A 45,858-nucleotide genomic window follows, 5' to 3' on the forward strand; every position below is an offset into this window, starting at 1 on the left:
ACCACCGCCGCCGCCAACCACAAGCGCGTCCAGGCCCTCGGCGGCGCCAAGAACCACATGCTGGTCCTCCCGGACGCCGACCTGGACGCGGCCGCGGACGCCGCCGTCTCGGCCGCCTACGGCTCCGCCGGCGAGCGCTGCATGGCCATCTCGGCCGTCGTCGCCGTCGGCTCGATCGGCGACGAACTGGTCGAGAAGATCCGCGAGCGCGCCGAGAAGATCAAGATCGGCCCCGGCAACGACCCGACCTCCGAGATGGGCCCGCTCATCACCGCCGTCCACCGCGACAAGGTGGCGTCGTACGTGCACGGCGCGGCGGCGCAGGGCTCCGAGGTCGTCCTCGACGGCACCGGCTACACGGTTGACGGATACGAGGACGGCCACTGGATCGGCCTCTCGCTGCTCGACAAGGTGCCGACGTCCGCGGACGCGTACAAGGACGAGATCTTCGGCCCGGTGCTGTGCGTGCTGCGCGTCGACACCTACGAGGAGGGCGTGGCCCTCATCAACGCCTCGCCGTTCGGCAACGGCACCGCGATCTTCACCCGGGACGGCGGCGCCGCCCGCCGCTTCCAGCTGGAGATCGAGGCGGGCATGGTCGGCGTGAACGTGCCGATCCCGGTGCCCGTCGGCTACCACTCCTTCGGTGGCTGGAAGGACTCCCTCTTCGGGGACCACCACATCTACGGCAACGACGGCACGCACTTCTACACCCGCGGCAAGGTCGTCACCACCCGCTGGCCCGACCCGTCCGACGCCCCGGCGGGCGTCGACCTGGGCTTCCCCCGCAACCACTGATGAAGGCCGGACGCCGGAAAGCGGCCGACGGTACGACTGTGCTCGACATCGTCATCGATCGCATGAGCCCGGTACCGCTGTACCACCAGTTCGCCCAGCAGTTGGAGCAGGCCATCGATCACGGCCTGCTCCTCCCGGGCGCCCTGCTCGGCAACGAGATCGACCTCGCCGGACGACTCGGCCTGTCACGGCCGACCGTCCGGCAGGGCATCAAGGCCCTGGTCGAGAAGGGGCTGTTGGTACGGCGTCGGGGCGTCGGCACCCAGGTCGTGCACAGCACGGTCAGGCGCCCTCTGGAACTCACCAGCCTCTACGACGACCTGGAGGAGGCCGGGCAGGCACCGAGCACACGGGTGGTACGCAACGACGTCGTGCCCGCGTCCGCCGAGGTCGCCGCAGCGCTGGGTATCAGGAAGGGCGACAGCGTGGTCCGGTTGGAGCGGATCCGGTACGCGAACGGACTCGCCATGGCCGTCCTGCGCAACCACCTGCCGACCGACCTGCTGCTCGATCTCGACACGGAGCTGCTGGAGGCCACGGGGCTGTACCGGCTCCTGCGCGCGGCCCGCATCAGTCTGCACAGCGCGCATCAGGCGATCGGCGCTGGAGCGGCCACCGCCGAGGAGGGCGAACACCTCGGGCAACCCGAGGGCGCACCCCTGCTCACCGTGCGGCGCACGGCGTACAACGCCGCTGGGGAGGCCGTGGAGTACGGCACGCATCTCTACAACGCGGCGCGCTACGTGTTCGAGTTCCAGCTGCTCATGCGGAGGTAGGGCCTAGGCACGGCCAGGCAGCCGATCCGCACCGGCAGAAAGAAGCAGGGGTGGCGGGGACGACCGTGGTTTCGTCCCCACCACCCCTGCGGCATTTACTTCACCAGCGTCGCGGCACTCCGGTACGCCGCTGCGGCGGCCTCCCGCACCGGCAGCGCACGGTGCGTGTCGGAGAGGATCTCCACACCCCAGGGGCCGTTCCAGCCGGCCGCACGGAGCGCGGTGATGATCCCCGGGAGGTCGAAGGAGCCCTCTCCGCACAGGCGACGGCGATGGACGGTGTCCTCGAAGAGCGTGCCGACGACATGACTGTCGGCGTCGTTGAGCTCCACGCCCACGATCCGCGACCCCGGTACGTCCGCCAGGTCGGCGGGTGGGGTGTGGGCGCGCTCGGTGTGCCAGACGTCGATGATGAGGCCGCCCGCCGGGTGACCGGCGGTCTCGACGAGCCGGAGTCCGTCGTGCACGGTCTTGAGGTTGGACCAGGGCAGGAACTCGACCCCGAGCCGGGCGCCCACACCGTCGGCCTGCGCCGCCAGCGTGGCGAACTCCTTGGCCCAGACGTCCAGGTCCCAGGGTTCGTCCGCCACGTCGGGGCCGATCTTGAAGGTGCGTGCGCCGAGCGCCTCGATGGCCCACAGCATTCCGACGCGGACGGCGTCCGACGCGGCCCGCCGGGGTCCTTCGGCCCACCAGTCAGTCAGCAGCTCCAACTCGATGTGGCTGATCCCGTTGTCCTCGAAGAGCGTCCGGACACCGGCGAGCCCGTACTCGCGCTCGGCTTCCACCAGGTCCGCGTACAGCAGCCCGAAGCCCTTGAATCCGGCGTCGGCCGCCGCTTCCACCCGTTCCCGCAGGCTCAGCGGACTGCGCTGGTCTTCCTGGTCGGGAGCGGCGTCGCCCGCAGTGGTCCAACAAGTGGCCAGAAATTCGTCAGCGGTCATTTCTGTTTCCTGGATTCCTCATGTTCGGAAAAGACGCCAGCACGCAACGAATGGCAATACAAGAACAGGCGCGCGTCGCCTCGGCATTCTTGGATGCCCCGCACAGCCAGTCAATCCCTCAGAAGACATCAAAAACACATCAGGCCTGTATACGGCTACGCGACACCGCGCAGCACCGCGCGCAGATGCTCGGCGCTGGCCCACACATCCTCGACCGGCCCCTTTTCCTTGGGCTCCTCGGTCAGGATGGTGTCCTGTTCCAGGACGTACCAGCCGTCGTAGCCGCGTGCGCTGAGGTGGGTGACGATGGCCTGGACGTCCACGTCTCCCGCTCCCAGCGGGCGGTACATGCCCTTGCTCACGGCCTCGGTGTAACTGAGGTGTCCGGACTGGACCTTGGCGGCGAGGGAGGCGTCCACATCCTTCATGTGGGTGTGGGCGATGCGCTCGGGCGCCTGGCGGGTGAGTTCGGCGGGGTCGGTGCCGCCGATGAGCAGGTGCCCGGTGTCGAGGCAGAGCGAGATCGCCGAGTGCTCCAGGACGCGTCGGACCTCGTCGCCGTTCTCGATCATCGTGCCGACGTGCGGGTGCAGGACGGCGCGTACGCCGCGTTCGGCGGCCAGCGAGGCGAGCCGGTCGAGGTTGGACAGCAGCAGCTTCCAGCCGTCGGCGTCGAGTTCGGGGCGGGAGTCGTAGCCGTCCTGGCCGGTGACGGCCGACAGGACGAGAACCTCCGCCTTCGAAGCGGCGTAGCTCTCCAGGAGCTGTTCGGCCTCGGGCAGCGGGTCGTGTCCGGGCACGTGCAGCAGCAGCGGGGTGAAGCCGCCGACCGCGTGGAGGTCGTGGTGGGCGAGGACCTGGGCCAAGGCGTCCGGCTCGCCGGGCAGGAAGCCCTCGGGGCCGATCTCGGTGGCGGCCAGGCCGACTTCGCGCATCTCGTTCAGCACTCGTTCGGGCGTCAACTGGTAGCCCCAGCCGGGGACTTCGCACACGCCCCAGGAGATGGGCGCGCCGGCGATCCTGTTCAGGGGTGAGGTGATCATGCCGTGGCCTTTCGGTGGTTCCAGTCGGGGTTGGCGACCGCGGCCGGCGGGCGGCCCGCGAGGACGTCCGCGACACCGCGGGCGGCGTCGACGAAGGTCAGGGTCATCGCCCGGCGCGTCATGCCCATCAGGTGCGGGGTGAGGACGACGTCGGGATGGTCGAACAGCGGATGGTAGAGGGCCGGCTCGGGGTCGAACACGTCCAGTCCGACGCCCGACAGCCGGCCCGACTCCAAGGCGGCCAGGGTGGCGTCCGGGTCGACCAGGCCACCACGGCCGCAGTTGATCAGGATCGCTCCCGGCTTGACGCGGGACAGCAGCCGCTCGTTCACGAGGTGCCGGGTGCCCTCGACGAGCGGCGCGTGCAGGGTGAGCACGTCGCTCGACTCGGCCAGTTCACCGAGATCGGCGCAGGCGAACTCGGGCGGTGGAGGGCTGAACGGGTCGTGGGCGAGCGTCCGCATCCCGAAGGCGGCGGCGAGTTCCCCCACCCGGCGGCCGATGCGGCCGTAGCCGACGATCCCCAGGGTGGCGCCGTCCAGGTCACCGACCGGTACGGCGTTCCGCTCGGCCCAGCGGCCGTCCCGTACCAGGTCGGTCAGCGGTCGCAGCCGCTTGGTCAGGTGCAGGGCCATGGCGAAGACGCCCTCGGCCACGGCCCGGCTGCCGCTGTTCGGGGTGATGACCACGGCGATCCCGCGGGCGGAGGCCGCCGCCACGTCGACCAGGTCGACGCCGACGCCGGTGCGGGCGATGACCCGCAGCCGTGGCGCCCGCCGAAGGAGGTCCTCGTCGACCCGCCGGTCGGCGCGGACGATGGCGCCCTCGGCGACCGCGAGGTCGTCGGGCGTGGGATCGGTGACGAAAGCGACCCGCTCCCCGAGGACGGGGCCCACCGTGTCGGTGTCGACGGGGCCGAGGGCCACTACGACGTGCTCGGTCATACGATCAACTCCGCACCGGATGACCGAAGTTCGCCCCAGGCACCTCGGGCACCGGCTGCCAGGAGCCGCTCGCCGCGGAGGCCGCCGCGGCCGCGATCACCTCGGCGACGGCGTGCGCGTCCTCGATCGTCGAGTTGTGGTGCTCGATGCCGGCGACGGCGGCGAGGAACTTCTTGGCCTCGATCACCTTCAGGTCGTCGTAGCCCATGCTGTTGCCCGGGCCGGGCTGGAAGCTGGCGTAGTCGCCCATGTGACCGTTGCCGAGCACGGTGGTGTAGCCCTGGTGGGGGCCGCTGCGGTCAAGGGCGACGCGGAGTTCGTTCATGCGCTCGAAGTTCCAGGTGACCGAGCCGTCGGTGCCGTAGATCTCGAAGCCGATGCCGCACTGCGGGCCGACGATGATGCGGGACGCCTCCAGGGTGCCGACGGCACCGCCGCTGAAGCGCACCAAGGCGGCGCTGTAGTCGTCGTTCTCCACGGCCGCCATCTCACCGTCCTCGATCACCGCGAAGTGTGTGCCCGAGCCCATGGGCAGGATCGGGCGCTCGGTGTAGACGGTGCTGGTGAGCGCGGAGACCTCGTCGATCGGGGCGACGACGTAGCTGACGAGGTCCACGACGTGGCTCAGCAGGTCGCCGAGCGCGCCGTGCCCGGCCAGGTCTCGCTTGAAGCGCCAGGACAGGGCACCCTTGGGCTCGGAGGCGTAGCCGGAGAAGAAGGTGGCGCGCACGTTGGTGATACGGCCGAGTCGCCCCTCGGCGATCAGCGCGCGGGCCCGTTCCACGGCGGGGGCGTGCCGGTAGTTGTAGCCGATGGAGGTGACGACCCCGGCCGCGCGGGCCGCGGCGGCGACCTCGGCGGTCTCCTCGGCACCGCGCCCGACGGGCTTCTCGATCCAGAACGGCTTGCCGGCCTTGGCGGCGGCGATGCCGATCTCGTGGTGGAGGAGGTTGGGCGCGCAGATCGAGACGACCTCGACGTCCGGGTCGTCGAGGACGGCGCGGTAGTCGGTTGTGGCCTTCGCGTAGCCGAGGACGTCACGGGCGTAGGCGGCGCGGTCCTCGGCCGTGTCGGCGGCGTGGACAAGGCGGGGCTTGATGCCCAGCTCGGGGTAGACGGAGGGCAGGGCCTGGTAGGCGCGGCTGTGGAGCTTGCCCATCCAGCCGACGCTGATCAGTCCGACGCCGATCTCGTGTGCGGCGCCCGGGGTGGTGGGGGTCATGATCGTGTCTCCTGAGAGTCCTGAGAGTCCTGGGGCTGGGGCCGGGCCTGATCGAGCGCGGCGGACAGGGCTGCCGCGAGCAGGGTCGCGTCGGAGCCGATGCCGATGAACGTCCAGCCCTCGGCCCGTTTGGCGGCCGCGGCCGCACCGTCGGGGACGAGCAGTCCGCAGGCCTTGCCGTGCGCGGCAGAGGCCTTGCGGACGCGCTCCAGAGCTTCTCGGTAGACCGGCGCGGTGAAGTCGCCGGGCACACCCAGGTCGTGGCTGAGGTCGCGGGGGCCGACGAACAGGACGTCGACGCCGTCCAGCGCCGCGATCGCCTCGACCTCCACCAGGGCGGCCGCCGACTCGATCTGGACCACACCGAGAAGCTCGCCCTCCCGGTCCAGAGCCCCGGCATCGAGTCCGAAGCGGCACGCCCGGTTGTAGGTGGCCACGCCCCGGTCCCCCGCAGGCGGGTACCTCAAGTGCCGTAGCGCTTCCACGACTTCGGCCGCCGTGTCGAGGCGGGGCAGCATGATCCCGGCGGCGCCCAGGTCGAGGACGCGGCCGATGCGGATGCGGGCCGCGGACTCCACCCGTACGAGGGTCGGGACGCCGTAGGCCGCCGCGATCGGGATGGTCGTACGGGCCTGCTCCTCTCCCCCGGCGCCGTGTTCGAGGTCGAGCAGCAGCCAGTCGGCGCCGGCGGCGGCGCACACCTCGGCCGTGACCGGGGAGGCGGTGCCCACGAAGGTGCCCAGGGTGACCTCGCCGGCGGCGAGTCGGGCGCGCAGGCGCCCGTGATCCAAGGGAGAGCGATTCATCCGTACCACCTCTGCGACGCCAGACCCTCTTCGTACTCGCCGCGCAACTGCGCGACCGCTTCCTGCTCGGAGACCTCGGCCGGGGCCACGTCCCACCAGACGCCTGCGCCGGGCAGGTCGGCGTGCGGGATCACGGGGACGACCAGGACGACCGGGCCGTCGTGGTCGCGGGTCTCGGCCAGCGCGATACGTACCTCGTCGGCGGTCGTGGCGCGGAGGGCACGAGCGCCGAGGCCCTCCGCGGTCTTGACGAGGTCGACCTGGAGGTAGTCGCCCTCCAGGCGCGCGGGCTTGCCTGAGCCGATCTCCAGGCTGCCGTCGCGGTAGCGGAACTCGTTGCCGAACTCCCGTCCGTTGCGCAGCATCTGGAGGCGGTGGATGACCTGGTAGCCGTGGTTCTCCGGGATCACGATCGTGAGCGGGAGCCTCTCCTGGGCGGCCGTGACCAGTTCGGTCGGCGCCATGAGGAAGGTTCCGTCGCCCAGCAGGGACAGCACCCGCTTCGACGGGTCCGGCTCGGCGAAGCGGACGCCGATCGCGGCGGGCAGTTCGTAGCCCATGCAGGAGAAGCCGAACTCCAGGTGGGCGAAACGGCCTTCGGTGGCGTCCCACACCTTCTGCAGGTCGCCGGGCGGACCGCCGGCGGCGGCGATGATCGTGTCACCGGACCGCGCGTGCTCCTGGAGCAGGCCGATCAACTGGCCCTGCGTGAGGACCGCGTCGGTGTCGCCTACGACGTCGGAGTCGCCGGGCAGCGACGCGTCGTCGAAGGGGATATCCGGGTCGAGCGCGGCGGCACGCTGCTCCCGCCACCGCTCATCCAGGGTGCGCACCTTCTCCTGCCAGTCCGCCGCTGTGGTGGTGCCGTTCGCGCGTACGGCGTCCGTCAGCGCGGCCAGGGCCCGCTTGGCGTCGGCCACGATGCCGGTCGCGCCCAGGCGGCCCGCGTCGTGCACGTTGACGTTGATGCTCGCGAAACGCACGTCCGGGTTCTGGAAGATGGAGTGCGAGGCGGTGGCGAAGTCCGTCAGCCGCGAGCCCACGGTGAGCACGAAGTCGGCTTCCCGGGCCAGGGTGTTGACCGCCGGAGTGCCCTCCAGACCGATGCCGCCGAGCTGCCACCAGGCGCGGCGCTGGACCGCGCCCTTGCCGGCGAACGTCTCCGCGACGGGGACGCCCGCCACGTCGGCGAGGGCCTCCAACTCGTCGGTGGCGCCGGAGTACACGACCCCGCCACCGGCGATGATCAGCGGCTTCTCCGCCTCGGCGAGCATCCGCGCGACCACCGCGATCTCGTCGGCGTCCGGCGCCGGTCGGCGGATCGGCCAGTCGTGCTCGACGAAGAACTCCGCCGGGTAGTCGTAGGCGTGGGACTGGATGTCCTGCGGGAGGGAGACGACGACCGCACCGGTGTCCACGTCGGTGAGCGCCCGCATCGCCGCGGGCAGCGCGGTCAGCAGCTGCTCGGGCCGGGTGATGCGGTCGAAGAAGCGGGACACGGGCCGGAAGGCGTCGTTCACCGAGGCGTCGGCCTCCACGGGGTGCTGCAACTGCTGCAGTACGGGCCCCTGGTGACGGGTCGCGTACGTGTCGCCCGGCAGCAGCAGGACAGGCAGCCGGTTGACGGTGGCGAGGCCCGCCCCGGTCACCATGTTGAGAGCGCCCGGGCCGATGGAGGCGGTCACGGCGAGGGTGGCGTGCCGCTTGGTCGCCTTGCCGTAGGCCGTCGCGATGTGGACCAGCGCCTGCTCGTTACGGCCCTGGACGAAGGGGAGTTGGTCGCTGAGCTGGTCGAGGGCCTGGCCGAGGCCGGCCACGTTGCCGTGGCCGAAGATGCCCAGCGCGGCCGGTATGAGGCGGCGGCGGTGGCCGTCGGCCACGGAGTACTGCCGGGAGAGGTAGGTGACGACGGCCTGGGCGACGGTGAGGCGCACCGTGCCCTGTTGCGTCCGGTCGGTCATGAGTCGGCTCCTGATCGGGGATGTGTACGGGGACGCGGCCGCGTCACCAGGGGCGGCCGTGCAGAACGATGGTCTTGACCTCGGTCATCTCGCTGACCGCGGCGCGGGGGCCTTCCTTGCCGTAGCCGCTGCCCTTCAGCCCGCCGTACGGCATCAGGTCGGCACGCCACAGCGGCGTCCAGTTGATGTGGACGGAACCGGCGTCGATCTCCCGGATGGCCCGGACCGCGCCGGCCACGTCGGAGGTGAAGATCCCCGCACCGAGGCCGTAGGCGGTGCCGTTGGCCTGGGCGATGGCGGACTCCCAGTCGGCGGCCGAGCTGACGGCGACGGCGGGTCCGAACAACTCCTGCTGACTGAAAGGGGAGTTGGGGTCGACATCGGCCACGACGGCCGGGGTCACCACGGTCCCGTCGCGCTCGCCGCCGGTCAGGACGCGTGCGCCGTCCGCCCCGGCCTGCACGATGGCCCGCTCCACCCGTTCCGCCTCGGCGGTCGTGATCAGGGAGCCCATGGTCGTCTCGGGGGACGACGGGTCCCCGGTCCGGATGGCCCGGACCTTGGGGACGAGAGCGTCGAGGAAATCGGCGGTGATCTCGGGGTGTGTGATCACTCGCTGGACGGAGATGCACACCTGCCCGGCGTTGACATAGCCGCCCAACGCGACAGCGCTTGCGGCCAGTTCGAGATCGGCGTCGGGCAGGACGACGACCGGGCAGGAGGCGCCCAGCTCGAGGGAGAGCTTCTTCACCCCTGCTACCCGCGCGATGTGCTCGCCGGTCGCCGTGGAGCCTGTGAAGGAGATCTTCCGTACGCGGGGGTCGGTCACGAGGGCGTCCCCCAGCACCCCGCCGGAGCCGACGAGCACCGACAGCACGCCCTCGGGAAGCCCGGCGTCCACGAAGCAATCGGCGAGCGCCAGCGCGGTCAGCGGTGTCGAGGTGGCCGGCTTGAGGACGACCGCGTTGCCCGCCGCGAGCGCGGGCGCCAGTTTGTGCAGCACGAGCAGCGAGGGGTAGTTGAACGGGGTGATGGCCACCACGACACCGCACGGCTGGCGCAGCGTGAAGCCCACCTTGTCCAGCCCGGTGCCACGGTTGGCGTCCAACGGCAGGGTCTCACCGTAGAGTTGGGTGCCCTCGAAGGCCGCGAGGCGGATCAGGTCCCCGGAGCGCGCCGCCTCGCCGGTGGCCTCGGTGATGGTCTTGCCCGACTCCGAGCTGATGGTCCGCGCGATCTTGGCAGCTCGCTGGTCGGCGAGCTCCGCCGCACGCAGCAGGATCGTCATCCGCTCGTGAGCGGGTGTACGCCGCCATACCGCGGCACCCCGCTCCGCCGCCGCCAGGGCCACCTCGACGTCCTCGGGGCCGGCCACCCCCACGGTACCGACGGTCGAGCCGTCGAAGGGCGACGTCACGTCCCGGGTCCGTCCCGACCCTGCCGACGCTTGCCATCGGCTTCCGATGAGTAGTTCCGCAGGCGCCATTGCCTTCTCCCTCCAGAAACCGTCAAGGCTGGTCCGCGGCCCCCGAAGGAGCTCCCGAGAGACCTCTCACAAGGCCGAAGGAGTACCGAGCAGCCGACGGCCAGGCCGTTTATCTGGGCGCAACGGTAGGTGGGCCGCAGGGCATTACTGAAGGGGCGGAATCCATCATTATTACGTCATTGGATACATCTTTTTTCCATCATCTGCGGTTCCGGTGTGCTCGCACTGGGTGGATCATGCACGCCGTCGTAAGGTCGGGCGCCGATCCAACGCGGGCCGCTGCGAAAGGCGTCGGCGTCAGCCTGAGGGCAACCTTCGGCCCCTTCCCGCCACACCTCCGCACCTGGGCCGGGGTGGCGGAGGCGGTCACCTGCAGGTGGGCCTTGGTCATGGTCAGGCTCACTGCCGGGCGTGCTCGTCGCCCTCGCGGTAGAGCACCAGGTGCTCGTGGAAGAGAACGCCGTCGCGGACGTCGCCGGTGGCGGTGAAGCCGGTGTCGTCGACGTAGTCGATGTGGTTGCCGGTGACGGTGTAGCTGCCGGTGTAGGCGCTCTGGCGGTTGCCACGGGCTTCGTCGTAGCGGCCGTCGGGCAGCAGTTCCTGGCGGATGAAGCCGTCCGCGGTCACCCACATCCCGACGTACGGGTGTGGGACGCGGGGCGTGTCGTTGCTGGTCATGGCTCTACTGTCGGCCCGGCGGCCGGTGGCAACCAGGCCGCCGTCTCCCCAGGTGAGGGCTTCCTGGGTGCCGCGCACCCAGCATCGCGAGCGACGGGGCCCTTCGTGCGGTACGGCAGCGGCGCGGGCCGTCCGAGACCGCCCCATGCCCCCTCCGTCGCAGCGGCGGGACGGATCCTGGGTGCCCGGCACCTGGGGACACCGCGGCCTGGTTCCGATTCCACCGCGCGACGAACCTGGTGGTCAGGCAGCCGCCGTAGCTGCCGAACCCTCGCCTCGGACCTGCACCGGCGCTCATTTCGCGCAGCGGGGACACCGACGAGGCGACTCCACTGAGGAGCATGCAATGAGCATCACCGACACCGGCACCGTGAGCTGGAACCCCGAGGCCCTCGACGAGATCCTCTCGAACGACGAGGGGCGTCCCGTCCTGTTCACCAACGCCCGCATCCTGACGATGGACCCGCTGATCGGGACCATGACCGGCGCCGACCTCCTGTTCGTCGGCTCCCTGATCGTGGGAGTCGGCCCGGGCATCGTCACCGCGGCGGCGGACGACAACGCCATCGTCGTCGACTGCACCGGCATGACCATCGCCCCCGCCGTCGTGGACACCGTCGCGCTGGCCGGTGGCCGCGGCCACCGCTCGGAATACGTCGCGACGCTGCCCCCGGGCAACACCACCGACTTCCTGGTGCTGCCCGACGAGCTCGCCGCCGATGTGCCGAGCGCGGTGGCGGCCCTCATGACCGTGCCGGAGCAGGTCCGCGCCCTTGTCGCGGGCGGCCGGCCGGTCCTGTGGGCCGGTACCGACGTCCCCGGCCGGGCCACCGCCCCCGAGGCGGGCATCCCGGCCGCTGAGGACCTGACCGGCAGCCCGCGCATCGGCGTCTGGATCGACAAGAACGACTTCCTGCACCAGGGCCTCACCGCCGACGGCCGCTACGACGAGACCCGGGGCGGCCGCCCACACGCCTACCAGGGCCGGTACTGGATCGACGGCGACCGCATCAACTACCTGGACGACCTCGGCTTCTGGGCCTACGGAGAGTTCCAGGGCGACGAACTGCACCACGCGGGCTACGTCATGAAGCTCGGCTGACCTACCCACCGGTCGGCGCACTCACGGTCCCGATCCTGGGTGCGCGACACCTGGGGAAACCGCGGCCTGGTTGCCGTCGCGGGCGCGACCGAGGCTGGTGTTCGAGCAGCCTCGGCCGCCCCCGGCGACCCACCCTCCCAGCCCTCTCCAGCGGACGGCCCATCCTCCCGGCCCTCTCCGCCGTACGGAAAGAAGACCTCTCATGAACGTCAACGACACCACCAGCGCCGCCGTGCTCGAGGAGCTCCGGCGCCGGCCCGCCGACCGGCGGCGCATCCTGTTCACCGGCGCATCCTGTTCACCGGCGCGACCATCGTCACCATGGACCCCGACCTCGGCGTCATCGACGGCGGCGACCTCCTCGTCGAGGGTGACACGATCACCGCCGTCGGCCGCGCCCTCGGCGCGGGCGACGCCGTGGTCGTCGACGCCACCGACACGATCCTCACCCCCGGCTTCGTCGACACCCACCGGCACGCCTGGGAGGCCCAGCTGCGCCGGATCATGCCGGACGTCGACGACCTCGGCGGCTACGTCATGGCCACCCTGGCCGGCTACGCCACGGTCTACCGGCCCGAGGACATGTACATCGGCACCAGGCTGGCCGCCCTGACCGCGATCGACAGCGGCATCACGACCATGCTCGACTTCTCCCACAACTCCCGCACCCGCGAACACTCCGACGCCGCGATCGAGGCTCTCGTCGACACCGGCATCCGCGGCGTGCACGCCTCCATGGGCCCGCACTTCGGCGAGTGGGACCGGCAGTGGCCCGGCGACCTGACCCGCATCAAGGACCAGTACTTCAGCAGCGACGACCAGTTGCTCACGCTGCGCCTGGCGACCCTGGCCACCGACGAGATCGCCGGACCGGCGCTCGCCTACGGCCCTGAACTCGCCCGTGTCGCCAAGGACTTGGGCAGCGGCGTGAGCGTGGACGCCGTCTTCGGCACGTCCTCCTCCGAGGCGGTCCTGCGCTGGGCCAAGGACGGCGTTCTCAGCCCCGACGTCACCCTCATCCACTCCACCGGGCTGACCTCCGAGGCTTGGAAGGCGATGGGAGAGACCGGCACCACCGTGGCCCTCGCCCCGACCTCCGACGCGCAGATCGGCCTGGAGACCGCGATCCCCGCCGTCGACGAGGCCCTGTCCGTCGGCATCCGCCCCGGACTGAGCATCGACGTCGAAGTCGCCCTGGCCAGCGACATGTTCACGCAGATGCGGGCCCTGCACGCCATTCAGCGGATGCGCGCGGTCAACGCCGCCTACGGCACCGACCAACAGCCCTCCCGCATCACCACCCACGACGTCCTCGACTTCGCCACCCTCCAGGGCGCCCACACCAACGGCCTGGCCGGTGTCACCGGCTCACTCACCCCGGGCAAGAAGGCCGACCTGCTGGTCATCCAGGCCGAGGACCTCAACAACATGCCGCTCAACGACCCGATCGGCACGATCGTGCTGGGCTCCGACGCCCGCAACATCAGCGCCGTCCTCATCAACGGCGAGCCCCGCAAGTGGGACGGACAGGTCCTCGACGTCAACCTGGCCGCCCTGCGCAGCGAGGTGCACGCCTCGCGCGAGTACGTGCTGAACACCCCCTCCGTCTGAGCATCCCCCTCCATCGTCCCCCGGCCGTTCCTCCCCCGGCCGGGGGACCCACCGAATCCCGGTGGTGCCATCGGCCGATCGTGCCGCGCGCAAACACGCGGGGCGGCGACCAGACGCCCCCCTTCTGGAGTTCCCATGTCCCACCCCACCACGTCCCCCCGGCACGCAGCCGGGACCAGCACACCGGACCACCCGCCGACCTGGGCCCCCGCCGCACCGACGATCGCACTGCTGACCGCACTCGGCGTCCTGATGGTCGGCCAGATGTACACCGTCCTGGCCCTGCTGCACCCCATGGCCACCGCGCTCGGCACCACACCGGAGCAGGTCACCTGGACCGCGACGGCGTTCGGCTTCGCCTACGCCGCCGGATTCCTCCTCGCCGGTCCCCTGTCGGACCGCTACGGTTCGCGTGCCGTGATCACCGCCGGGCTCGTTGCCGCCACGGCAGCCACCCTGGCCGTCAGCGCCGCCCCCAACCTCGTCACGGCCATCGCCCTGCGCAGCGTGCAGGGACTCACCGCCGCGACCTTCGCGCCCTCCGCGCTCTCCTACGCCGTCCACCACATCGCGCCACAGCGCCGCGGCACCGCCCTGACCTGCATCACCAGCGGCATGTTCGCCGCCGCCGTCATCATGCAGATCGGCGCCCAGGCCGTCGCGGCCGGGCTCGGCTGGCGCGCGGTCTTCTGGCTCAGCGCCGCCCTCATGGCCCTGAGCCTGATCCCGGTGCGCCGCGTGCTGCGGCCCACGCTCCACCACGACACCGGGGGCGGGCTGCGCCAGGCGTTCGCGGCGATGCCACGGCTGCTGCGCCGACCCCGTCGGGTCACCCTGTACCTGTCCACCGTGGCCCTGATGTCCGCCTTCGTCGCCGTCTACACGGCGGTGGCCATCGCCGGACCGCCCAGCATCGCCGGGAACTCCTCCGCGATCCTCGCCCTAAGGGCCAGCGCGCTGCCCGCCCTGGTCGCCGTCCCCGTGCTCGCCCCCGTGCTCCAGCGCCTGGCCGCACCCCTGCGCGCTGTCCTCGCCTTCGCGCTGGCCGCCCTCACCGTCGTAGCCGGCTCCTTCCTGGGCGGTCACACCGTGCCGCTGGCCATCGCCCTGCTGCTGTTCGTGACAGCCGTCGCGGCAGCGGCGCCCGCCGTCGTCGAGACCATCAACGCAGGCGCCCCGCACGCACGCGGCGCGGCCGTCGCCCTCTACGGATGCAGCATGTTCATCGGCGCCAGCCTGGGCCCGCAGCTCACCGGCGCTCTCACCGGCCTGGGCTTCGGCGGCATCCTCCGTGTCGTCGCCGCCGCGCTCGTCCTGGGCGTCCTCCTGGCCCTGCCCGCTCTCCGCCACCACCGCGCCGAATAGCCCTACTCGCACCCCGTCCCTTCCCAGCACAACGCCTTCGAAGGAGAAGGAGGTGCCCCTCCCGCATGAACACCGAGACCCGCACATCAACGCACAGGCCGCCTGACGGCAGGAAGAGGAAGCGGAGCCATGAGCACCCATGACAGAACGAAGGACCGGCAGGAGCGTTTCGACCACGGCATGGCCGTACTGTCGAGCATCGACGGCGAGAGCGGACAGAAGGTCATCGACTCGCTGGCCGACATCTCCCCCGAGCTGGGACACCAGGTGGTTGCCTGGGCATTCGGCGAGATGTACAACCGCCCGCAACTGGCCCCGCGGGACCGCCAACTGGTCACCCTGGGCATGCTGACGGCCCTGGGCGGCTGCGAGCCGCAGCTCGACGTCCACATCAACGCAGCCCTCAACGTCGGCCTGAAGCCTGATGAGATCGTCGAGGCGCTGCTGCACGCCGCCGTCTACTGCGGCATGCCCAAGTCCCTCAACGCCACCTTCGTCGCCAAGAAGGTCTTCACAGAGCGAGGCGTACCGACCCAACCGGACTCCCAGAAACGCTGCTCCTGAGCACGCCGTGGCCCGGTTCCCCGTACGTCGGGCCGCGAGGCCTGTGGTGACCGTGCGCCCGGCACCGCGCGCCGCACCGTTCAGGAAGTGCTCGATGCAGAGGAGGTCCGCCTGAGGAGGAAAGCGAATCACCCAGCGACAGCATCGTCCCGGGACAACGCCGTGCACTCCTAGGAGGACGACGTAAGCCCCATGCGGCTCGGGATCCTCGAGGTAGGCGACTCTCGCCGATGCGAGGCTGATGCTGAGCGAGCCTTCAACCCCTGTCGGGTCGACGCCTGGTGCGAGGCGGCAGGCTCGGCCACTCCCGGCGCCGTTGCCGCCTGACGCCGTCGCCGGCGTAGGCGAATACCGCCAGGTCGGGGTAGGAGTCGTGATCGTAGTCGGCCACGGGCAGCTACAGCGTGACCGCCACCGGACTGGGTAATCCGCCGGCACCCGCCGAACCCGGTACCGGTGCGCTGCGGGCGGGCTTCACCCGGTGCGCGGGCGAGGGCGGCACCTGCCCAAGTGCGCCTCCCAGAACGGCACTTGCCCGGCCGCAGCGGGACAGCCGGTGATGTACGGCGCCTTCGGAGCGTTCACCACGCTCAAGGCCACCGGCGACACCCCGTGCACCGACGCCACGTTCAGCGACCCGATCCCCGGCGAGTCGAAGGCCTGCTACACCGCCACCAGCGGCCCGGCCGGCTACGCCACGGCCTGCTCGGACGAAGACGGGACGTGCGCCCTCAGCGGACAGCGGACCATCGCCTACGGCGCACGGGGCAGCTTCGTGTACAAGTCGTTCACCGGCGGCACCGGCTGCACGACGGTGGCCTTCGGCACCGATCCGCCGGCCGGCGTGCGGAAGGGCTGCTACCTCACCTCCCGAGGAACGCGAGGACAGCCCCGTCGATGTGCCGGGGCTGTCCTGGGCTACTGGCCGTCCGCTTGTGCGGTCAGGGCAAAGGCCAGCAGTGCCGTCGTCGTGAAGTCCAGTGCGGGCTCCACGGTCTGCCAGGCGCCCACGTCGTCGACGTACCGCGCGCCCTTGCCGTCGAAGTCGGTCCAGGCACCTGTCGGCGGAGTGGCTGTGCACTTCTTCATGCTCGGGAAGCCGTTCAACTCCTCCAGCTTCGAGGCGGCGTTGGGGCCGTTGACCACGGCGCCCCGCAGGATGGCGCCCTTGCCGTCGTGGCTGCCCCTGAGGTTGGCCAGCTGGTGTTCCGGGCAATGCGGATAGAGCGCTTGAGATCCGCTTCGGCCAGAGTCCGCGCGAGGTCTACCGCGAACCCCGCACCACGCAGCTGAGCAGCGACGACGGGCCCCAGTTCGGGATCGTCCTCCAAGACCAATACGCGCATGGCCCGGAGCTTAGACGGTGTGGGCGCCGGGGCCCGGTGATCCGCCAGGCCCCGGCGCCGGGCCATGGGATCAGCTGCTGGGGACGGTGTCCTGGAACGTGGTGCCCGCGCTGCGGTACGCCGTCACCTTGGCGGCGACCTGGGCCGGAGTGAGGACCTGGTCCTTGACGTGCAGGACATAGTCGACCTGCTCGTCGTACGCCCGCGCGGTGGTGCTGGTCAGGCCGCCGAAGTCGATCAGCCACTGGTTGAAGTTGATCGACATCGGCCGCTCCGGCAGGTACGCGGCGTCATGGGTGCCGAAGAGCTGTCCGTCGATGTAGTACTTGATGCTGCTGTTGTCGATGGTCAGCACCAGGTCGTGCCAGCCGTTGTAGCTCTGGCGGCTCTCGGTGTGCTGGTTGACCGCCACCCACGGATCGGCCTGGTACGTCTCCCAGGACGTCGTGTACAGGATGTTCGACGTCTCGCCCCAGCCGCCGTTGGGCAGGTACTCGAAGTCGTACTCGGCGTAGTCGTCCGCCAGCGGTGCCGTGAGGTCGTTGATGGTGAAGAACGTCTGGACGAGGTGGTCGCCGTCCGGGCCGGACTTGGGCGCGTCGCTGAACTTGACCCGGGCCGCGTAGGTGCCGTTCTTGAACTTCCTCGAATTGGTGAGGATCTCGGTCTGCTTGGTGCTCTCCCCGGTGCCGGAGGTCGAGGTCTCCAGGTTCATGATGGAGTTGCCGCTTGTGGTGGCGAAGGTGATGTTCTGGGGCGCCCAGGTGGCGCCGGACACGCCGGGTCCGCCGGAGTTGGAGCGCACGCTCCAGCCGTTCGCCGAGATCTTCGGGTCGCTGTAGCCGCTGTAGTTGAAGTCGTCGAACAGCGTGGCGGCGTCGGCCGGAGGATCGGTGGGCGGGTCGGTGGGCGGGTCCGTCGGCTCGTTGCCCGCCGGGGCTGTGCCCCACACGGTGGTGCCGGCCAGCTGTGCCGTGACCTTGGACCAGTCGCCGTACGACGTCTGGGAGGCGCCGAAGGAGTAGTCGTCGCTCTGGTTCAGCGACGCCCACGTCGACTGGTAGAAGCGCAGCTGCATGTCGCCGGTGTCGGCGCCCGGGGCGAGCGAGCCGGCACCGGAGGTGAAGCCGATCTCCAGGTAACGGTCGGCCGTGGCCGTCGGGTTGGCGAGCGTACCGAAGGTGCCCGTGACGTTGGCGCAGCCCTTGACGGCCCAGGAACAGGCGAAGCGATACGTCGCGCTCGCCGAGTCGGCCTTGAAGTAGTAGCGGATCTTGACGTTCGCCAGTTGTACGGTCGTGGCGCCGGTGTTCTTCACCTTGAACCAGGGTTCGGCCTGGTCGGCGCTGGCTCCGGTGGCGCTCGTACGGTACTGGACGCTCAGCCCGTCGGTGGCCGCGCTCGCGGTGGCCGGGAGTGCGGTGAGCGCGGCGGCGCCCATGGCCACCGCGACGGCGGCGGATGCGGTGGTGCGCAGCCTGTTCTTCGCGAATCTCATCGTTGTTCCTCTCCAGAAAGGTGGGGGTGATTCCCGGAACGGGACAGGATCAGGGGTGGTGTCAGGGGTGGCGCTGGACGCCGAGCGCGTCAAGCCGGGCCGCGTGCTCGCCGAGGCGGGACCGGAAGTCTGCCCACTCGGTCGCGCCGCTCCAGCCGCGGTCGGCGAGGGCGCACAGCCGCGGGTAGGTGAGGTACTCGATGCGGGCGGGCGTCGTGACGAACTCGGTCCACAGCTGGGCCTGGGTGCCGAGCACCCGCCCGGCTACGTCGGCGTCCGCGTCCTCGGGTACGGGGTCGTGGGCATGTACGGCGCGCAGATCGATGACGGTTCCGGGCTGGGCCGGCGGCTCGTGCGGGTCGTCGGACTGGGCGTAGTCGAGGTACGTGGCCCGGTGGTACGCGCTGACGACGGGGTGGCCGCGACGGGCCGCCGTCAGGGTGTGGGCCGAGTCGCGCCAGGTCATCACGGTGAAGTCGAGGGGCAGTTCGGCGCCGGTCTCCGCCCAACCGACTGGGCGGCGTCCGTTGCGGACGAGGAAGTCGCCGATCCGTCCGAGGAACCAGCCGTGCAACGCCTCGGGGTTCGACAGGCCCTCCGCCACCGCTCGTTCGCGTGCGGCGACACTGTGCGTCCACTCGGTGGTGGGGCACTCCTCGCCACCGACGTGGATGTACGGGGAGGGGAAGACGTCCATGACCTCGTCAAGGACGGTGCGGCAGAAGTCGAGGACCTCGTCATGGACACCGAGGACGGTGTCGCACACGCCCCAGCGCGTCCAGACGTCGAGGGTGCGCTCCGGGTGGTTGCCCAGTGAGGGGTAGGCGGCGAGGGCGGCGCGTCCATGTCCGGGCATCTCTATCTCCGGCATGACGGTGACGCCGCGAGCGGCCGCGTACCGGACCAGATCCGCGAGTTCGGCCCGCGTGTACGACCCACCGTGCGGGATGCCGTCGTACGAGTCGCTACCGGCCGGGCCCTTCTGGGACTCGGCGCGGTGGCCGCCGATCTCGGTGAGCTTGGGAAAGGCGGCGACCGGCATGCGCCAGCCCTGGTCGTCGGTGAGATGCAGATGGAACACGCTGATCTTGTGCAGGGCCAGCAGGTCGACGTACCGGCGCAGGTAGGAGACGGGCTGGAAGTGGCGGGCCACGTCCAGCATCGCGCCGCGCCAGGGGTGACGCGGGACGTCGGTGATGTCGGCGCACGGCAGCAGCCACCGCGTACCGGGCTGCGGGATCGCCGACAGGGCCTGCGGGGGCAGGAGTTGACGGATCGTCTGGATGCCGCGCAGCAGGCCGGTGGGGTGCGCGGCGCGCAGCAGCACGGCGTGCGGGTCGATGGCGAGGACGTATCCCTCTTCGCCCAGGTTGCCGAGGCCGGGGTCGAGCGCCAGGGTGAACTGGCCGTCCGGGGACGGCCGTAGAGACAGTCCGGTGGCTGGGGCGAGCAGGGTGCGCAGCAGGTCTGCGGCGGGTTCGGCGCCTGCGCCGAACCGCAGAGTGATGCTGTGGTCGAGCGTGAAGTGGCCGGGCCGGAACGCGGCCTCGGTGGGGCGGGGTACGAGGGCGGGCATGATCGCCTCCGGAACGGGGTCGCGGGGTGGGTGTGGGTGGTCAGCCCTTGACTGCGCCGGCCGCGAAGCCGGAGGTGACGTGGCGTTGGAGCAGCAGGAACACCACGAGTGCCGGGGTGGCGAAGAGGGTCGAGGCGGCCATGGTGGCGCCCCAGTCGGTGCCGAAGACGTTCTGGAACGAGGACAGCCACACGGGCAGGGTGCGGTTGTCCTGCTGCTTGATGATCAGGAAGTTGGCGTACGTGAACTCGTTCCAGGCGGTGATGTAGCCGAACAGCGAGGTGGCCATCAGACCCGGTGCCAGCAGCGGGAACGCCACGTGCCGGAACGCGCCGAGCCGGGTGCAGCCGTCGACCTGTGCGGACTCCTCCAGCTCCGGGGGGATCGTGGCGATGAAGCCGCGCAGGACGATGACGGTGAAGGGGAGCGTCATCATGAAGTAGACGAGGGTCAGGGTCGGCAGCCGGTCGAGCATGTCGGTGTCCCGGGAGATGATGTAGACCGGGATGATCAGTGACTCCCAGGGCGCCATCTGGGCGACGAAGACCATGAGCATGAACTGGCGTCGCCCCTTCCACTGCATCCGGGCGACCGCGTAGCCGGCGCCGAGCGCGATGACGAGGGCGAGCAGGACGGCGCTCAGCGTGACGAGGATGCTGTTGCGCCAGAACAGGCCGAAGCCGTCGGCACCGACGGCGGTGCGGAAGTGGTCGAGTGTCCAGGTCTCCGGGACGAGCCGGGGGCTGTCGGACTGGATGTCACGGGTCGGGGTGAATGCGGTGGCGACCATCCAGTAGACCGGGAACAGACAGACCACGACCGTGACGACGGCGGCGGCGTTCAGGGGCAGGCGGCGGATGCGGGGCCGGGTCGTGCTCATGCGAGCTCGTCCTCCTGGCGGAACATCTGGCGGAAGTAGAAGACGAGCACGCCCGACATCAGCACGACGGTGACCATGGAGGCCGCTGAGCCGAGGTCATAGCGCTGGCTCGACAGGGCGGTCTGCACCGCGTACACGGGCAGGATCGTGGTCGCGTCGCCGGGCCCGCCGTTGGTCATCACCCAGATCTGGACGAACGCCTTGAACGTCCAGATCACCTCCAGCGAGAAGACGAGCATGAAGATCGGCCGGACCATCGGGAAGGTGATGGAGCGGAAGATCCGCGGCCCCGATGCCCCGTCGATCCGCGCAGACTCGTACAGCTCGGCGGGGACAGTGGTGAGGGCCGAGTAGAGGGTGATCGCCGCGAAGGGCACGGACTGCCACACGACGAGGGCGACCACGATGGCGAAGGCGGCCGGCCCGTGCGCGAACCAGGGGTAGCGGTCGAAGGATTGGAACCCCAGGTCCGTCAGGACCGAGTTGACGATGCCGAACTCCGAGTGGAACAGCCACTGGAAGACGGTGGTCGCCGAGATGACGGGCATCGCCCAGGTCAGCACGAGCGCGCTGAGGACCGCGATCCGGCCGAACCGGCCGAGCCGCTCGACCATGAGCGCGACCAGCGTGGACAGCGCCATGATCAGGACGACGTTGACCGCCATGAAGAGGAAGGTGCGGCGCACGACCTCCCAGAAGTGGCCGTCGCCCAGCAGCGTCTCGTAGTTCTTGAATCCGACGAAACGTGCGTCGCCCACGATGAGTTGGCGTAGCCCGAAGTCCTGGAGTGATATCACCACGGCGCGGACGAGGGGATACACCAGCAGGTAGAGCGTGCCGAGGACGGCGGGCGCGATCAGGGCGTACGGCCAGATCGCGCGCCCGGCGGTCTTCGACGGGCGGCGCGGTCCCGGGCCGGTGGAGCGTCGGGGTGGCCCGGTGCCGAGTGGGGGGCGGGGGGCGGTCTGCTCTCGGACTGCCGACACGGCGCTCCTCCTTCCGCTGCTGCGTGGACGACGCTTCAGGAGCCGGAGTTCATCGCCGTGGTGATGGCCTCGGACGCGGTGGTGGCTTCCTTCTGGGGATCGCCACCGGTGAGTACGGCCGTCATGTAGTCCTTGATCGGGTTCTTGGCCTCTACGGCGGCCCAGCCGGGGGTGTTGGGTGTGGCGTGGCCCTCGGCGGCGCCGACCGCCATGGCCGCGGCGCCCGGGTCGGCGGCGACCGCGCCGGCCAGGGTGGTCTTGTTCGGGACGTAGCTCATGGCGACGGCGAGCTTCTTCTGCCAGGTGTCGCCGGTGAGTTCCTTGATGAAGGTGTAGGCCGCGTCCTGCTTGGTGGACGCCGTGGGGATGACGAGGTCGGAGCCGCCGGTGAAGACCGCGCCGGGGGTGTCGGCGGTCTTCCCCGGGATCGGGAAGAAGGCGAGCTTGCCCTTCAGCGCGGGGTTGTTCTGGACGACGACGTTGGCGCCGCCGGGCGTCGAGATGACCTGGGCGACCTTCCCCTTGGCCATGACGTCCGCCTGCGGGGGGTTGGCCTCGTCGGAGTCCTTGGGGCCCCTGCCGAGGGCCTGGAGCTTCTCGTAGAACTCCATGCCACGGATCGCCTCGGGGGTGTCCAGGCTGCCCTTCCACTTGCCGCCGGACTCGGTGGCGAGGTCGCCGCCCTCGTCCCAGACGAAGCCCGAGAGTGTGTACCAGTTCTGGCCGGGCAGATAGATGCCCTGCGTGCCACCGGTGTTGAGTTTCTTGGTGGCGGCGATCCACTGGTCGCGGGTCTTGATGGCGGCCGCGTCGATGCCCGCCTCCTTGAAGAGGTCGGTGCGGTAGATGACGACGCGGTTGGCGGCGTAGTACGGAATGCCGTACTGCTTGCCCTCGTAGGCGCCCGGCTCGGCGAGGCCCTTGAGCCAGTCCTTCCCGCCGAGCTGGTCGACCTTGTCGCTGAGGTCGAGCAGTCCCCCGCTCTGCGCGAACTGGGCGACCTGGGTGTTGCCGGTCTCGATGACGTCCGGTGCGTCGTTGCTGGCGAGGGCCGCCGTGACCTTCTCGCCGATCCCGTCCCACTCCTGGATCTGCACCTTGACCTTGATGTCCGGGTGAGCGGTCTCGAAGCCCTTCACGAAGTCGTTCTCGAACGCGGCCGAGACACTGTCACGCATCAGCCAGACGTCGATGATGGTGCTCCCGCCGGAGCTGTCGTCGGAGGCATCGGAGGAGCTACTGCAGGCACTCAGCCCGGCCGTCATCACGAGCACGGACACACCGGCAAACAAGCGGAGCTTCACGGTTCACCTCTGGAGGACATGACCTAACCACCTGACCAGTGAGGTCCACTGGTCAGCTCACCTCTTGATGTGGGGATGAAGGTGGCATAGACCAATCGAAGGCGTCAACCCCCTGCGCCTGGAAGGATTTTGGCGCGCTGGCCAGTCAGGAACTGGACGATCACCAGTTGGCGGCAGTTACACTTCCCCGGTCACGAGGGCGGTTGCGGGCGACCACTGGTCAACTGGTTAACTGGGCAACTGGGGATTCCGCGCATGAGGGAGTGCAACATGGAGGCCGACGAACCAGGTGCGGTGCTCAAACGGGAGCGCGTTCGCGACTTCATCCTCGACCTCGTCGAGTCACACCGCCCGGGGGACGCGATCCCCTCCGAGCGCTCCCTGTGTGCTCAACTGGGGGTGTCCCGCCCGACCCTGCGCGCGGCGGTCGACGAACTCGTCGCCGCGGGCCTTCTGGTACGGGAACACGGTCGCGGCATGTTCGTGGCACCCGAGAAGATCACCCAGGAACTCGTCTCCGGTCAGCAGACCATGACAGTGCCTCAGGCCTCCGGGACCTGGTCGAGCCGCCTGCTGGAGTTCACCACCATCCCGGCAGGCGCGCGCGTGGGCCGCAAGCTGCGCATCTCACCCGCCGCCGAGATCGTGTACGTGGCACGGCTGCGCCTGGTCGACGGCGCCCCGATGGCCATCGAGCATCTGCACATCAAGGCCGATCTGGTCCCCACCCTGTCCGCCCAGGAACTCGAAGCCGGCGACCTGTACGAGCACCTGCGCGAACAGCACGGCGTGCATGTTCAGGAGGCAGTACAGGCTATCGAGCCGACCGTCGTCACGCGCGCCGAGGCCGAACTGCTCGACGTGCCCGAGCTGTCCCCGGCGCTGCTCTTCGAGCGGCTCACCTCGGACACCACCGGCCAGCCCGTCGAATACGTCCACTCCATCTACCGCGGCGACCGCTACCGCATCGTCTCCCGACTCACCCTCGGCCCCGCAGCCACAGCGCCGCCGGACCGGCTCGGCCACCACCCCGGCATCCCCCCGGGCGACTTCGCCCACCGCGACACCATCGCATCCTCCACACGCGGGGACATCCAGTCGGCACCGTGAGCCACTGCGGGTTCCCGGCGAGAGGTGTACGGAGAGCCTGGCCAGCGCCGGTCTGCCCTGAGCGCGGCACCGACTGACGGCGGGCCTCCGGTCCGATCGAAACCGGCGTCGCTGATGAGCCGCGCGGTGATGTCCTCCGCCTTCTGGCAGCCGCTTCCAGCCGGTCCGTCTCCGCCGACGCGTCAGGGCGGGGAGGAACAGCCGGAACGCTGTTCCTCCCCGCCCTGACGGGACGGACTTCAGATGGCTTGGGCGGTCGGCATGATGGTGATCTCGGTGAGGTTGACGTGACGCGGGACGGCGGCCATGAAGGCGACGGTTTCCGCGATGTCGGCGGACTGCAGGCAGTCGATGTCGTGGATGAGGTCGGCCATCAGCTGGGAGGCGTCGGGGTCGGTGACGTGGTCGGGGAGTTCGGTGTCGACCATGCCGGGTTCGATGGTGGCCACGCGGACCATCTTGGGACCGAGCTCGACGCGGAGCAGCCGGGTGAGGTGGCTGATGTACGCCTTGGTGCCGGAGTAGATGGAGAACTTCGCCAGGATGCGGGTGGCCGCGATGGACGAGGTGTTGATCAGGTCGGCGGGCCTGCCCTGGGCCGCGGAGTCCGTCAGGTGGGGAAGGAACGCGGCGATCACGTTCATCAGGCCGCTGATGTTGAGGTCGATCTGGCGCTGCCAGTCGTCGACCTTGAGCTCCTCGATGCCGGAGATGAGCTGGACGCCGGCGTTGTTGAACACGAGGTCGGCCTTGCCGAAGCGTGCGGCAACCTGGTCGGCGGCAGTCTGGACGGCGGCGCGGTCGGATAGCGGTGCGTCCGTCTACCGACACTCGATTCGACAGACAGCGCGCGCCGGCTCGGACGCCGACGCGCACATCGCACGGCGCCAGGAGCATGGCAGTACCTCCTGTAGGCGAGTGCGAACCGGCCCGAACTCCTCGATCTGCTCGGCGTCGGACCGATTACCGCCGCCCAGGTCCTGGTCAGCTGGTCACACCCGGGCCGGTGCCGGTCCGAAGCGGCGTTCGCCTCCTTCGCGGGCGTCTCACCGATCCCCGCGTCCTCAGGGCTGACCAACCGGCACCGGATCAACCGCAGCGGCGATCGGCAGCTCAACCGGGCCCTGCACACCATCACCCTGATCCGGATGCGGCTCGACCCGGCCACGAAGACCTACGTCGCCCGCAGAATCGCCGATGGCAAGACCTCCCGCGACGCACAACGCTGCCGCAAGCGAGCCATCTGCCGACAGCTCTTCAAGATCCTCGAACGCTCCGACCGCAGCGGAACGAAGCTCAAAGATCTTCCTCAAGCAGCTTGACGCGATATAGCAGCCTCGGGGGCAGGCGCTCGATGAAACCCGAGATCCCCGCCCCGACTTTGAAGACGATCTCTAACGCCGGTTGTCGTCCTGGCGCTCCGTGACCCCGGGCGCTTCCTCGGCGTCGGATCGCTCTTCGTGGGTCAGTCGGTATGCCACCGCGAGTCCCCAGGGGATACCGAGGAGGAGGACGAGGGCGAGGCCGAGAACGAGGGGAGCCGGGCGTGCGGCACCGACGCCCACGCACACGACGGCCACGACGACGCAGGTGCGGGCCAGCGGCCGGTAGAGCCCACGGTCCAGGCGCCAGACGCGCAGGAGGTCGCCAGCACCATCGTCGCGCAGAGCACGACGGCCGCGCCCCCGCAGAGCACCCAGGCCGTGGCGGCGGGGGTCCGGCTGTCGTGGGCGTGCTCGACGAGGCCGACCATCGCGGCGCCCATGGCGGCCACCGCGGCCGTGAGCGGCAAGTGAACCAGCATCCACTGCACGGTGCTCGCGCGTGTGGGCCTCGCCCGCCGGTGTCCGGCGAAGTCGAAGTATGTCCACCAGGCACCGAAGCCGATGACGACGGCGACGAGCCCGACGGCGAGGGTGAGCGCGTTGGTCGGCTCGTGGGCCAGTCCGTCGACCACTCCGGTCACGGTCTCGCCGAGCACGATGATGATGAACAGCCCGAACCGTTCGGTGAGCGCGTCGGTCACGCTGAACGCGACTGCCTGTACCGGGGTGGCCGTACCGATCATGACCGCGAACCCCGCCAGGTAGGCGACGGCCAAAAGGCCCCACGTCAGCACGCGGACGCCTGCGGGCAGGGCGGCGCTCGCGGCCAGGACGGCTGCGCAGACGGCCGTACCGGTCACGAACAGCGTGCTGGGACGGTGGAATTCGGGGCTGTCACCGCGTGCGGCAAGCAGCCACAGCACCGCCAGCACCGCGAACAGCACCCCCGCGTCCACGGCGAACGCAACTCCGCGTGTGCCGCCGGCCTCGGGGATGAAGGCACCCAGCGGGACGAGCACGAGGATCTGCAGCAGGAACATGCTCCGGCCGCGTGCATCCTCATACCCGTGCAGTTCGTGGTGGAGACTGCCGTTGAGCCAGGCGATCCACACCAGGGCGAACACCGTGGCGAACTCACCCAGCCCGCGCCAGGTGAGGTGCTCGGCGAAGTGGTGGGCGGCCTGGGCGACCAGCACGACCACGACCAGGTCGTAGAACAGTTCGAGCGGGCCGACCACCCGCTCGCGCGGCTGCTCGCCATGGGCGCGCGGGGGCTGCCACAGCTGACGGCGCAGCCGGGCCCACTGCTCGTGTCGCGAGGTCATGCCGGCAGCGTAGATCTCTAGCGGACGAGATCCTCGGACACGGCCCACAGCCGGGCCGCGTTCTCCCGATCCAGGGCGTAGGGCGCGACGCCGGCGACGGCACCGGCTCGCTCGGCGACCGGCTCGGCCTGCGCACAGTCCTCGAAATAACGGCCGGTGATGCCCTCCACCGTCGGCGACGCTGCCAACAGCACCGAGGTCGCGGCGCCCTGCTCCACCGTCTTCTGCGGTGGCAGTGCGAGTTCGCCCGAGGCGATGAAGTCGGCCACCTGCTGCATGTCCATGTGCCGGGCCAGGGACGTGTCCGCGATGTTGCCCGGCATCAGCGCGTTGGCGGTGATGCCGTCGTCGGCCCATCGCTCGGCGGCCCCGACGGCGAACAGGACGTTGGCGGTCTTCGACTGCCCGTAGGAGGTCCAGGGGTCGTACGGGCGGAAGCGGTAGTCCAGGTCGTCGAAGACGACCGGTGAGAAGAGGTGACCGATCGAGGCGACCGAGACGATCCGTGCGCCGTCCGCCGCCGCGAGTGCCGGGTGGAGGCCGACGGCGAGGGCGAAGTGGCCCAGGTGGTTGACGCCGAACTGCGTTTCCCGGCCGTCAGGTGTGCGGGTGAGTTCCGGCGGGGCCATGACCAGGATGTGCAACGGGCCGTGCCAGGCGTCCACGAACGCCGCGACCGTCGACCGGTCGGCCAGGTCGAGCCGTCCCACTGTCAACTGTCCCGATTCGGGCGGCAGTTCCTTCTCCAGGCGCGCCGCCACGCGGGCACCCGCGTCGGTGTCCCGCACGGCCAGGGTGACATCGGCGCCCGCTGCGGCGAGCGCCCGGGCCGTCTCCACCCCGATTCCGGAACTGGCTCCGGTCACCACGGCCCGGCGGCCGTGCAGGTCGACGCCGTCGATTACCTCGGCGGCGGTTGTGCTTGCCCCGAACGTGTGGGGCGTCTGAGGTACGGACATGAGGTGAGTCTCCTGATACGAGTGACTTGAGAAGAGCGAGGGCCGCAACGTGTGTGGCTCACTTGCCGATCGCGTTCGGCGCCTCGGCGATGGGGGTTGGGCGCAGGGCGCGGCGGGGCCGCATCCGGGACGGCAGGTCCGGTCGGGTTACCGGGAAGACGGCGCGCCGCCGACGGGAGCCCACGCGTGCGCGTCGCCCACCGACGTGACACGGCCGAACACGCCGTCCGTGAAGTGCCCGGCAGCGATCACGGTGTCCGGCCGCTGCAGCACGTGGTCGCGCACCGCTCGGGCCTGGTCCGGAACGACGTCGGAGGAGAACACCAGAGCGGGGTCGCCGACCTGAGCCGGGGAATGAAGGATGTCTCCCACGATGTAGGTCGATTCGGTACTGACCCCCGATGGGTCCCGAACGACGATCGCGAGGTGTCCGGGGGTATGCCCGGGTGTGGCCTCGACGGTCACTCCGGGCGCGATCGTGTCGCCGCTCCTGACGAACTCGACGACGCCGTCGAGTGGCTTGAGCACTGCCTCGGCGTCCGGTCCGCCCATGGTCGCCGTCCTCGTCGACCAGTACTGCCACTCGTCTTGCGACATGAGGTGGCGTGCTCGGGCGAAGGTGAGGCCGGTGGGCGAGTTCGTTGCCGGCGCGTTCGGGAGCGGTGCGACATCGCTCGTCCAACCGACGTGATCGAGGTGCAGATGGGTGTACACCACCGTGTCGATGTCGTCGGTGGACAGTCCTTCCGCGGCGAGGTTCTGAAGAAGCGCACCGCCCTTGAGGTGAGCGACGCCGGGCACGTCCACGTCGATCTTCCCTACGGCCAGATCCACGAGAATCTTCTGGTCCCCGGCGCGTATCAGGAAGGATCCGAACGAGAGGATGAGCTGCCCGTCTTCGAGGTGGCCGGGGCGCGCCGTCCAGTCCACGCCGGGGAACAGGACGTCTGGATTGTGTGCGCCGGAACCGTCGGGGAGATAGGTGATCGTCGTGCCGCCGACGGTGATCCGGGACCGTATGGCCGGCTGGGGCATGGGGGCCTTCGAGACGCGAGGGCTTGGGGCTGTGAGTGTGGAGGGGGTGCGGGGGTGTTCTGGTCCCGCGATGGGATCTTGTGAGGCGCCGGCCGGCTCTCAGCCGTTGAGCGTTCCCATCAGCTCGGGTGCGTAGCGGTCGCCGGTGACCACGCCGTGCGGGGCGACCGCCTCAATCGCGGCGATGTCGTCGGTGGTCAGGGTCACCTCGGTCGCGGCGACGTTCTCCTCGAGGTAGCGGCGGCGCTTGGTGCCGGGGATGGCGACGGCGCCTTGGTGCAGGACCCAGGCGAGCGCCAGCTGGGAGGGTGTGACGTTCTTGTCGGACGCGATGCGGCGGACCTCGCGGACGACGTCCAAGTTGCGGTCGAAGTTCTCGCCCTGGAAGCGGGGGTCGGTCCGGCGCCAGTCGTCCTCGGCGAAGTCGTCGGGGCTGGTGATCGCGCCGGACAGGAAGCCGCGCCCCAGCGGGGAGTAGGCGACCAGGCCGATCCCCAGCTCCTGCAGCGTGTCCCGCACCCCGTCCTGTTCGATGCCGCGCTCGAAGAGCGAATACTCGGTCTGGACGGCGGCGAGCGGGTGGACGGCGTGGGCACGCCGGATGGTCTGCGCGGAGGCCTCGCACAAGCCGATGTGGCGGATCTTGCCTTCGGCGACCAGCTCGGCCAGGGCGCCGACGGTTTCCTCGATGGGCATCTTGGGGTCGATGCGGTGCAGGTAGTACAGGTCGACGTGGTCGGTGCCCAGGTGCCGCAGCGAGCGTTCGAGGGCCCGGCGGACGTACTCGGGCCGGCCGTTGAGATCGAGCAACCGGCCGTCGTCGGTGATCTCGATACCGGTCTTGGTCGCGACCACGGCGGCCTCCCGGCGCCCTGCCAGCGCCTTGCCGAGGAGCTGCTCGTTGATGAAGGGGCCGTAGCTCTCGGCGGTGTCCAGCAGGGTGACGCCGAGCTCCAGCGCGCGGTCGATGGTGGCCAGGGACTCGGTCTCGTCGGTGGCGCCGTAGAACGCGCTCATGCCCATGCAGCCGAGGCCTTGGGCTCCGACGGTCAGGCCCTGGCCGCCCAGTGCGCGGTGTTCCATAAGAGTTCCTTCCATAACTAACTGGATAGATACATGACCGTAGACCCGCGAGTCCCCCATGTCAATAACTAGATAGTTACTTGCTAGGGTGGCAGCCATGCCACGGGATTCCAGCGCCACCAAGGCCCGGCTGCTCGACGCCGCCTTCACCGAATTCGCCGCCTACGGCATCGCCGGTGCCCGAGTAGACCGGATCGCGGAGGCCGCGGGGGCGAACAAGCGGCTGATCTACGCCTACTTCGGCAATAAGGAACAGTTGTTCGACGAGGTTTTGCAACGGGCACTGACGGCGGGTGCCGAGTCGGTACCGTTCGACGTCGAGGACCTGCCCGGATACGCAGGCGCGATCTTCGACCACCTCGTCGCCCGGCCGGACCTGATGCGCCTGCGCCTATGGAAACTTCTGGAGCGCCCCTCCGCCACCGGACCTGAACCGGACGCCTTCCGACGCAAAGCCGCCGAAGTGGCCGACGCGCAGCAGCGTGGCGAGGTCGCCCAGGAGATGGAACCTGCCGATCTCCTGACCATGGTTCTCGCCGCGGCCCAGGCGTGGTTCTGGGCCGCCGAGGGCGTCACCCCCGAGGAGGTCAGCCAGTCCTGGTCGCCGCAGCGGCTGGCCCTGCACCGCTCGGCAGTCGTCGAGGCCGCCCGCCGGATGAGCGAGCCGAAGACCGCCGGCGCGTAGCAGCTTCATAGGCGCGCACGCACGCACGGCGTACGGCGGGTCTGTCTCTCTCAAGACGGGAAGACGGGGTGGGCGCGCGGCCGGCCGGTTCCGAACGTGGCCGCTGTCGGGCCCGGCCCGCCGCCCCACCAGAGCCTTACGCGAGTCGCATCATCAGCAAGCTCCGCGCTGCGCAGCGCGAAAGGCATTTTCCCCCTACGCCACGAGAAGGGGCACACCCGCGCGCACGTCCAGCACGAAAGCAACTACCACCTCACGGCCGGCGCCGACCGCCTCGCCGCCTTCGACGCCTTCTGTTCCGTCGAACTCGTCGCCCCGCCCCCCTGTTGCGATCGTCGGGCGTGAGGCGGTGGCGTCCTGGATGGGTGTGGAGGCGTTCCAGGAGGCCCGCGGCCCGAAGGTGTCGCTCTGGACCGACGGTGCCGTGCACAACGACCTCTACGACGAGGGCGCCTGTGTCACGCCCGTGGTCAAGGGGCTGTCCGGCTTCTTCAGTGCCCGCCTGGCGCCCGACGCTGAGCGCTGAGCGACGCCCGCCCCCGGCGGCTCGTCTCACCCCACCGTAAAACTCCTCAAGTAACTTTACAAAGTTACTTGAGGAGTTTTACGGTGGGCGCATGAACACGAACCCCCGGCCGCAGCAGCCCGCCGTGTCTGCTGCGACCGCACAGCGTCTCCAGGACGCGATGAAACGGCTGCGCGCACGCCTGCGCGCGGAGTCGGGGCAGAACGCGACCGGTCTGACCGTCACGCAGCTCGGCGTACTGGTGAGCGTCATACGGGAGGGCCCCGTCACCATGGCCCGGCTCGCCGCGCTGGAGCACGTCACCGCGCAGGCCATCGCACAGAGCCTGACGGTGCTCAAGGCCGCCGGCCTCGTCCACAGCGAGCCCGACCCACTGGACGGCCGCAAGAAGCTGATCAGCGCCGACACCTCCGCGACCGAGCTGATCGACCGGGTCATGGCGGGTCGTGCCTCGTTCCTGGCGCGCGCCATCGACCAGGTGGTCGCCCCCGACGAACGCGAAGACGTGGAGAAGGCCATCGAGCTCCTGGAGCGGCTCGCCGAAGCGGACCTGAGTGGCGGCGGTATATGAGTACCGCCGTCAGTCGGGGCGACGCTTCGGCGCGCGATCTGAAGCGCACGTCCTTCGCCTGGCCCTTCACCACCCCGCTCTACGTGGGTTCCGCCCTCAACCCGATCAACAGCTCCATCATCGCGACCGCCCTGGTGCCCATCGCCACACAGCTGCACGTCTCGGTGGGCGCCACCGCCGTCCTCGTCTCCTCTCTGTACCTGGCCAGTGCCGTCGCCCAGCCCACCGCGGGCAAGCTGGCCGAGGTTCTCGGCCCGCGCCGGATCTTCCTCTCCGGCATCGTGCTGGTCCTGCTCGGCGGCCTGGTCGGCGGCCTCGGCCAGAACCTGGCGATGCTGACCGTCGCCCGGGTCCTGATCGGCATCGGCACCTCGGCCGCCTTCCCCTGCGCGATGGTGCTGATCCGGGGCCGCGCCGAGGAGGCGGGCATGGACGCGCCGCCGGGCGGGGTCCTCGGCGGCCTCGCGATCGCGGGCATGGCCACCACCGCCGTCGGCCCGCCGATCGGCGGACTGCTGGTCGGCGCCGCAGGCTGGCGCTGGGCCTTCTTCATCAACATCCCGGTCACCGCGATCGCGCTGGTGATGGCCGTACGCTGGCTGCCCAAGGACCCCGCACTCGACCGCGCGGACAGCAGCCTCCGCAAGATCGCCGACCGGATCGACCTGACCGGCATCCTGGGCTTCGCCCTGTCGATGACCGCACTGGTCGTCTTCCTGATGGGCCTTCCCCACGTCAAGTGGGTCGCGCTCACCGTCTTCGTCGTCGCCGCGATACCCACGGTCGTATGGGAGTTGCGCAAAACCGCGCCGTTCTTCGACTTTCGCGAACTCGCCGCCAACGGCGCCCTTGCCCGCACCTACCTGCGACAGGCCCTCACCCTGCTCGGCGTCTACACCGTGATGTACGGCATGACCCAGTGGATGGAGGCCGCACACGGACTCTCCACTGTGACGGCGGGACTCCTGCTGCTGCCGATGGGTGCCGTCTCCGCGCTGCTGTCGCGCCCGCTCGCCAGCCGCAACCTGATGCGTGGACCGTTGATCGTCGGGGCCGTGGCCATGGTGCTCGGCTCGGGCGGCATCATGCTGCTCAGCTCGCACAGCCCGGCGATCGCGATCGTCCTGGTCTCCCTGATCTTCGGCGTCATATCGGCCGCCACCACGGTCGGCAACCAGACCGCGCTCTACCTCGCGGCGCCACCCGACCGGATCGGTACCGCCTCCGGTCTGTTCCGGACCTTCGGATACCTCGGAAGCATTACCTCCGCCGTGATCGGCAGCATCGTCTTCCGCGACGGTGCGAGCGACCACGGCCTGCACACCCTCGGCCTCGTACTGGTCGCGGCGGCCGTCGCCGTCCTCCTGCTGACCGTCCTCGACCGCCGGCTGATGGCCCGCAAGGCGGACCGCCAGACCGGCATCTCGAATCGCACCAACACCCCTACAACCACTGCGAACGCAGCGATACCCCCGCAAGGAGAACCACGCATGACCACCCCCGCCCTCCCCGAGATCGACCCCAAGCGGACCGCCCTGCTGGCGATGGACTTCCAGAATGGGATCGTCGCGGTCGCCCCCGAGCCCGACGCGCTCGTCGAGCGGGTCAAGGGCGCGATAGCCGACGTCCGCGCCGCCGGTGGCACCATCGGCTACGTCCGCGTCGCCTTCACCGAGGACGACTGGGCCAAGGTCCCGGAGACCAATAAGACCTTCAGCGCGGTCGCCGCGGCGAAGATGATGCACCATGAGGACGACGTCACTCAGATCGACGAGCGGATCGCCCCCGAGGACGGTGACATCGTCGTCCGTAAGATCCGCTTCGGCTCGGTCTCCACCACCGACCTCCACCAGCAGCTGCGCGACCGCGGCATCGACACCCTGATCCTCTCCGGCATCAGCACCGGCGGTGTCGTCCTGTCCACGCTCATCGACGCCGCCGACCGCGACTACCGCGTCTACGTCCTGACCGATGGCGTTGCCGACCCCCACCCGGAGGTCAACCGGGTTCTGGTCAACGAGGTGTTCCCGTCCCGTGCCCACCTGATCGACACGACTCAGCTGCCCGAGCTGCTCAAGGCCGCCTGACACGGCAACCGTTCCTGAACACTGAGCTGGAGTGAGTCCTGTTGCCAGGACCCATGCTCAGCCGCACGCCCCGAACGGTGTTGGGCGTGCTGGTCCCCTGCGTTCGCTCCACGGTCGGGCGGCGCGCATCGTGTGCGCGGTCCCGGGACGGGGGGGCGGGTTTCCTCGCGCCCTCGGGCGCCCGATGGGGCCTGGGCGGTCCGATGCCCCCAGCATCGCTCTGGTGCTGCGGGGGCGGTGCCGTCCGTCGCCGGATCGGGCACCCGAGGGCGCGCCTGCCGATCGCGATGCCGGCCGCCGCGTGGCGGGTCATCTCGCGGTCCGGTGTGGAGATGAGGCGCTTGTGCGCAATCTGGAACGACCCCGGTTCGGCAGACAGGTCCCCCCTCGGCGAGCCGGTGCGGTACCTCCACGCGATGGCTTCAGCTCACCAGGCTCACCCTCGCCAGCGCCGTCCTCACCGCAGAAGACGGCCGCTCAGCACAGGGCCTGTCTGCCGCCGACAATGTCGTACCGTTGCGACGGCCACCCATCTGAACGCGGTGGTTTTGCCGGCGAGGGCGGCATCGATCGTGCCCGAGGCGTACGACCCGAAGCTCGACGTGGATTTCACGCGCGACGACTTCATCGAAGCTGCCTGACTAGGGATCCCGTGTACCCGTACGGCGTATCATCGCGGCGCGCCGACTAGGGTGTTCACATAAAGTCGCTAGATGGTGACTCTGCGCAAAGCAGGATCAACGGCAGCACTGCGCCCGCCGTCGAAGTCCGCCGTTCGCCCGTCGGTTAGCGGATGGCCGCTCTCAACGCCGCCTCGATCGCGTTGGTCAGCGTTTCCAGATACTCGTCGTCACTGCGGCCCTGTAGGACCAGTACACGGAATGCGAGCGGGGCGATCAGCAGGTCGGTGCCGAGGTCCAGGTCCAGCCCGGGGGGCAGTTCGCCGCGGTCGATCGCGCCCTGCAGGATCGTGCGCGCCGCCGCCCGCCGCGGTGCGGTCACTGCGGTGTAGATCCCTTCCGCCAGCGCGTCGTCGTGACTGGCCTCGGCGAGCAGTCCGGCCGCGATCCTGGCCAGCAGCGGATTGGACAGTTGGCTGCGGAAGGTGGCGAGCAGCTCGCGCAGATCGGTGCGCAGGGCGCCCGTAGCCGGCGCGGGCGGGATCGCGTCGGCGACCCTGCTGCGGATCAACTCGGTGACCATCGCCTGCTTCGAGGACCAGCGCCGGTAGAGCGCGGCCTTCCCCACGCCGGCACGCCGGGCCACCGCCTCCATCGACATCCGCGTATACCCGGCCTCGGCGAGTTCGGCGAGGGCCGCCTCGGTGATCGCCTCGGTCACCCGCTGCCGCAGGACCGCCCCGCCGGTCGCCAGCCTGGTCTCTTTCCGCTCCACTGTCATGCCCCCAAGCATAGCGAACGGAACGGGTCCGTTCCGTGTGTTAGCCTTGGGCGAACAAGACGGAACGCATCCGTTCCGTTCCATTCTCGGAAGGGAGCTCACGATGAAATTCCTCTACGACGACGAGTCCTTCTCCTTCGAGGCACTGCGCGCCGCGGGCTATGCCGCCTACGCGGGCGCCGACCTGGGCGAGGTCCTGGTCACCTGCCGGCAGATCCCGGAGGGCGACGAGGAGGCCTGGTCGGCCCAGTGGGCCGCGACGGCGGCGCGCATCGAGCGCATCGGCCGGGACGCGCTGGGCGCCGGTCACCGGGTCAGCGCCCGGGAGGCGCTGCTGCGCGCGTCCAACTACTACCGGACCGCCGACTTCTACCGCCGCGAGGACCCCGCCGCGGACGCCGAGTCGGCCCGGCTGGCCCGGGCCTCGCAGCAGACCTTCGCGGACGCGGCCGCGCTGCTCGACACCCCCGCCCGCGCCCTGCGCATCCCGTACGAGGACACCACGCTGCCCGGCTACCTCTTCCTGGTCGACGATTCGGGCACCCCGCGCCCCACCCTCATCTACCACGGCGGCTACGACTCCACCCTCGAGGAGAACTACTTCGCGCTGGCCGCGGGCGCGCTGCGGCGCGGCTACAACGTCATCGCGTTCGACGGCCCCGGCCAGGGCAGCACCGTCCGCGAGCAGGGCCTGCACTTCCGCCCGGACTGGGAGGCCGTGGTCACCCCGGTCGTCGACTTCGCGCTCACCGTGCCCGAGGCGGACGACCAGCGACTCGTGCTGGTCGGCACGAGCCTGGGCGGCTACCTCGCCGCGCGGGCGGCCGCCTTCGAGCACCGCCTCGCCGCGTGCGTGCTGCACGACGGCACCTGGGACTTCCACACGGTTATCGCCGCACTCGCCGACCGTGCCGCTGCTATGCCCGGCGGTATCGAGGCGTTGATGGCGCACAACACCCAGGTGCGGTGGATCGTGCGCAACGGCCGCTGGACCCTCGGCGTGTCCGGTCTCGACGAGATGGTCAAGGCGACCGAGGGGTACACGATGGCGGGTATCGCCGACCGCATCACCTGCCCGACGCTCGTCCTCGACGCCGAGAACGACCAGTTCTTCAAGGGGCAGCCGCAGCGTCTGTTTGCCGAGCTGACCTGCAAGAAGGAGCTGATCTCCTTCCGTGAGGACGAGGGCGCAGGCGAGCACTGCCACGAGGGTGCGATGTTCCTGTTCCACCAGCGCACCTTCGACTGGCTCGACACCGCACTCGCCGGCTGACCTCGCAGCCTGCTGCGGCACGGGGCTGACCCCCGGCCCGCCGTCATGTCCCCGACGAACCGAACCAACAGTCCGTTTCATCTCATAGCGGATCACCTTCAGACAAAGGAGATCGTGATGCGGCTACCGCTGATCCGCCCGGCCGAACTAAGTCCCCGGCAGCGGGCTCTGTACGACGCCTTCGAGGGGATGGTCGAGGCCGATGAGTACACGGGCTTCGAGGTGCGCAACGCCGAGGGTGCGTTTGTCGGGCCGTGGGGCGTGATGCTGCACTTCCCGGACCTGGCGCAACCGCTCGGTCTCTTCGTCGACCTCGCCCAGCGGCTGCCCGGACTTTCCGAGCGTGCGCGACAGGTCGTCATCCTGACCATCGGTGGGCGCTTCAACGTGGCGTACGAGATGTACGCGCACGCCAAGCTGGCATCACGGGCCGGACTGCGGCCGGATCAGGTAGCGACGCTGTGCACGGGCGGGCGCCCGTCCGACCTCACCGAGGAGGACGTGCTCGCGGCTGACGTCGCGACCGCACTGATCGCAGGAGGCCCTGTGCCCGGGCCGCTGTACGACATCGTCGTCGAGACGCTGGGACGGGAAGCTTTCGACGCGATCGTGTTCATCACCATCCACTACCTGGCGCTTGGGACCCTTCTCAATGCCTACGACGTGCCGGCCGGAAGCCCGAGCTCAGGAAATTGACGGGGCCCGAAGTGGCCCCGGAAGGAAGGGAATCTCCATGTTTGATGATTCCGCAGACTTCGGGACGTTCGGCCGTTACGTGGAGACGCCGGTCGAGGAGATGCCGCCGGCCATGCGCAGCGCCTACGACCTCACGCTGAAGCTGCGCGGCTTGGTGCCCGGCCCTCACAAGATCTGGCTGGCCAACCCCAAGCTGCTGACGGCGATCGTGCCGACCGGAGCGTACTTTCAAACGGACTCGTCGCTGTCGAAGGCAGAAATCGAGATCGTCACCAACCTCGTCACCGGCCGCTGGCTTACGGCGTACGCCAACTACGAACACGAGAAGATCGGTGTGGCACTGGGCGGCCTGGATCCACAGAAGGTCGAAGCCCTCATCGCTGGCCTCCCGACCTCGTTCGACGACCCCCGACAGCAGATCGTCTACGAACTCGCCTCAACCCTCGTGCAGCCGCGCGTGGTCCCCGTCGGCCTGTACCACCGGGCCAAGGACACGATCGGCCAGGAGGGCATCGTCGATCTCACCGTGCTGATGGGCTGGTTCACCGCTGTCTCGCTGACCCTCGCCGCCTTCGACGTGCCCTCGAACGCTGTCGGCCTGAAGCAATAGCCCGTCCCGAACAGCGATCAGTGAGTGATCGTGAAGATCGATGCGGTACTGCCCGTCGCGCCCCACACCTTCGAGGCCCAACACCAGGCGGCCTGAAAACGCCGCGTCTGCATCGCGGCACAGGCGCCCGCTCCCGGCCCCACCCCCTCCAACCGGCGCCGGCCGGCGCGTGCCCGGATCCCCGCCTCGCGGCCCCGTAACGATCCGATGGGACGGTCAGCCCTGCGTACACCCAGCAGCGGTACACCGAAAGGAGACGAAACGATGAAGAAATCCAAGCTCCCCATGCCCTCCCCTCTGCCCGCGTCGATCCCGGTCCCCGAGGCCAGGCCGCCGGCCGAGATGGACCTCGTCGCGGTGCCGACCGGCGTCAACCACAGGACCGCCGCCTACGCCTACACCGGCGGATCCATCTTCGACAAGCGTGACTTCTACATCGGAGCCGCGCTCATCAAGCATCCCCAGGGTGATCTCCTGGTCGACTCCGGCTTCGGACGCGACATCGCGAAGCAGATCGCCACCATGCCCCGCTTCTTCCAGAAGATCACCAAGTACGATGTCTGGAAAACCGCTGCTGACCAACTGAAGGCAGCAGGTTACGACTTCAGCCAGCTGTCCGGGATCCTGCTGACCCACGCCCACTGGGATCACATGAGCGGCATCCCCGACTTCCCCGGCCTGCCGGTCTGGGTCTCCCCGCGCGACCGAGCCGCGTTCTACAGCCACGAGATGTTCGGCAACTTCCGCGGCTACTTTCAGGAAACCCCGTTCAACTGGCGGGATTTGACCTTCGAGGGTGGGCCCTACCTCGGCTTCCCCCGCCACCACGACGTATACGGCGACGGCTCGATCGTCTGCGTCCCGGCCCCCGGACACACGCCGGGCAGCATCATCGTCTTCGTGACATTGCCGAACCAGGTGCGCTACGCCCTGGTCGGAGACCTCGTGTGGCAACGCGAAGGCCTCACACGCCGCCTGGAGCGCCCGTTCCTCATCAGGCGCCTGGGAGACTTCGACAACGAAGGCAACCGCCAGAACATCCTCAAAATGGTTTCGATCATGCAGCGCATCCCCGGCTTGATCGTGGTGCCGGCCCATGACCAGCGCGCCTTCGCCGAAATGAACCAACTGCCGAACGTCACCACCAAGGGCGTAATCCTTACAGCTCAGTGAACTGCCCGGCGGCTGAGCCTGATGTTTGACCCGGCTGCTGTTTCAGACGAACGTGCCCGGCCAGCGCCTGATTCCGTGACGTGGATCTACCAGTGCACACCCCCAGAGGACCGACTGATCATGAGCACTCAACCGGCCACCGAACCGACCGCCACCCCCTCCTGGACCGTGGGTGACGTCACCGTCCACCGCATCGACGAGACCCTCTTGCCGCCCGCCACCGGACCGTGGCTGCTGCCCGGCGCCACCCCCGACCTCGTCGCCGCACAGGACTGGCTGCACCCCCACTTCGCCGACGACGAGGGCACCCTGCACATCGCCAGCCACAGCTTCGCGTTCACCCTCGGCGGCCTGCGCATCCTGGTCGACACCGGTATCGGCAACGGCAAGGAACGGGCCAACCCCGCCTGGCACCACCTGGACACCGACTACCTGCAGCGCCTGGCCGCCGCGGGATTCCCCCCGGACTCGGTCGACCTGGTGATCCTCACCCACCTGCACGCCGACCACGTCGGCTGGAACACGCGGGAGGTGAACGGTGAGTGGGTTCCCACCTTCCCCCACGCCCGCTACCTGACCTCCCGCACCGAGCGGGAATTCTGGACCGGCTACGACATGGACGAGGCACGCAGGCAGATGTTCCGCGACTCCGTGATCCCCCTCGAGCAGGCGGGCCTGCTCGACCTCATCGACCTCCCGCCCGACGGTGCGGTGATCGCGGCCGGCCTGCGACTGCTGCCCACCCCCGGCCACACCCCCGGCCACCTCGCCGTCGAGCTCACCAGCCAGGGCGAAACGGCGCTGATCACCGGCGACTCCATCCACCACCCCGTCCAACTCGCCCACCCCGCCATCGGCGCCTGCGTCGACATCGACCCCGAGCAGTCCGAGGCCACGCGCCGCACACTGCTCGACTCACTTGCCGACACGGACACCCTCGTCCTGGGCACCCACTTCGCACCGCCCACCGCCGGCCGCGTGATCGCACACCAGGACACCTACCGCCTCCTGCCCGTCCCCCCAACCGGACGCCCACCCCGGAGGAAGCAATCATGAGCCAACCCACCCGCCTCGACGTCGAGTTCCCGGCCCCCGACGGTCTGATCCTGCGCGGAAGGCTCTCTTTTCCCGACGGCCCTGGCCCGCATCCAGCGATCACCATGGCCCACGGATACGGCGCAGTGAAAGAACAGACGCTCCTGCGCCTCGCCGACCTGTTCACCGGGGCCGGCTTCGCCGTCCTGGTCCACGACCACCGCACCTTCGGCGCCAGCGACGGCACCCCGCGCCAGGACATCAACCCCTGGAAGCAGATCGAGGACTGGCGGCGCGCCCTCACCTATCTGGAAGCCCGCCCCGAAGTCGACGCCGACCGCATCGGCCTGTGGGGATCCAGCTACGCCGGCGGACACGCCCTCGTGCTCGGCGCCACCGACCGCCGCCTGAAGGCCGTCGTCGCCCAGGTACCCACCATCAGCGGCTTCGAGCAGTCCAAGCGCCGCGTCGCCCCCGACAACCTCCCCGCCCTGGAAGCCGCCCTCGGCGCCGACGAACGCGCCCAACTGGCCGGTGAACCACCGCACACCCAGGCCCTGGTCAGCGCCGACCCGGCCGTCGCCGCCTCCTACCGGGCTCCGGACGCCGTCAGCTACTACCTCCAACAGCTCCCCGAGGGCACCCGCTGGGACAACTCCGTCACCGTCCGCTCCACCCGCAAGGCGCGTATGTACGAGCCGGGCGCGTTCGTCGACCGCGTCTCGCCCACCCCGCTCTGATGATCGTCGGGAAGCAGGACACCGTCACACTGACCGACACTGCTCTCGCCGCCTACAACCGGGCGCTGCATCCCAAAGAGCTGGTGATGCTCTCCGGCGGGCACTTCAGCCCGTACACCACCGAGTTCGCTCAAGCCTCGGTCGCAGCCACCGACTTCTTCCGCAGCCACCTGGCACCGAACACAAGCCGACAGTAGGACGCGGCGGATCGCTGAGCCCCCGTCAGCGGACGACGGTCAGCAAAGCGTGGTCCCCTCCCCGAGGCGCGGGACGATAGTCGGCGGTAGGAAGGAACGGTGAAGGATAGCGACGAACCGCTCGTACCGGATTCGTCTGTCCCAGGGTGGGTCTCAGATCCAGGTGGGCACGTGCCCCTCGGTGTAGCGGGCGCCGAAGCCGCCCTGAGGCAGGATCTCGTCGATGGCCTTGAGGTCGGTGTCGGTGAGGGTTAGGTCGGCGGCGCCGGCGTTTTCCTCGATGCGCTTCGGGCTGCGGGTGCCGGGGATCGGCACGATGTGCTCGCCCCGGGTCAGGAGCCAGGCCAGGGCCAGCTGGGAGACGGTGGCACCCTTGGCCGCCGCGAGCTCGGCGAGCCGGTCGACGGCTTCGACGTTCTTCTCGAAGTTGCCCGGCTGCCAGCGCGGGTCGACGTTGCGCATGTCGGTGGCTTCGTACTGGCCGGCGGGCCTGGCGGTGCCGGTGATGAACCCGCGGCCGAGAGGGGAGTAGGCGACGAAGCCGATACCGAGTTCGTCCAGGGTGGGGAAGAGCTGCTCGACGTCCCGTTCGAACAGGGAGTACTCGGTCTGCAGGACGGAGACCGGCTGCACGGCGTGCGCTGTGCGGATCGTTGCGGGTCCGGCCTCGCTGAGGCCGAAGTACTTCACCTTGCCCGCGTCGATCAGCTCCTTGACGGTGCCCGCGACCTCCTCGATGGGCACCTCGGGGTCGACGCGGTGCTGGTAGAAGACGTCGATGTGATCCACACCGAGGTGGTGCAGGCTGTTGTCGGCGACCTTGCGGATGTTGTCGGGCCGGCTGTTGAGAGCGCCGCCGATCTGCTCGGGCGGCACGGACATGTCGACGCCGAACTTGGTGGCCAGGACCACGTCGTCGCGGAAGTCCCTGACCGCCTTGCCGACCAGGATCTCGTTGGATCCGGTGCCCCAGCCGTACATCTCGGCGGTGTCGAAGAAGGTGATGCCCAGGTCGTGCGCGCGGCGGAGGGCGGCGACGCCGGCCTCCTCGTCGGTGGGTCCGTAGGCCATCGTCAGGCCCATCGCGCCGTAGCCGATCGCCGAGACCTCAAGGCCCTGGCTTCCCAGTGTCCGGTGCTGCATGACGCACTCCTCTGAAAGAAACTAAAGGCAATTTTTGGCGGACCGTGGTGTCAGTGCGCTGCGGCGGTCAGTCCGGCGCGGTGGATGCGGGTGTGCTCGGCGACGCGTCGGCCGAGGTGGCGGGCGGTGTTCAGGTCTGCGTCGTGGACCGCGGGGGTGTCGTTGAAGCTTTGTGCGCCGACGCCGAGGTAGAAGCCGAGGCGGTTGTCGTCCTGGGGGCTGGATGTGGTGGTGTTCCAGCCCGGCAGGAGGTTCAGGCTCACCCAGAGCATTCCGTGCTGGGCCGCCAGGAGCGAGAGGTACTGCAGGGTGTGCAGCTTGTCGCCGCTCATGGAGCCGGAGTTGGTGAATCCCGCCGCGAGCTTGTCGCTCCAGGCGCGGGTCATCCACCGCTTGCTGCTGGCCTCGGCGAAAGCGTGGAACGCCCCCGACGCGGTGCCCATGTAGGTGGGGGTGCCGAAGATGATGGCGTCCGCAGCGTCCATCAGTTCCCAGTCGACGTCGCTGAGGGAGGCGACGTCCACGCGGTGGACGTGCGTCTCGGCGATGGAGCGCGCACCGTCGGCCACGGCCGTGGCGATCTGCGCGGTGTGGCCGTAGCCGGAATGCGACGCGATGACGATCGAGATATCGGACATAGGTGTTCCTCTCCTGCCGCGATGGCGGCGTGTTCGATGGTGGTGCCGGCGGACGACGAGCTGCCCGCTGCGGCCGTCGGCCGCACTGCATCAGCATGGATCGCCGTTCCGCTTTCGAGCGTATCACCGATAAGGCGGCGATACGCGAAATGGGATATCGTTGTTCCATGAACGAGGGACGACGCGCCGCGCGGCGCCAGGTGCTGCAGGTGGCCGCCAAGCTTTTGGAGGAGGGCGGCAGCGAGGCGGTCTCCACGCGCGCTGTCGCTGCAGCCGCGGGCATCACGGCCCCCGCGCTGTACCGGATGTTCGACGACAAGGACGGACTCCTGGCCGAGCTGGCCGCCTACGGGTTCGAGATGTACCTGGCCGAGAAACGGGAGGCACTGGCGCTGACCCCCGACGACCCGGTGGCCGACCTCTACCGCGGCTGGGACCTGCACGTCGACTTCGGAGTGCAGCACCCCGCGTTCTACATGCTCATGTACGGCACTGTGCAGCCCGGGCGGCGGCCCCCGGCAGCGGACGAGGCGCACGCCCTGCTGGTGACACTGCTGGGCCGGGCGGCCGACGCCGGGCGCCTTCGGGTTCCGGTGGAGCAGGCGACCCGCGTCATCCACGCGGCGACAACGGGTGCCACGCTGGCGCTGATCGGCGAAGAGCCCTCGGAACGGGACCTGACCACTTCGGCACGGCTGCGGGACACCGTCATCGCCTCGATCACCACGGACTCCCCCGCCTCATCCGGGTCGGACCTGGCCTCGCGCGCACTCGCCCTCGATGCCGCACTTCAAACCGCGCTCACCACCGGGCCCCCGGCCGCGGGCGCCGGGCTACCTCTGCGAGACACGGAGACGGCTCTGCTGCGCGAATGGCTGCAACAGCTGACAGGCTGAACCGGCCGCCTGCTCCGCAGGAGGGCCGCCACGCGCTCGCCCGGAAGATCTTCCACGGCCGCGCCGGACGGCTCTACCAGCACTACCAGGAAGGCGTTGAGGACCAGATCGGCGCGCTCGGCCTGGTCCTCAACCCTCTGGTGCTGTTCAACACCCGCTACGTGGACGCCGCCGTGGTCCAACTCCGCGCCGAGGGCTTCGATGTCCGCGAGCAGGACATCGCCCGCCTCTCCCCGTTCGTGCGCCACCACGTCAACATGCTCGGCCGGTACTCGTTTCTACTCCCCGAGATGCCCGGCGGCCTGCGTCCGCTGCGCGATCCGTCCGGGGCCGAAACATGACCTGACCGTCACCCGACGCCCGGCCCGCGGTGGCGTGCAGGTCAGCCCAGATTGCCCTTCTTGAAGCTGAAGGCGGTCTCGTTGTCAGGGGCGTTGAGAACCATGCCGACCGTGATCTTGCACTGGGTTCCGGGCTTGTCGACAATCCACATCAGCCCACCGCCGGGGTGCTTGATGCGGTAGGTGTTCTCGGCGCCCTCCACGGGCTCCAGCACCCAGGACACCTGCTCCCCCTGTACGTGCTTCTGGAAAGCGGCCAGTTCCCCCCGTCGCGATGCCGCTCGGGTACCTTCCGGCCGACAGCTGGTAGCCCGGCCCCTCGGGGATGACCTGCCAAAGGAAGCCGTCGACGTCCGTCTTGGTGTAGATACGCGGGATGTCCTCGAAGTCGTCCGGGTGCCCGATCAGGGTGCCGACGACGTCATCACCATTCGTGATCTTGCACTCGCCGGGCTCCAGCGTCACTCCTGAGGTGTGGGGATGAAGGTGCTGGCGGCCTGGCGTCAGGGGCCGGGAATGCGGCGGCCAGCATCTCGCCGCCGCTGCGGGCGGCGCCCGCGGCGGCGTGCTCGACGGCATGGGGCAGGAATGCGAGCCGGGAGCCCGTCCTGCTGTGGGTGAAGAAGGCCAGGTACACGCGCCAGACGGGCTGACGAGGCCGGTCCGGCCGGCCGCGCGGGATTTGCCGCATGCAGTTGTAACAACTATCGTTACGACTAGAACCGAGGGGCGAGGGAGGTTGAGTCCGACGTGAGTGCCAACAGCAGGCTGACCATCGCGGCGCACTCCCTGACGTGGATCGGGCTGTATCAGCGGCGTGGCCACGAGGTCGCCACCTCCGAGCAGATCGCGGCGAGCGTCAACACCAACCCGGTGGTGATCCGCCGCCTGCTGGCCAAGCTGAGCAAGGCCGGCCTGGCCGATTCGCGGCGGGGGGCGGGGGCGGGCTGGATGCTCGCGCGGGACCTGGCGGCGATCACCCTGCTCGACGTCTACCAGGCGATCGAACCGGGACCGGTCTTCGCCCTGCATCGAGCGGCACCGGACCCCGAGTGCGTCGTGGGCCACGGCATCGGGCCGGCAATGACCGCCGTGTACGACGATGTGGAGGCCGCCCTGCGCAGGGAGCTGGCCAAGACCACGCTGGAGGACGTGCTGCGGGACGTCTTGAAAGCCGCCTGACCTCGGACCGTCGACTTCCCCCGATCGAGGGGGATCGCATTTTGCACCCATCGATGTAACAAAAATGGTTACATCAAGAAATTGGAGAGTGTCATGGGACAGCTGGACGACAAGACCGCCCTCGTCACCGGCGCCTCCAGCGGCATCGGCCTGGCGATCGCCCGCCGTTTCGCCGCCGAGGGCGCGACCGTCTACCTGACCGGGCGCCGCAAGGCCGCGCTGGACGCCGCCGTCGCGCAGGTCGGCGCCCGCGGCATCGCCATCCAGGGCGATGCCGCGGACCTCGGCGACCTCGACCGGCTCTTCGCCGAGATCGCGAACCGCAGCGGCCGCCTGGACATTGTGGTGGCCAACGCCGGGGTCGGGGACTACGGCCCGCTCGGCGCGATCACCGAGGAGGAGTACGACCGCACTACCTCGATCAATCTCAAGGGCACGGTCTTCACTGTCCAAAAGGCGCTGCCGCTGCTGACGGCCGGCGCCTCGGTGATGCTGCTTTCCTCCAGCGCGGCCCTGCGGGCCGCCCCTGGCCTGGGCATCTACGCCGCTACCAAGGCCGCGATCCGCAGCCTCGCCCGCACCTGGGCCGCGGAACTGGCCGGCCGAGGAATCCGCGTCAACACCCTCACCCCGGGCCCTGTCGAGACGCCGGGCGGGGACGAGCTCCGCGCCGCTTTCCCGCACGGCGATCGGCCCACCGCGGCCGAGCCCGCCCCACCGACCCCGCTCGGCCGCGCCGGCCATCCCGACGAGGTCGCCGCCACCGCCCTCTACCTGGCCGGCGACCAAAGCACTTTCACCACCGGCGCGGAACTGTTGGTCGACGGCGGTGCCACACAGCTCTAGTAGGACTCCGTTACGTCTGCGTCTCGGTCCTGTTTGGGGGCATGTTGGGGGTGTGGACGCACATGAAGTGAACCGGGCTCGGGCGAAGTTG

Annotated in this window: 45 protein-coding genes and 3 pseudogenes; 23 read left to right on the forward strand and 25 right to left on the reverse strand. The window is 69.6% G+C overall.

The window, feature by feature from the left end:
- Both ACZ4WS_RS45865 and ACZ4WS_RS45870 read left to right on the forward strand, forming a co-directional pair.
- A partial coding sequence (locus tag ACZ4WS_RS45865) for an aldehyde dehydrogenase family protein (RefSeq protein ID WP_467989873.1) occupies window positions 1-798 on the forward strand: 798 nt, incomplete at its 5' end.
- On the forward strand, window positions 798-1,574 hold the full coding sequence (locus ACZ4WS_RS45870) for a GntR family transcriptional regulator (RefSeq protein WP_467989875.1): 777 nt from the start codon (window positions 798-800) through the stop codon (window positions 1,572-1,574). The genes ACZ4WS_RS45865 and ACZ4WS_RS45870, both read left to right, overlap by 1 nt.
- 95 nt (window positions 1,575-1,669) lie before the next feature.
- On the opposite strand, the gene ACZ4WS_RS45875 is transcribed toward ACZ4WS_RS45870, so the two are convergent.
- The 8 genes from ACZ4WS_RS45875 to ACZ4WS_RS45910 form a co-directional block, all read right to left on the reverse strand.
- Window positions 1,670-2,518: a sugar phosphate isomerase/epimerase family protein gene (locus ACZ4WS_RS45875; protein WP_467989877.1), complete on the reverse strand. Its 849-nt coding sequence runs from the start codon at window positions 2,516-2,518 to the stop codon at window positions 1,670-1,672.
- Between the two features lie 155 nt (window positions 2,519-2,673).
- A complete protein-coding gene (locus ACZ4WS_RS45880) occupies window positions 2,674-3,561 on the reverse strand; it encodes a sugar phosphate isomerase/epimerase family protein (protein ID WP_467989879.1) in 888 nt (295 codons plus the stop codon).
- Entirely contained in the window at window positions 3,558-4,505 is a 948-nt protein-coding gene (locus ACZ4WS_RS45885; RefSeq protein ID WP_467989881.1) for an NAD(P)-dependent oxidoreductase, read from the reverse strand. The genes ACZ4WS_RS45880 and ACZ4WS_RS45885 overlap by 4 nt, the downstream gene beginning before the upstream one ends.
- Before the next feature lie 4 nt (window positions 4,506-4,509).
- Window positions 4,510-5,727, reverse strand: coding sequence for a Gfo/Idh/MocA family protein (locus ACZ4WS_RS45890; RefSeq protein WP_467989884.1), 1,218 nt, complete (start codon window positions 5,725-5,727; stop codon window positions 4,510-4,512).
- Entirely contained in the window at window positions 5,724-6,533 is an 810-nt protein-coding gene (locus ACZ4WS_RS45895) for an HpcH/HpaI aldolase family protein (RefSeq protein ID WP_467989886.1), read from the reverse strand. The genes ACZ4WS_RS45890 and ACZ4WS_RS45895 overlap by 4 nt, the downstream gene beginning before the upstream one ends.
- Window positions 6,530-8,494 (reverse strand): 3D-(3,5/4)-trihydroxycyclohexane-1,2-dione acylhydrolase (decyclizing), encoded by a 1,965-nt coding sequence (gene iolD, locus ACZ4WS_RS45900; RefSeq protein WP_467989888.1) that lies wholly within the window; start codon window positions 8,492-8,494, stop codon window positions 6,530-6,532. The genes ACZ4WS_RS45895 and iolD overlap by 4 nt, the downstream gene beginning before the upstream one ends.
- Window positions 8,495-8,537: 43 nt before the next feature.
- A complete protein-coding gene (locus tag ACZ4WS_RS45905) occupies window positions 8,538-9,980 on the reverse strand; it encodes an aldehyde dehydrogenase family protein (protein WP_467989890.1) in 1,443 nt (480 codons plus the stop codon).
- 399 nt (window positions 9,981-10,379) lie between these two features.
- A complete protein-coding gene (locus tag ACZ4WS_RS45910) occupies window positions 10,380-10,658 on the reverse strand; it encodes an Atu4866 domain-containing protein (protein WP_467989892.1) in 279 nt (92 codons plus the stop codon).
- A 346-nt stretch (window positions 10,659-11,004) separates the two neighbouring features.
- On the opposite strand from ACZ4WS_RS45910, the gene ACZ4WS_RS45915 reads away from it, so the two are divergent.
- From ACZ4WS_RS45915 to ACZ4WS_RS45930, 4 genes are all read left to right on the forward strand, one after another.
- Window positions 11,005-11,760: an Atu4866 domain-containing protein gene (locus tag ACZ4WS_RS45915; protein ID WP_467989894.1), complete on the forward strand. Its 756-nt coding sequence runs from the start codon at window positions 11,005-11,007 to the stop codon at window positions 11,758-11,760.
- A 321-nt stretch (window positions 11,761-12,081) separates the two neighbouring features.
- Entirely contained in the window at window positions 12,082-13,371 is a 1,290-nt protein-coding gene (locus ACZ4WS_RS45920) for an amidohydrolase family protein (RefSeq protein ID WP_467989896.1), read from the forward strand.
- A 135-nt stretch (window positions 13,372-13,506) separates the two neighbouring features.
- Window positions 13,507-14,736: an MFS transporter gene (locus ACZ4WS_RS45925; protein WP_467989898.1), complete on the forward strand. Its 1,230-nt coding sequence runs from the start codon at window positions 13,507-13,509 to the stop codon at window positions 14,734-14,736.
- 129 nt (window positions 14,737-14,865) lie between these two features.
- Window positions 14,866-15,300, forward strand: coding sequence for a carboxymuconolactone decarboxylase family protein (locus ACZ4WS_RS45930; protein WP_467989900.1), 435 nt, complete (start codon window positions 14,866-14,868; stop codon window positions 15,298-15,300).
- Between the two features lie 256 nt (window positions 15,301-15,556).
- On the opposite strand, the gene ACZ4WS_RS45935 is transcribed toward ACZ4WS_RS45930, so the two are convergent.
- The 7 genes from ACZ4WS_RS45935 to ACZ4WS_RS45965 form a co-directional block, all read right to left on the reverse strand.
- On the reverse strand, window positions 15,557-15,691 hold the full coding sequence (locus ACZ4WS_RS45935; protein WP_467989902.1) for a hypothetical protein: 135 nt from the start codon (window positions 15,689-15,691) through the stop codon (window positions 15,557-15,559).
- Between the two features lie 527 nt (window positions 15,692-16,218).
- Window positions 16,219-16,638 carry a glycoside hydrolase family 9 protein gene (locus ACZ4WS_RS45940; RefSeq protein ID WP_467989959.1) on the reverse strand — a complete coding sequence of 140 codons (420 nt, stop codon included), beginning with the start codon at window positions 16,636-16,638 and terminating at the stop codon, window positions 16,219-16,221.
- Window positions 16,639-16,716: 78 nt separating this feature from the next.
- A complete protein-coding gene (locus tag ACZ4WS_RS45945; RefSeq protein WP_467989904.1) occupies window positions 16,717-18,144 on the reverse strand; it encodes a cellulose binding domain-containing protein in 1,428 nt (475 codons plus the stop codon).
- A 61-nt stretch (window positions 18,145-18,205) separates the two neighbouring features.
- Window positions 18,206-19,720 carry a beta-N-acetylhexosaminidase gene (locus ACZ4WS_RS45950; RefSeq protein WP_467989906.1) on the reverse strand — a complete coding sequence of 505 codons (1,515 nt, stop codon included), beginning with the start codon at window positions 19,718-19,720 and terminating at the stop codon, window positions 18,206-18,208.
- A 40-nt stretch (window positions 19,721-19,760) separates the two neighbouring features.
- Window positions 19,761-20,600: a carbohydrate ABC transporter permease gene (locus ACZ4WS_RS45955; protein ID WP_467989908.1), complete on the reverse strand. Its 840-nt coding sequence runs from the start codon at window positions 20,598-20,600 to the stop codon at window positions 19,761-19,763.
- Window positions 20,597-21,586: a carbohydrate ABC transporter permease gene (locus ACZ4WS_RS45960; RefSeq protein ID WP_467989910.1), complete on the reverse strand. Its 990-nt coding sequence runs from the start codon at window positions 21,584-21,586 to the stop codon at window positions 20,597-20,599. Before ACZ4WS_RS45960 ends, ACZ4WS_RS45955 begins: the two co-directional genes overlap by 4 nt.
- Window positions 21,587-21,621: 35 nt before the next feature.
- The gene (locus ACZ4WS_RS45965) at window positions 21,622-22,890 is read right to left on the reverse strand and encodes an extracellular solute-binding protein (protein ID WP_467989912.1); all 1,269 of its coding nucleotides are present in this window, start codon (window positions 22,888-22,890) and stop codon (window positions 21,622-21,624) included.
- A gap of 270 nt (window positions 22,891-23,160) precedes the next feature.
- Here ACZ4WS_RS45965 and ACZ4WS_RS45970 point away from each other — a divergent pair, with 270 nt between their 5' ends.
- A complete protein-coding gene (locus tag ACZ4WS_RS45970) occupies window positions 23,161-24,000 on the forward strand; it encodes a GntR family transcriptional regulator (protein WP_467989961.1) in 840 nt (279 codons plus the stop codon).
- Between the two features lie 239 nt (window positions 24,001-24,239).
- On the opposite strand, the pseudogene ACZ4WS_RS45975 reads toward ACZ4WS_RS45970, so the two are convergent.
- Window positions 24,240-24,797 (reverse strand): annotated as a pseudogene (locus tag ACZ4WS_RS45975) (SDR family oxidoreductase); the annotation flags it as partial.
- 147 nt (window positions 24,798-24,944) lie between these two features.
- Here ACZ4WS_RS45975 and ACZ4WS_RS45980 point away from each other — a divergent pair.
- Entirely contained in the window at window positions 24,945-25,322 is a 378-nt protein-coding gene (locus ACZ4WS_RS45980) for a transposase (RefSeq protein WP_467989963.1), read from the forward strand.
- 143 nt (window positions 25,323-25,465) lie between these two features.
- On the opposite strand, the gene ACZ4WS_RS45985 is transcribed toward ACZ4WS_RS45980, so the two are convergent.
- The 4 genes from ACZ4WS_RS45985 to ACZ4WS_RS46000 form a co-directional block, all read right to left on the reverse strand.
- Window positions 25,466-26,650: a low temperature requirement protein A gene (locus tag ACZ4WS_RS45985; RefSeq protein ID WP_467989914.1), complete on the reverse strand. Its 1,185-nt coding sequence runs from the start codon at window positions 26,648-26,650 to the stop codon at window positions 25,466-25,468.
- Window positions 26,651-26,667: 17 nt separating this feature from the next.
- A complete protein-coding gene (locus tag ACZ4WS_RS45990; RefSeq protein ID WP_467989916.1) occupies window positions 26,668-27,609 on the reverse strand; it encodes an SDR family NAD(P)-dependent oxidoreductase in 942 nt (313 codons plus the stop codon).
- Between the two features lie 147 nt (window positions 27,610-27,756).
- Window positions 27,757-28,644, reverse strand: coding sequence for an MBL fold metallo-hydrolase (locus ACZ4WS_RS45995; protein ID WP_467989918.1), 888 nt, complete (start codon window positions 28,642-28,644; stop codon window positions 27,757-27,759).
- Window positions 28,645-28,743: 99 nt separating this feature from the next.
- Window positions 28,744-29,727: an aldo/keto reductase gene (locus tag ACZ4WS_RS46000; protein WP_467989920.1), complete on the reverse strand. Its 984-nt coding sequence runs from the start codon at window positions 29,725-29,727 to the stop codon at window positions 28,744-28,746.
- Window positions 29,728-29,824: 97 nt separating this feature from the next.
- Here ACZ4WS_RS46000 and ACZ4WS_RS46005 point away from each other — a divergent pair, with 97 nt between their 5' ends.
- From ACZ4WS_RS46005 to ACZ4WS_RS46020, 4 genes are all read left to right on the forward strand, one after another.
- Window positions 29,825-30,412: a TetR/AcrR family transcriptional regulator gene (locus ACZ4WS_RS46005; RefSeq protein WP_467989922.1), complete on the forward strand. Its 588-nt coding sequence runs from the start codon at window positions 29,825-29,827 to the stop codon at window positions 30,410-30,412.
- Window positions 30,413-30,761: 349 nt separating this feature from the next.
- A complete protein-coding gene (locus ACZ4WS_RS46010; protein WP_467989924.1) occupies window positions 30,762-30,938 on the forward strand; it encodes a hypothetical protein in 177 nt (58 codons plus the stop codon).
- A gap of 91 nt (window positions 30,939-31,029) precedes the next feature.
- Complete coding sequence (locus tag ACZ4WS_RS46015) at window positions 31,030-31,509, forward strand: MarR family winged helix-turn-helix transcriptional regulator (protein WP_467989926.1); 480 nt, start codon at window positions 31,030-31,032, stop codon at window positions 31,507-31,509.
- Entirely contained in the window at window positions 31,506-33,596 is a 2,091-nt protein-coding gene (locus tag ACZ4WS_RS46020) for an MFS transporter (RefSeq protein WP_467989928.1), read from the forward strand. The genes ACZ4WS_RS46015 and ACZ4WS_RS46020 overlap by 4 nt, the downstream gene beginning before the upstream one ends.
- On the opposite strand, the pseudogene ACZ4WS_RS46025 reads toward ACZ4WS_RS46020, so the two are convergent.
- Both ACZ4WS_RS46025 and ACZ4WS_RS46030 read right to left on the reverse strand, forming a co-directional pair.
- Window positions 33,566-33,915: pseudogene (locus ACZ4WS_RS46025) on the reverse strand (hypothetical protein); the annotation flags it as partial. The gene ACZ4WS_RS46020 and the pseudogene ACZ4WS_RS46025 overlap by 31 nt on opposite strands.
- Before the next feature lie 467 nt (window positions 33,916-34,382).
- Window positions 34,383-34,997 carry a TetR/AcrR family transcriptional regulator gene (locus ACZ4WS_RS46030; protein ID WP_467989931.1) on the reverse strand — a complete coding sequence of 205 codons (615 nt, stop codon included), beginning with the start codon at window positions 34,995-34,997 and terminating at the stop codon, window positions 34,383-34,385.
- A gap of 103 nt (window positions 34,998-35,100) precedes the next feature.
- On the opposite strand from ACZ4WS_RS46030, the gene ACZ4WS_RS46035 reads away from it, so the two are divergent.
- The 7 genes from ACZ4WS_RS46035 to ACZ4WS_RS46065 all read left to right on the forward strand — a co-directional run bounded on the left by ACZ4WS_RS46035 (window position 35,101) and on the right by ACZ4WS_RS46065 (window position 40,721).
- Window positions 35,101-36,270, forward strand: coding sequence for an alpha/beta hydrolase family protein (locus ACZ4WS_RS46035; protein WP_467989933.1), 1,170 nt, complete (start codon window positions 35,101-35,103; stop codon window positions 36,268-36,270).
- 45 nt (window positions 36,271-36,315) lie between these two features.
- A complete protein-coding gene (locus tag ACZ4WS_RS46040; RefSeq protein WP_467989935.1) occupies window positions 36,316-36,966 on the forward strand; it encodes a carboxymuconolactone decarboxylase family protein in 651 nt (216 codons plus the stop codon).
- Between the two features lie 37 nt (window positions 36,967-37,003).
- Window positions 37,004-37,576 (forward strand): carboxymuconolactone decarboxylase family protein, encoded by a 573-nt coding sequence (locus tag ACZ4WS_RS46045; RefSeq protein WP_467989937.1) that lies wholly within the window; start codon window positions 37,004-37,006, stop codon window positions 37,574-37,576.
- 264 nt (window positions 37,577-37,840) lie between these two features.
- Window positions 37,841-38,749, forward strand: coding sequence for an MBL fold metallo-hydrolase (locus tag ACZ4WS_RS46050; RefSeq protein ID WP_467989939.1), 909 nt, complete (start codon window positions 37,841-37,843; stop codon window positions 38,747-38,749).
- A 120-nt stretch (window positions 38,750-38,869) separates the two neighbouring features.
- Window positions 38,870-39,805 carry an MBL fold metallo-hydrolase gene (locus tag ACZ4WS_RS46055; RefSeq protein ID WP_467989941.1) on the forward strand — a complete coding sequence of 312 codons (936 nt, stop codon included), beginning with the start codon at window positions 38,870-38,872 and terminating at the stop codon, window positions 39,803-39,805.
- A complete protein-coding gene (locus tag ACZ4WS_RS46060; protein WP_467989944.1) occupies window positions 39,802-40,524 on the forward strand; it encodes an alpha/beta hydrolase in 723 nt (240 codons plus the stop codon). The genes ACZ4WS_RS46055 and ACZ4WS_RS46060 overlap by 4 nt, the downstream gene beginning before the upstream one ends.
- Window positions 40,524-40,721, forward strand: coding sequence for a hypothetical protein (locus tag ACZ4WS_RS46065; RefSeq protein WP_467989946.1), 198 nt, complete (start codon window positions 40,524-40,526; stop codon window positions 40,719-40,721). The genes ACZ4WS_RS46060 and ACZ4WS_RS46065 overlap by 1 nt, the downstream gene beginning before the upstream one ends.
- 153 nt (window positions 40,722-40,874) lie before the next feature.
- Here ACZ4WS_RS46065 and ACZ4WS_RS46070 read toward each other — a convergent pair whose 3' ends face one another.
- Together ACZ4WS_RS46070 and ACZ4WS_RS46075 are read right to left on the reverse strand one after the other, a co-directional pair.
- Window positions 40,875-41,864 (reverse strand): aldo/keto reductase, encoded by a 990-nt coding sequence (locus ACZ4WS_RS46070; protein WP_467989948.1) that lies wholly within the window; start codon window positions 41,862-41,864, stop codon window positions 40,875-40,877.
- A 50-nt stretch (window positions 41,865-41,914) separates the two neighbouring features.
- Window positions 41,915-42,502 (reverse strand): flavodoxin family protein, encoded by a 588-nt coding sequence (locus ACZ4WS_RS46075; protein WP_467989950.1) that lies wholly within the window; start codon window positions 42,500-42,502, stop codon window positions 41,915-41,917.
- 167 nt (window positions 42,503-42,669) lie between these two features.
- On the opposite strand from ACZ4WS_RS46075, the gene ACZ4WS_RS46080 reads away from it, so the two are divergent.
- Window positions 42,670-43,398 (forward strand): TetR/AcrR family transcriptional regulator, encoded by a 729-nt coding sequence (locus ACZ4WS_RS46080; RefSeq protein ID WP_467989952.1) that lies wholly within the window; start codon window positions 42,670-42,672, stop codon window positions 43,396-43,398.
- Window positions 43,368-43,739, forward strand: a pseudogene (locus tag ACZ4WS_RS46085) (Tn3 family transposase); the annotation flags it as partial. The gene ACZ4WS_RS46080 and the pseudogene ACZ4WS_RS46085, both read left to right, overlap by 31 nt.
- Window positions 43,740-43,780: 41 nt before the next feature.
- On the opposite strand, the gene ACZ4WS_RS46090 reads toward ACZ4WS_RS46085, so the two are convergent.
- Complete coding sequence (locus ACZ4WS_RS46090; protein ID WP_467989954.1) at window positions 43,781-43,954, reverse strand: hypothetical protein; 174 nt, start codon at window positions 43,952-43,954, stop codon at window positions 43,781-43,783.
- A gap of 535 nt (window positions 43,955-44,489) precedes the next feature.
- Here ACZ4WS_RS46090 and ACZ4WS_RS46095 point away from each other — a divergent pair.
- Both ACZ4WS_RS46095 and ACZ4WS_RS46100 read left to right on the forward strand, forming a co-directional pair.
- Window positions 44,490-44,921: an Rrf2 family transcriptional regulator gene (locus ACZ4WS_RS46095; RefSeq protein WP_467989955.1), complete on the forward strand. Its 432-nt coding sequence runs from the start codon at window positions 44,490-44,492 to the stop codon at window positions 44,919-44,921.
- Between the two features lie 93 nt (window positions 44,922-45,014).
- A complete protein-coding gene (locus tag ACZ4WS_RS46100; RefSeq protein WP_467989957.1) occupies window positions 45,015-45,767 on the forward strand; it encodes an SDR family NAD(P)-dependent oxidoreductase in 753 nt (250 codons plus the stop codon).
- The last annotated feature ends 91 nt before the right edge of the window (window positions 45,768-45,858 follow it).

This window comes from Streptomyces sp. NPDC029292, from assembly GCF_055569295.1.

What these genes read in the sequence shown, in the direction of transcription:
- ACZ4WS_RS45985 (WP_467989914.1), bottom strand. Translation starts at nt 26,650, where the DNA reads ATGACCTCGCGACACGAGCAGTGGGCCCGGCTGCGCCGTCAGCTGTGG.
- ACZ4WS_RS46060 (WP_467989944.1), top strand. Translation starts at nt 39,802, where the DNA reads ATGAGCCAACCCACCCGCCTCGACGTCGAGTTCCCGGCCCCCGACGGT.
- ACZ4WS_RS45895 (WP_467989886.1), bottom strand. Translation starts at nt 6,533, where the DNA reads ATGAATCGCTCTCCCTTGGATCACGGGCGCCTGCGCGCCCGACTCGCC.
- ACZ4WS_RS46000 (WP_467989920.1), bottom strand. Translation starts at nt 29,727, where the DNA reads ATGGAACACCGCGCACTGGGCGGCCAGGGCCTGACCGTCGGAGCCCAA.
- ACZ4WS_RS46070 (WP_467989948.1), bottom strand. Translation starts at nt 41,864, where the DNA reads ATGCAGCACCGGACACTGGGAAGCCAGGGCCTTGAGGTCTCGGCGATC.
- ACZ4WS_RS46075 (WP_467989950.1), bottom strand. Translation starts at nt 42,502, where the DNA reads ATGTCCGATATCTCGATCGTCATCGCGTCGCATTCCGGCTACGGCCAC.
- ACZ4WS_RS45995 (WP_467989918.1), bottom strand. Translation starts at nt 28,644, where the DNA reads ATGCCCCAGCCGGCCATACGGTCCCGGATCACCGTCGGCGGCACGACG.
- ACZ4WS_RS45905 (WP_467989890.1), bottom strand. Translation starts at nt 9,980, where the DNA reads ATGGCGCCTGCGGAACTACTCATCGGAAGCCGATGGCAAGCGTCGGCA.
- ACZ4WS_RS46040 (WP_467989935.1), top strand. Translation starts at nt 36,316, where the DNA reads ATGTCCCCGACGAACCGAACCAACAGTCCGTTTCATCTCATAGCGGAT.
- ACZ4WS_RS45875 (WP_467989877.1), bottom strand. Translation starts at nt 2,518, where the DNA reads ATGACCGCTGACGAATTTCTGGCCACTTGTTGGACCACTGCGGGCGAC.
- ACZ4WS_RS45910 (WP_467989892.1), bottom strand. Translation starts at nt 10,658, where the DNA reads ATGACCAGCAACGACACGCCCCGCGTCCCACACCCGTACGTCGGGATG.
- ACZ4WS_RS46065 (WP_467989946.1), top strand. Translation starts at nt 40,524, where the DNA reads ATGATCGTCGGGAAGCAGGACACCGTCACACTGACCGACACTGCTCTC.
- ACZ4WS_RS46050 (WP_467989939.1), top strand. Translation starts at nt 37,841, where the DNA reads ATGAAGAAATCCAAGCTCCCCATGCCCTCCCCTCTGCCCGCGTCGATC.
- ACZ4WS_RS45870 (WP_467989875.1), top strand. Translation starts at nt 798, where the DNA reads ATGAAGGCCGGACGCCGGAAAGCGGCCGACGGTACGACTGTGCTCGAC.
- iolD (WP_467989888.1), bottom strand. Translation starts at nt 8,494, where the DNA reads ATGACCGACCGGACGCAACAGGGCACGGTGCGCCTCACCGTCGCCCAG.
- ACZ4WS_RS46055 (WP_467989941.1), top strand. Translation starts at nt 38,870, where the DNA reads ATGAGCACTCAACCGGCCACCGAACCGACCGCCACCCCCTCCTGGACC.
- ACZ4WS_RS45885 (WP_467989881.1), bottom strand. Translation starts at nt 4,505, where the DNA reads ATGACCGAGCACGTCGTAGTGGCCCTCGGCCCCGTCGACACCGACACG.
- ACZ4WS_RS45890 (WP_467989884.1), bottom strand. Translation starts at nt 5,727, where the DNA reads ATGACCCCCACCACCCCGGGCGCCGCACACGAGATCGGCGTCGGACTG.
- ACZ4WS_RS46020 (WP_467989928.1), top strand. Translation starts at nt 31,506, where the DNA reads ATGAGTACCGCCGTCAGTCGGGGCGACGCTTCGGCGCGCGATCTGAAG.
- ACZ4WS_RS46100 (WP_467989957.1), top strand. Translation starts at nt 45,015, where the DNA reads ATGGGACAGCTGGACGACAAGACCGCCCTCGTCACCGGCGCCTCCAGC.
- ACZ4WS_RS45920 (WP_467989896.1), top strand. Translation starts at nt 12,082, where the DNA reads ATGGACCCCGACCTCGGCGTCATCGACGGCGGCGACCTCCTCGTCGAG.
- ACZ4WS_RS45970 (WP_467989961.1), top strand. Translation starts at nt 23,161, where the DNA reads ATGGAGGCCGACGAACCAGGTGCGGTGCTCAAACGGGAGCGCGTTCGC.
- ACZ4WS_RS46035 (WP_467989933.1), top strand. Translation starts at nt 35,101, where the DNA reads ATGAAATTCCTCTACGACGACGAGTCCTTCTCCTTCGAGGCACTGCGC.
- ACZ4WS_RS45990 (WP_467989916.1), bottom strand. Translation starts at nt 27,609, where the DNA reads ATGTCCGTACCTCAGACGCCCCACACGTTCGGGGCAAGCACAACCGCC.
- ACZ4WS_RS45880 (WP_467989879.1), bottom strand. Translation starts at nt 3,561, where the DNA reads ATGATCACCTCACCCCTGAACAGGATCGCCGGCGCGCCCATCTCCTGG.
- ACZ4WS_RS45915 (WP_467989894.1), top strand. Translation starts at nt 11,005, where the DNA reads ATGAGCATCACCGACACCGGCACCGTGAGCTGGAACCCCGAGGCCCTC.
- ACZ4WS_RS46080 (WP_467989952.1), top strand. Translation starts at nt 42,670, where the DNA reads ATGAACGAGGGACGACGCGCCGCGCGGCGCCAGGTGCTGCAGGTGGCC.
- ACZ4WS_RS45925 (WP_467989898.1), top strand. Translation starts at nt 13,507, where the DNA reads ATGTCCCACCCCACCACGTCCCCCCGGCACGCAGCCGGGACCAGCACA.
- ACZ4WS_RS46015 (WP_467989926.1), top strand. Translation starts at nt 31,030, where the DNA reads ATGAACACGAACCCCCGGCCGCAGCAGCCCGCCGTGTCTGCTGCGACC.
- ACZ4WS_RS45955 (WP_467989908.1), bottom strand. Translation starts at nt 20,600, where the DNA reads ATGAGCACGACCCGGCCCCGCATCCGCCGCCTGCCCCTGAACGCCGCC.
- ACZ4WS_RS45930 (WP_467989900.1), top strand. Translation starts at nt 14,866, where the DNA reads ATGAGCACCCATGACAGAACGAAGGACCGGCAGGAGCGTTTCGACCAC.
- ACZ4WS_RS46030 (WP_467989931.1), bottom strand. Translation starts at nt 34,997, where the DNA reads ATGACAGTGGAGCGGAAAGAGACCAGGCTGGCGACCGGCGGGGCGGTC.
- ACZ4WS_RS45945 (WP_467989904.1), bottom strand. Translation starts at nt 18,144, where the DNA reads ATGAGATTCGCGAAGAACAGGCTGCGCACCACCGCATCCGCCGCCGTC.
- ACZ4WS_RS46045 (WP_467989937.1), top strand. Translation starts at nt 37,004, where the DNA reads ATGTTTGATGATTCCGCAGACTTCGGGACGTTCGGCCGTTACGTGGAG.
- ACZ4WS_RS45950 (WP_467989906.1), bottom strand. Translation starts at nt 19,720, where the DNA reads ATGCCCGCCCTCGTACCCCGCCCCACCGAGGCCGCGTTCCGGCCCGGC.
- ACZ4WS_RS46005 (WP_467989922.1), top strand. Translation starts at nt 29,825, where the DNA reads ATGCCACGGGATTCCAGCGCCACCAAGGCCCGGCTGCTCGACGCCGCC.